Here is a 57671-nt window from a genome sequence, read left to right as displayed (position 1 = left end):
GGCGGCGGTGTGGGAGGCGGCCGGTGTCGCTCCCGATGCCGTGGTCGGTCACTCGCAGGGCGAGATTGCCGCTGCCGCTGTGGCCGGGATTCTCTCCCTGGACGACGCTGCCAAGGTCGTGGCTCTGCGGAGCAAGACCCTTAAGGCGCTGGCGGGTCGTGGCGGGATGCTGTCGATCGCGGAGCCGGTGGACGGTGTCCGCGCCCGGATCGCCCCGTACGGTTCCCGGCTGTCGGTCGCGGCCGTGAACGGTCCGTCGGCGACGGTCGTCTCCGGTGACGCCGACGCGCTGCGCGAACTCGCCGACTCCTGCGGGGAGTTCCCGCGCGCCCGGATGATCCCGGTGGACTACGCCTCGCACAGCGCGCACGTGGACGAGCTGCGCGAGGAGATCCTCGCCGTCCTCCAGGGCATCACGCCGACCGATGCCCGCATCCCCATGGTCTCCGCGCTGACCGGCGCGTGGCTGTCCGGCCCGGAGCTGGACCCGGCGTACTGGTACGCGTCCCTGCGCGAGACCGTCGAGTTCGACCGCGCCGTGCGGATCCTCGCCGACGCGGGCCACGGGGCATACGTCGAGGTGTCCCCGCACCCGGTGCTCACCCCGGCGATCAGCGACGCCTTCGCGGACCGGACCCCGGCCGTGGTCGGCACCCTGCGCCGCGAGGACGGCGGCGCCGGGCGTCTCCTGGCCTCGCTCGCCGAGGCCTACGTCCGGGGCCTGCCCGTCGCCTGGACCGCGCTCCTGGGCGGCGGCACGACCGTGGACCTCCCCACCTACGCCTTCCGGCGGGACCGGTTCTGGCCGGAGCCCACCGAGGCCCCGACCGTACCGGTCACCGCGGGCACGCCCGCCGAGGCGGGCTTCTGGAACGCCGTCGAGCGCGGTGACGCCGATGCCCTCGCCGACCTGCTCGGCGTCGACCCGGCCGACCCGGCCCTCGGCGCGCTCACCGGCTGGCGCCACCGCGAACGCGCCGAATCGGCCGTCGCCGGCTGGCGCTACCGCATCGCCTGGTCGGCCCTGCCCGAGCACGGCACCGCGCTGACCGGCACCTGGCTGCTCGTCGGCTCCGCGCCGGACGTCGCCGACGCCCTGACGGCCGCCGGCGCCCGCGTCCTCACGGTGCCCGGGGACGGTATCGACACCACCGACCGCGAGGCGCTCGCCGCCGCGCTGCCCACCGGTGTCGCCGACCTCTCCGGCATCGTCTCCGCCCTCGCCCTCGACGACGAGGCGGCCGCGCCGCTCGACGCCCACCCCGGCGTCCCGCGCGGCCTGGCCGCCACCCTGGCCCTGGCCCAGGCCGTCGCCGACCGGCGCGGGGACGGGGACGACACGCCCGCCGCCCCGCTGTGGGTGCTGACCCGGGGCGCGGCCGCCGCCACCGACGGCGAGCCGGCCGGCCCGTCCGTCCACGCCCAGATCTGGGCCCTCGGCCGGACGGCCGCCCTCGCCCACCCCGACCTGTGGGGCGGCCTGATCGACCTGCCGCGGCGTCCCGAGGACACCGGCCCCGCCCTGCGGCGCCTGGCCGCCGTCCTCACGGGCGGCGACGGCGAGGACCAGGTGGCGCTGCGCCCGTCCGGCGCGTACGGGCGACGGCTGGTGCGCGCCACGCAGCCGCAGGCCCCGGCGAACGGCGCCGCGTGGACCCCGCGCGGCACCGTCCTGGTCACCGGCGGGACCGGCGCCATCGGCGAGCACGTCGCGCGCTGGCTCGCCGACCGCGGCACGCGGCGCGTCGTGCTGACCGGCCGTCGCGGCCCGGCCACCGAGGGCGTCGCCGCCCGCGCCGCCGAACTCGCCGCCCGCGGCACCGGCGTCGACGTCGTCGCCTGCGACGTCGCCGAGCGCGCCGAGGTCGCCGCCCTGCTGGCCCGGATCGACGCCACCGGCGGCCCGGCCCTGTCCACGGTGCTGCACACCGCGGGCGTCGGCCAGGGCGGCACCGTCGGCGAGACCACCGCGGCCGGGCTGGCCGAGGTCTGCGCCCCCAAGGCGGGCGGCGCCCGCTGGCTCGACGAGCTGACCGCCGACCGCGGCCTCGACGACTTCGTGCTGTTCTCCTCCGGCGCCGCCGTCTGGGGCGGCAGCGACCAGGCCGGCTACGCCGCCGCCAACGGCTACCTCGACGGCCTCGCCGCCGAACGCCGCGCCGCCGGCCGCCCCGCCACCACGATCTCCTGGGGCCTGTGGGACGGCGGCGGCATGGGCGGCGGCAGCGTGACCACCCGGCTGACCCGCTACGGCGTCCGGGCCATGGCGCCCGAACTCGCCGTCCGCGCCCTCGGCCAGGCCCTGGACGGAGGAGAGGACGCCGTCACCGTCGCCGACATCGACTGGTCGGTGTTCGGCCCGACGTTCACCCTGCGCCGTCCCAGCCGCCTCCTCGCCGACCTGCCCGACGCCGGGACCCGACCGGAACCCGCGGACTCCGGCCCCGGCACCGGGAGCGGCGCACCGGACGGCACCGGCCTGGCCGACCGACTCGCCGGCCTGCCCCACGCGGAGCAGCTGCGCCGACTCGTGGAGATCGTCTGCGACCAGGCCGCCGCCGTCCTCGGCCACACCGCCGGAGCACTGCCCAAGGGCCGACCGTTCCGCCACCTCGGCTTCGACTCCGTGATGGCCGTCGACCTGCGCAACCGGATCACCGACACCACCGGGCGGCGGCTGCCCGCCACCCTCGTCTTCGACCACCCGACCCCCGCCGAACTCGCCGAGTACCTGCACGGCGAACTCGGCCTGCGAGCCGCGCCCGCCGACGACACCCGGGCCGCCCCCGGCACCGACCCGGTGCTCGACGGGCTCGACCGCCTGGAGGCCGCGCTCGCGGCGGTGCCCGGCGGCAGCGGCGCCCGGCGCGACGTGACCCTGCGGCTGAGGAACGTGCTCTCCCGCTGGCTGGGCGACACCGAGCAACCACGGCAGGACGAGCAGGAGCAGCAGACGCTGGCCGGGCGACTGGACGACGCCGACGCCGGCGAGGTCCTGGACTTCATCAACAAGGAATTGGGGCTTTCGTGATGACCGGTGGTGCGCAGGCGGCGGGCGGCGACAAGCAGCTGCTCGACACTCTGAAGAAGCTCGCCGCCGACCTGTATCGGACCCGCGAGCGCGTCAAGGAACTGGAAGCCGGCGAGCGCGAGCCGATCGCCGTCGTCGGCCTCGGCTGCCGCTACGCCGGGGGCATCACCGGCCCCGACCGGTTCTGGGACCTGCTCTCCGCCGGGACGGACGCCATGGGCGGCTTCCCCACCGACCGCGGCTGGGCGGAGTGGGAGCGCGCCTACGGCAACCCGGACGCGCGCGCCGGCGAGGAGTACGCCCGGGTCGGCGGATTCCTCTACGACGTGGCCGACTTCGACCCCGGGTTCTTCGGGATCAGCCCGCGCGAGGCCCTGGCGATGGACCCGCAGCAGCGGATCCTGCTGGAGACCGCCTGGGAGGCGGTCGAGCGGGCCGGCATCGACCCGATGTCCCTGAAGGGCTCCGACACCGGCGTGTTCGTCGGCGCCAGCGGCACCGCGTACGGCTCGGGCGTGGGCGGCAACGGCAGCGGTGCCGAGGGCTACAAGATGACCGGCGGCCTGACCGCCGTCGTCTCCGGACGCATCTCCTACACGCTGGGCCTGACCGGCCCCGCCGTGACGATCGACACCGCCTGCTCCTCCTCGCTCGTGGCACTCCACCTCGCGGTGCGCTCGCTGCGCTCGGGCGAGTGCTCCCTCGCCCTGGCGGGCGGCGTCGAGGTGCTGGTCATGCCCGACGCGTACATCGAGTTCTCCCAGCAGGGCGGCATGGCCGCCGACGGCCGGTGCAAGTCCTTCGCCGCCGAGGCCGACGGCATCGGCTGGGGCGAGGGCGCCGGCATCATCGCGCTGGAGCGCCTCTCCGACGCCCGCCGCAACGGCCACCAGGTGCTCGGCGTGATCCGCGGCAGCGCCGTCAACCAGGACGGCGCCTCCAACGGCATCACCGCCCCCAACGGGCCCTCGCAGTACCGCGTCATCCACTCGGCGCTGGCCGACGCCGGCCTGACCGCGGCCGACGTGGACGTGGTCGAGGCACACGGGACGGGCACCACGCTGGGCGACCCGATCGAGGCGCAGGCGCTGCTCGCCACCTACGGGCAGGCCGAGGACCGCGCCGCCGACCGGCCGCTCTGGCTGGGCTCGGTGAAGTCCAACATCGGCCACTCCGGCTGCGCGAGCGGCGTCGCCGGTGTGATCAAGATGGTGCTGGCGCTGCAGCACGGCGTGCTGCCGAAGACCCTCTTCGCCGGGAACCCGTCGCCGCACGTGGACTGGGCCTCGGGCAACGTCCGGCTGCTGAGCGAAGCGGTGGCGTGGCCGGCGGGCGAGCAGCCGCGCCGGGCGGGCGTGTCCGCGTTCGGCGTCAGCGGCACCAACGCGCACCTGATCCTGGAGGAGGCGCCGGCGGGCTCGGGCCGTCCGGAGGTCGTGGCGGGCGCCGCGCCGCGCGTCCTGTCCGGCGAGGGCCTTCCCGCGTGGGTGGTGTCGGGGCAGAGCGCCGCGGCGCTCGCCGGTCAGGCGGGTCGGCTGCGTGAACACGTGGCGGAGCGGCCGGAGTTGTCGGTCGGCGATGTCGCGTGGTCGCTGGCCACGACACGGTCGGCGCTGGAGCACCGGGCCGTCGTGCTCGGCGCGGACCGGGACGGACTCGCCGCGGGGCTGACGGCCGTCGCCGCGGGGCAGCCCGCGCCCGGCGTGGTCACGGGCTCGGTGGATGCCGCCGGTGTGGGGCGGACGGTGTTCGTCTTCCCCGGTCAGGGCAGCCAGTGGGTCGGGATGGGGCGCGAGCTGGCGGAGGCCTCGCCGGTGTTCGCGGCCCGGCTGGCGGAGTGTGCTGAGGCTCTGGCGCCTTATGTGGACTGGCAGTTGGACGATGTCCTGGCCGGGCGTCACGGCTTCGAGGTCGCTGATGTGGTGCAGCCGGCGCTGTGGGCGGTGATGGTCTCGCTGGCTGCGGTGTGGGAGGCGGCAGGTGTCGCTCCGGACGCCGTGGTCGGTCACTCGCAGGGCGAGATCGCCGCCGCCGCTGTGGCCGGGATTCTCTCCCTCGATGACGCTGCCAAGGTCGTTGCTCTGCGGAGCAAGACCCTGAAGGCCCTTGCTGGTCGCGGTGGGATGCTGTCGATCGCGGAGCCGGTGGCGGGTGTGCGCGCGCGGATCGCCCCGTACGGTTCCAGGTTGTCCATCGCGGCCGTGAACGGCCCGTCGGCGACGGTCGTCTCCGGTGATGCGGACGCGTTGCGTGAACTGGCGGACGCCTGTGGGGATTCGCCGCGTGCCCGGATGATCCCGGTGGACTACGCGTCCCACAGCGCCCACGTGGACGAGCTGCGCGAGGAGATCCTCGCTGTTCTCCAGGGCATCACGCCGACCGAGGCCCGGATCCCCATGGTCTCCGCGCTGACCGGCGCGTGGCTGTCCGGTCCGGAGCTGGACCCCGACTACTGGTACGCCTCGCTCCGCGAGACCGTCGAGTTCGAGCGGGCGGTCCGCATCCTCGCCGAGTCCGGGCACGGGGCGTTCGTGGAGGTCTCCCCGCACGCGGTGCTGACCAGCGCGGTGGGCGACGTCGTCGAGGACGTCGAGTGCTCGGCCGTGGTCGGCACCCTGCGGCGCGAGGAGGGCGGCGCCGGGCGTCTTCTGGCCTCGCTCGCCGAGGCCTACGTGCGGGGCCTCCCCGTCGACTGGGCCGCGCTCCTGGGCGGCGGCACGGTCGTGGACCTGCCCACCTACGCCTTCCAGCGCCGGCGCTACTGGCTCGGCGCCGTGGCCTCCGTCCAGGCCGCCGGCCCGGACACCTCGGTGGACGACTGGCGCTACCGGATCGTCTGGCAGGCGGCCGACGCGAACCGGGCCGCCACGCCGTCGGGGACCTGGCTGCTGGTCGGCGACGGCCCCGACCGGGAGGCGGTCGCGAACGCGCTGACGGCCCGCGGTGCGAGCGTCGTCGCCGTCGCGGGACCGGAGGACGTCGACGCGGCACTGGCCGAGGGCGTGGCCGGTGTGGTGTCGCTGCTGGCCCTGGACGAGACGCCGCTGGCGGAGCACCCGTCGGTTCCGGGCGGTCTGGCCGGGACGGTCGACCTGGTCCGGGTGCTGGTCGAGACCGGTGTCACGGCTCCCCTCTGGGTGCTGACCCGTGGTGCGGTGGCGGTCGGCGCCGACGAGGTGACGACCAGTCCGGTGCAGGCCCAGGTCTGGGGTCTGGGCCGGGCCGTGGGCCTGGAGCACGCGGACTGGTGGGGCGGTCTGGTCGACCTGCCGCCGGTGGTGGACGCCGATGCGGCCGCTCGTCTGGTCGGTGTGTTCGCGGACGGCAGTGAGGACCAGGTCGCGGTGCGGCCGTCGGGTGTGTTCCTGCGCCGTCTGGTGCGGGCCGAGGCCCGGCGCGTCGAGTCGGCTGACTGGTCGCCGCGCGGCACTGTCCTGCTGACCGGCGGTACGGGGTCGATCGGTGTCTGCATCGGCCCGTGGCTGGCCGAGCACGGCGCGCCGAGGGTGGTTCTGACCTCCCGCTCCGGCCCGTCGGCGCCCGGTGTGGCGGCGCTGGCCGCCGCCGTGGCGAACGGCGGATCGGCCGTCGAGGTCGTCAGCTGCGACCTGGCGGACCGGGGCCAGGCGACCGGCCTGGTGGCCTGGATCGAGGCCTCCGGCCCCGGCCTGTCCACCGTCCTGCACTCCGCCAACGCGCCCTACCTGGCCCGGGTGGAGGACACCAGCCGCGAAGGCCTGGTCGCCGCGCTCGGCGCGAAGGCGGCCGGCGCCGTCCACCTGGACGAGGCCACGGCCGGCCTGGGCATCGACGAGTTCGTCCTCTTCTCGTCGATCTCGGCGACCTGGGGCAGCAACGACCACGGCGCCTACGCCGCCGGCAACGCCTTCCTCGACGCGCTGGCGGAGGACCGCCGGGCCCGCGGCCTGCCCGGCACCTCGATCGCCTGGGGCGTCTGGAACACCCGCGACTGGGACGCCGTCGACGCGGTGATGGACCAGGCACCCGGCCGGGTGACGCCCCAGCGCCTGCTGCGGCAGGGCATGAACTTCCTCGACACCCAGCGGGCGTTGACGGCGCTCGGCGAGGTCCTCGCCGACGACGAGACCTTCATCGCCCTCGCGGACGTCGAGTGGCAGAAGTTCGCGCCGGTCTTCACGGCCGCGCGCCCGCGCCCGCTGCTGGACACCATCCCCGAGGCCCGGGCCGAGACGGCCGCCACGACGGCCGCCGACGAGCGCGGCGAGTTCGCCTCGCGGCTGGCCGGCCTGTCGGCGGCCGAGCGGCGCCGGAGCGTCGTGGAGCTGGTGCGCTCGCACGCCGCCGCGGTCCTCGGCCACGACTCGGCGGACGAGATCGTCGCGACGCGGGCCTTCCGCGAGCTGGGCTTCGACTCGCTGACCGCCGTCGAGCTGCGCAACCGCCTGAACACCGCCTGCGGCCTGCGCCTGCCGTCCACCGTCGTCTTCGACCACCCGAGCGCGTCCGTGCTGGCCGAGGAGATCCTGAGCGCGCTGTTCGGGGCGGAGGGCCCCGGCCAGGTGGTCGCGGTGGCCGCCGCGCCCTCGGAGCCGATCGCGATCGTCGGCATGGCCTGCCGCTACCCGGGCGGCGTGCGCTCGCCCGAGGAGCTGTGGGACCTGATCGCCGCCGGCGGGGACGCGATCAGCGGCTTCCCGGCCGACCGCGGCTGGGACGCCGAGGCGCTGTTCGACGCGGACGCCGACGCCGAGGGCTCGACCTACGTCGTGGAGGGCGGATTCCTCAGCGGCGCCGGGGAGTTCGACGCCGGGTTCTTCGGCATCAGCCCGCGCGAGGCCCTCGCCATGGACCCGCAGCAGCGCCTGCTGCTGGAGACCTCCTGGGAGGCCGTCGAGCGCGCGGGCATCGACCCGCAGACGCTGCACGGCTCGGCGACCGGCGTCTTCATCGGCGCGGCCCCGTCCGGCTACTTCGGCGCGGTCGGGGACGAGGCCGGCGTACAGGCCCACCTGATCACCGGGAACGCGCTGAGCGTGCTCTCCGGCCGGATCGCCTACTCCCTGGGCCTGGTCGGCCCGGCGATGACCGTGGACACCGCGTGCTCCTCCTCGCTGGTCGCGCTGCACCAGGCGACCCAGGCGCTGCGGTCGGGCGAGTGCACGGTGGCACTGGCCGGCGGTGTGACCGTGATGGCCGACCCCGGCGAGTTCGTCGGCTTCTCGCGGCTGCGCGCGCTGTCCTCCGACGGCCGCTGCAAGGCCTTCGGCGACGGCGCGGACGGCATGGGCATCGGCGAAGGCGTCGGCATGCTGGTGCTGGAACGGCTGTCGGACGCCCGCCGCAACGGGCACCAGGTGCTCGGCGTGCTCCGCGGGAGCGCCGTCAACCAGGACGGCGCCTCCAACGGCCTGTCCGCGCCCAACGGCCCCTCGCAGCAGCGCGTGATCCTCTCCGCGCTGGCCAACGCCCAGCTGTCGGCGTCCGACGTCGACGCGGTCGAGGCGCACGGCACCGGCACCACGCTCGGCGACCCGATCGAGGCCGGCGCGCTGCTGGCCACCTACGGCCAGGGACGCGCCGGGGACCGGCCGCTGTGGCTGGGGTCGGTGAAGTCCAACATCGGGCACGCCCAGCAGGCCGCGGGTGTGGCCGGTGTGATCAAGATGGTGATGGCGCTGCGGCACGGCGTGCTGCCGAAGACCCTGCACGCCGAGCAGCCGTCCTCGCACGTGGACTGGGACCTGGGCAACGTCCGGCTGCTCCAGGAGCAGGTGGAGTGGCCGGCGGGCGAGCGGCCGCGCCGGGCGGGCGTGTCGGCCTTCGGGATCAGCGGCACCAACGTCCACGTGATCGTGGAGGAGGCCCCGGCGGCCGTCGAGGCGGCGTCCGAGCCTGGGCCGGAGCTCCCGGAGCTTCCGGTGCTGACCGGCGGGACGTCGGTGTGGCGGGTCTCCGGTCGTAGTGCGGTGGCGCTGGCCGGTCAGGCCGGTCGACTGCGTGAACACGTGTTGGCGCGGCCGGAGTTGTCGGTCGGAGATGTGGCGTGGTCGCTCGCGACGACGCGTTCGGTGTTCGAGCAGCGTGCGGTGGTGCTGGGCGGCGAGCGGAGTGAGCTCGCGGCGGGTCTCGCGGCGGTGGCCACGGGGCAGCCCGCGCCCGGTGTCGTGACCGGCGGACTCGCTCCCGGTGGGGTGGGGCGGACGGTGTTCGTCTTCCCGGGTCAGGGGAGCCAGTGGGTCGGGATGGGGCGTGAGCTGGCCGCTTCGTCGCCGGTGTTCGCGGCGCGGCTGGCGGAATGCGCCGAGGCTCTCGCGCCTTACGTGGACTGGCAGTTGGACGATGTGCTGGCCGGGCTTCATGGTTTCGAGGCCGCTGATGTGGTGCAGCCGGCGCTGTGGGCCGTGATGGTGTCGCTCGCTGCGGTCTGGGAGGCGGCCGGTGTCGCTCCGGACGCCGTGGTCGGTCACTCGCAGGGTGAGATCGCGGCTGCTGCTGTCGCGGGGATTCTTTCGCTGGAGGATGCGGCGAAGGTTGTTGCTCTTCGCAGCCGGACTCTGAAGACGCTGGCGGGTCGTGGCGGGATGCTGTCGATCGCGGAGCCGGTGGCGGGTGTCCGTGCGCGGATCGCCGCGTACGGTTCCCGGTTGTCGGTGGCGGCGGTGAACGGCCCGTCGGCGACGGTCGTCTCCGGTGACGCCGACGCGCTGCGCGAACTCGCCGAGGCGTGCGGGGATTCGCCGCGCACTCGGATGATCCCGGTGGACTACGCCTCGCACAGCGCGCACGTGGACGAGCTGCGCGAGGAGATCCTCTCCGTCCTTGAGGGGATCCGGCCTCGTGAGACGCAGGTCCCGATGATCTCCGCGCTGACGGGCGAGTGGCTGTCGGGTTCCGAGCTGGACCCGGCCTACTGGTACGCGTCGCTGCGGGAGACCGTCGAGTTCGAGCGGGCGGTTCGTCTGCTGGGTGAGTCCGGGCACGGTGTGTTCCTGGAGGTGTCGCCGCACCCGGTGCTGACCCCGGCGATCGGCGACGCCCTGGAGGCGCTGTCCCCGGTCGTGGTGGGCACCTTGCGGCGCGACGAGGGCAGTGCGGACCGCCTGCTGACGTCGTTCGCCGAGGCCTACGTCCAGGGCGCCACGGTGGACTGGGTGTCGGTCCTCGCCGGTGGTTCGACGGTGGACCTGCCGACGTACGCGTTCCAGCACCGTCACTACTGGCCCGAGGCGGTGGCCGAGGTTGCCGAGGGCTCCGTCATCGATGCCGAGTTCTGGGCGGCGGTCGAGGGCGGGGACGCCGACGGCCTGGCGGCGGCGTTGAACATCGACGGCGACCGGCTGGGCGAGGTGTTGCCGGCGCTGGCCGACTACCGGCGCCGTGGCCAGGCCGATGCGGCGGTCGCGGACTGGCGGTACCGGGTGTCGTGGGCGCCGGTGAGCGAGTCCGGAGGGGTGCTGACCGGGACGTGGCTGCTGGTGGGGGAGTCCCCGGATGCCGCTGCGGTCGCGGCGGCGCTGGAGTCCCACGGGGCAACCGTGGTCCGTACTGCGGTGGATGCCGTGGGTGAGGCGGTGGCCGCGTGCTCCGACCTGAGCGGAGTGCTGTCGCTGCTGGCGCTGGACGAGTCGCCGCAGGCGGCGTTCCCGTGGGTGTCGCGTGGTGGTGCTGACACGCTCGCGCTGATCCGGACGCTCGATCGTGCCGGGGTTGTGGCCCCGCTGTGGGTGGTCACGCAGGGTGCGGTGGGTGCGGTCTCGGGTGATGTGGTGCGGCCGGTCCAGGCGCAGGTCTGGGGTCTGGGTGCCGTGGCGGGGCTGGAGTTGGCGGGCCGCTGGGGCGGGCTGATCGACCTTCCGACTTCCGTGGACGCACGTACGGGTGCGCGGCTGGTGTCGGTTCTCGCGGGTGTCGAGGACCAGGTCGCGGTGCGTGCGGGCGGTGTGCTGGCGCGGCGGTTGGTGCGCGCCGGTCGTCCGAGCGTGCGCGAGGCGTGGTCGCCGCGCGGTTCGGTCCTGGTGACGGGCGGTACGAGCGGCGTCGGTGCGATCACCGCCCAGTGGGTCGCGGATCGTGGCGCCTCGCGGGTCGTGCTGACGTCCCGTTCGGGACCGGGTGCCGCCGGTGTGGCGGAGCTGGCGGCCTCGATCGCGGCTCGCGGGACGGCAGTGGAGGTGGTGGCGTGCGACGTCGCCGACCGCGCCTCCGTCAAGGGCCTGCTCGACTCGATCGACGCGAGCGGTCCGGCGCTGTCGTCGGTGGTCCACTCGGCGGGTGTCGGTGACCGTAGGCCGGTCGAGGAGATCGAGCCTTCGGACCTGTCCTGGCTGCTGTCGGCGAAGGTCGGCGGTGCCATGGTGCTGGACGAGTTGACGGCGGGCCGGGATCTCGACGCGTTCGTGCTCTTTTCGTCGGGTGCGGGTGTGTGGGGCAGCGGTGGCCTGGGCGGCTATGCGGCGGCGAACGCGCACTTGGACGCGCTGGTGGAGGACCGCCGCTCCCGTGGCCTGGTGGCTTCTTCGGTCGCGTGGGGCCTGTGGGCCGGCATCGGGATGGCCGCGAGTTCCGGTGGCGAGCGGTTGCGCGAGTTCGGCATGGAGGGCATCGACGGGCGTCGGGGCATGCTGGCGCTGGGCCAGGTCCTGGACGCCGGTGAGGGTGCGATGGTGGTGGCCGGCTTCGACTGGCCGCAGTTCGTGCCGACCTACACCCTGCACCGGGCCAGCCGTCTGCTGGCGGACCTTCCCGAGGTCCGTGCGGTCCTGGCCGCCGAGGCCGCCGTCGAGTCCACCACCGAGGAAGTCGGCGAGTGGGCGGGCCGGTTGGCCGGGATGCCGGTCGCGGAGCAGCGCCAGGTCCTGACCGACCTGGTGCGCGGTCACGCGGCGGCCGTCCTCGGGCACGAGTCGGCGGACGACGTGCTGCCGCAGCGGGCCTTCAAGGAGCTGGGCTTCGACTCCGTCGGAGCGGTCGAGCTGCGGAACCGCCTGTCGAAGGCGCTCGGTGTCCGGCTCGTCTCCACGATGGTCTTCGACCACCCGAACGCCGCCGCTGTCGCGGACTACGTCCGCGGCGAACTCGTCGGCGCGGACGAGCAGACGGTCCAGCGGGACGGCGCGGTCCAGGTCGTGGCCGCGGCGATCGGCGAGCCGATCGCGATCGTCGGCATGGGATGCCGGTACCCGGGCGGGGCGGTCGGCCCCGAGCAGTTCTGGAGCATGGTGGCCTCCGGCACCGACACCATCGGCGGCTTCCCGACCGACCGCGGGTGGGACGCCTACGAGGAGGAGTTCGGCAAGGGCCAGGAGTACCGGCGACAGGGCGGATTCGTCCATGACGCGGCCGAGTTCGACGCCGGGTTCTTCGGGATCAGCCCGCGCGAGGCCCTGTCGATGGACCCGCAGCAGCGGCTGCTGCTGGAGACCTCCTGGGAGGCCATCGAGCACGGCGGGATCGACCCCAAGTCGCTGCACGGCTCGGCGACCGGCGTCTTTGTCGGCGCCAACTTCTCGGGGTACAGCTCGGTCCTGCCCGTCGAGGACACCAGCCTGGACGGCTACCGGCTGATCGGGAACGTGACCGCTGTCCACTCCGGCCGGATCTCGTACTGCCTGGGCCTGACCGGTCCTGCTCTGACGGTGGACACGGCGTGCTCGTCCTCGCTGGTGGCGATGCACCAGGCGGTGCAGGCGCTGCGGGCCGGCGAGTGCTCGATGGCGTTGGCCGGCGGCGTGGCGGTGATGGTCTCCCCGGCCGCCTTCATGGAGTTCGCCCAGCAGGGCGGCATGGCCTCCAGCGGCCGGTCGAAGGCGTTCTCGGACGAGGCCGACGGCATCGGCTGGGGCGAGGGCGCGGGCATGGTGCTGCTGGAGCGCCTGTCCGATGCCCGGCGCAACGGGCACCAGGTGCTGGCGGTGATCCGTGGCAGTGCGGCGAACCAGGACGGCGCGTCGAACGGTCTGGCGGCGCCGAACGGGCCTTCGCAGCGGCGGGTGATCCGTGCGGCGCTGGCGAACGCGCAGCTGTCGGCTGCGGACGTGGACGTGGTCGAGGCGCACGGCACCGGCACGACGCTCGGTGACCCGATCGAGGCGCAGGCGCTGCTGGCCACCTACGGGCAGGCCGAGGACCGCGCCGCCGACCGGCCGCTCTGGCTGGGGTCGGTGAAGTCCAACATCGGGCACTCGCAGTGCGCCGCCGGCGTGGCCGGGGTGATCAAGATGGTGATGGCGCTGCGGCACGAGGTGCTGCCGAAGACGCTGCACGCGGACGAGCCGTCCTCGCACGTGGACTGGGAGACGGGCAACGTCCGTCTGCTCCAGGAGGCGGTGGAGTGGCCGGCGGGTGGGCGCCCGCGCCGGGCGGGTGTGTCGGCGTTCGGCGTGAGCGGCACCAACGTCCACCTGATCGTCGAGGAAGCGCCGGTCGCGGCGGTCGAGGCCGAGCGCCCGGCGGAGCAGCCGGCGCCGGAGGTCCTCGGGACCGCGCCTTCGGTGTGGACGGTGTCGGGCCAGAGCGTCGCGGCACTGGCCGGTCAGGCCGGTCGACTGCGTGAACACGTGCTGGCGCGGCCGGAGTTGTCGGTCGGCGATGTGGCCTGGTCGCTGGCGACGGCGCGTGCGGCGCTGGAGCACCGGGCGGTCGTGCTCGGTGGCGAGCGGAGTGAGCTCGCGGCGGGTCTCGTGGCGGTGGCCACGGGGCAGCCGGCGTCCGGTGTGGTGACCGGTTCGGTGGCTCCTGGCGGGGTGGGGCGGACGGTGTTCGTCTTCCCCGGTCAGGGCAGCCAGTGGGTCGGCATGGGGCGCGAGTTGGCGGAGGCCTCGCCGGTCTTCGCCGCGAAGTTGGCGGAGTGCGCCGAGGCACTCGCGCCGTACGTGGACTGGCAGTTGGACGATGTGCTGGCGGGCCGGCACGGCTTCGAGGCCGCCGATGTGGTGCAGCCGGCGCTGTGGGCCGTGATGGTCTCGCTCGCCGCCGTATGGGAGGCGGCGGGTGTCGCTCCTGACGCCGTGGTCGGCCACTCGCAGGGCGAGATTGCCGCTGCGGCCGTCGCGGGGATTCTCTCCTTGGACGACGCCGCCAAGGTTGTCGCTCTGCGGAGCAAGACCCTGAAGGCCCTTGCTGGTCGTGGTGGGATGCTGTCGATTGCCGAGCCGGTGGCGGGTGTCCGCGCGCGGATCGCTCCGTACGGCGCCCGCCTGTCGGTGGCGGCAGTGAACGGTCCGTCGGCGACGGTCGTCTCCGGTGACGCCGATGCGCTGCGTGAACTCGCGGACTCCTGTGGGGAGTCCCCGCGCGCCCGGATGATCCCGGTGGACTACGCCTCGCACAGCGCCCACGTGGACGAGCTGCGCGAGGAGATCCTCGCTGTTCTCCAGGGCATCGTGCCGACCGAGGCCCGCATCCCCATGGTCTCCGCGCTGACGGGCGCATGGTTGTCGGGCCCGGAGATGGACCCCGACTACTGGTACGCCTCGCTCCGCGAGACCGTCGAGTTCGAGCGGGCGGTCCGGATCCTGGGCGCCTCCGGGCACGGGGTGTTCGTGGAGGTGTCCCCGCACGCGGTGCTGACCGGCGCGGTGGGCGACGTGGTCGAGGACGTCGACGGCTCGGTGGTGGTCGGCACCCTGCGGCGCGAGGACGGCGGGGCCGAGCGCCTGCTGTCGTCCTTCGCCGAGGCCTACGTCCAGGGCGCTCCGGTGGACTGGGCGACGGTGCTCGGTGGTGGCGAGAGCGTCGGCCTGCCGACGTACGCCTTCCAGCGCCAGCGGTTCTGGCCGGAGCCGCGCACCCCGCAGCGGGCCAGGGCGTCGGTGGACGACTGGCGTTACCGGATCACCTGGCAGCCGGCGACCGGGAGCGGCCCGGCGGTCCTGTCCGGTACCTGGCTGCTGGTCGGGGACGCGGCGGACGCCGGTGTGATGGCCGAGGCGCTGGCGAGTTGTGGCGCCGAGGTCGTGCGGACGACGGTGGCGGGCCTCGACGAGGCCGTCGCCGGTGCGGATGTCCAGGGCGTGGTGTCGCTGCTGGCCCTGGACGAGTCGCCGGACGCCGAGTTCGGGTGGGTCCCGCGCGGCAGCGCCGACACCCTCGACCTGGTGCAGGCGCTGGGCCGGGCCGGGGTCACCGCTCCGCTGTGGGTGCTGACCCGCGGCGCGGTGCAGGCCGTAGCCGGCGAGGTGACGACCAGCCCCACCCAGACGCAGGTCTGGGGTCTGGGCCGGGCCGTCGGTCTGGAGCACGCGGACCGTTGGGGCGGTCTGGTCGACCTGCCGCCGGTGGTGGACGCCGATGCCGCGGCCCGGCTGGTCGGCGTGTTCGCCGATGGCAGTGAGGACCAGGTCGCGGTGCGGCCGTCGGGTGTGTTCCTGCGCCGTCTGGTGCGGGCGGAGGCCCGCCGTGTGGAGTCGGCGGGCTGGTCGCCGCGTGGCACCGTCCTGCTGACCGGTGGCACCGGCTCGATCGGCGTCTGCATCGGTCCGTGGCTTGCCGAGCACCGCGCGCCGAGGGTGGTTCTGACCTCCCGGTCCGGCCCGTCGGCGCACGGTGTGGCGGCGCTGGCCGCCGCCGTGGCGAACGGCGGTTCGGCCGTCGAGGTCGTGTCGTGCGACCTGACGGAGCGTGCGCAGGTTGCGGCGATGGTGGCGTGGATCGAGAACACCGGTCCCGGCCTGTCGACCGTCCTGCACTCGGCGAACACCCCGTACCTCTCGCGGGTCGAGCACACGGATCACGAAGGCCTGGCGGCGGCACTGGGCGCGAAGGCGGCCGGCGCCACCTATCTGGACGAGGCGACGGCGGACCTGGGCATCGACGAGTTCGTGATGTTCTCGTCGATCTCGGCGACCTGGGGCAGCAACGACCACGCCGCCTACGCCGCCGGGAACTCCTTCCTGGACGGGCTCGCGGAGGACCGGCGCGGCCGGGGCCTGCCGGGTACCTCGATCGCGTGGGGTGTGTGGAACACCCGCGACTGGGACGCCGTGGACGCGGTGATGGACCAGGCGCCGGGCCGGGTGACCCCGCACCGGCTGCTGCGGCAGGGCATGAACTTCCTGGACACCCAGCGGGCGTTGACCGCGCTGGGTGAGGTCCTCGCGGACGACGAGACGTTCATCGCGGTCGCGGACGTCGAGTGGGAGAAGTTCGCGCCGGTGTTCACGGCCGCGCGTCCCCGTCCGCTGCTGGACACCATTCCGGAGGCGCAGGAGGACACCGCCCCCGGCCGTCCGGTCGACGACCAGCGCAACGAGTTCGCCGCGCGCCTGGCGGGCCTGTCGGTGGCCGAGCGGCGCCGGATCGTCGTGGAGCTGGTGCGGACGCAGGCGGCCGCGGTGCTGGGCCACGAGTCGGCGGACGAGATCGTGGCCAGCCGGGCGTTCCGGGAGCTGGGCTTCGACTCGCTGACCGCCGTGGACCTGCGCAACCGCCTGAACGCGGCCGTGGGCGTCCGGCTGCCGTCCACGGTGATCTTCGACCACCCGAGCGCGTCCGCGCTGGCGGACGAGATCCTGGCCGCGCTGTTCGGGAGCGTCTCGGAGGAGACCGCTCCGGTGGTGGTGCAACCGGCCTCGACCGATCCGATCGCGATCGTCGGCATGGCCTGCCGCTACCCCGGCGGTGTCCGGACGCCCGAGGAGCTGTGGGACCTCCTGGCCGCGGGCGGCGACGCGATCAGCGGCTTCCCGGCCGACCGCGGCTGGGACGTCGAGGGCCTGTTCGACCCGGACCCGGACGCCGAGGGCTCGACCTATGTGATCGAGGGCGGATTCCTCGGCGGCGCCGGGGAGTTCGACGCCGGGTTCTTCGGGATCAGCCCGCGCGAGGCGATGGCGATGGACCCGCAGCAGCGGCTGCTGCTGGAGACCTCCTGGGAGGCCGTCGAGCGGGCCGGCATCGACCCGAAGTCGCTGCACGGCTCCGCGACCGGCGTGTTCATCGGTGCGGCCGCCTCCGGCTACATCGGGGTGCTGGGCGACGAAGCGGAGGCCCAGGCGCACCTGATCACCGGGAACGCGCTCAGCGTCCTGTCCGGCCGGGTGTCGTACACGCTGGGCCTGAACGGGCCCGCGGTGACCGTCGACACGGCGTGCTCCTCCTCGCTGGTGGCGATGCACCAGGCGGTGCAGGCGCTGCGGTCGGGCGAGTGCACGGTGGCGCTGGCCGGCGGTGTGACGGTGATGGCCGACCCGGGCGAGTTCGTGAGCTTCTCGCGGCTGCGCGCGCTGTCGGCCGACGGCCGCTGCAAGGCCTTCGGCGAGGGCGCGGACGGCATGGGTATGGGCGAGGGCGTCGGAATGCTGGTGCTGGAGCGGCTGTCGGACGCCCGCCGCAACGGGCACCGGGTGCTCGGTGTGGTGCGCGGCAGCGCGATCAACCAGGACGGTGCGTCGAACGGTCTCACGGCGCCGAACGGTCCTGCTCAACGGCGGGTCATCCGGGCGGCGTTGGCCAACGCCCGGATCTCGGCGGCGGATGTGGACGTGGTCGAGGCGCACGGGACGGGTACGGAGCTGGGTGACCCGATCGAGGCGGGTGCGCTGCTGGCGACGTACGGCCAGGAGCGGTTCGAGGACCGGCCGTTGTGGCTGGGGTCGGTGAAGTCCAACATCGGGCACGCCCAGCAGGCCGCGGGTGTGGCCGGTGTGATCAAGATGGTGCTGGCCCTGCAAGCTGGTGTGCTGCCGAAGACGCTGCACGCCGATGAGCCGTCCTCGCACGTGGATTGGGAGACGGGCAACGTCCGTCTGCTCCAGGACGAGGTGGCGTGGCCGGCGGGCGAGCGGCCGCGTCGGGCGGGTGTTTCGGCCTTCGGCATCAGCGGCACCAACGCGCACGTGATCATCGAAGAGGCGCCGGCCGAGGCGGAGGCGCCCGTCGACAGTGACGGCGGGAACGTGGTGCCGGTGCTGTCGGGCGGTGTCCCGGCGTGGGTGCTGTCCGGACGGGACGCCGAGGCGCTCGCCGGCCAGGCGGGCCGACTGCGTGAACACATGCTGGCGCGGCGGGAGTTGTCGGTCGGCGATGTGGCGTGGTCGCTGGCGACGGCGCGTGCGGCGCTGGAGCACCGGGCCGTTGTGCTCGGCGGCGAGCGGGGCGAGTTCGCTGAGCGTCTGGCGGCGGTGGCCACGGGGCAGCCGGCGGCGGGCGTGGTGACCGGTTCGGTGGCTGCTGCTGGTGTGGGGCGGACGGTGTTCGTCTTCCCGGGGCAGGGGAGCCAGTGGGTCGGGATGGGTCGCGAGCTGGCGGAGTCGTCGCCGGTGTTCGCGGCGCGGCTGGCGGAGTGCGCTGCGGCTCTCGCGCCGTACGTGGACTGGCAGTTGGACGATGTTCTGGCGGGCCGGCACGGTTTCGAGGCTGCTGATGTGGTGCAGCCGGCGCTGTGGGCGGTGATGGTGTCGCTGGCTGCGGTGTGGGAGGCGGCGGGTGTCGCTCCGGACGCTGTGGTGGGTCACTCGCAGGGCGAGATTGCCGCCGCCGCTGTGGCGGGGATTCTCTCCCTCGGCGATGCCGCGAAGGTCGTGGCTCTGCGGAGCAAGACCCTGAAGGCCCTTGCTGGTCGCGGTGGGATGCTGTCGATCGCCGAGCCGGTGGCGGGTGTGCGGGCGCGGATCGCTCCGTACGGTTCCCGGTTGTCCATCGCGGCGGTGAACGGTCCGTCGGCGACCGTCGTCTCCGGTGACGCCGACGCGCTGCGCGAACTCGCCGAGGCGTGCGGGGAGTTCCCGCGCGCCCGGATGATCCCGGTGGACTACGCCTCGCACAGCGCCCATGTGGACGAGCTGCGCGAGGAGATCCTCTCCGTCCTTGAGGGGATCCGGCCTCGTGAGGCGCAGGTCCCGATGATCTCCGCGCTGACGGGCGAGTGGCTGGCCGGCTCCGAGCTGGACCCGGCGTATTGGTACGCGTCCCTGCGGGAGACCGTCGAGTTCGAGCGGGCGGTTCGTCTGCTGGGTGAGTCCGGGCACGGTGTGTTCCTGGAGGTGTCGCCGCATCCGGTGTTGACCCCGGCGATCGGCGACGCCCTGGAGACGCTGTCCCCGGTCGTCGCGGGCACGCTGCGACGGGAGGAAGGCGGCGCCCAGCGTCTGCTGACCTCGTTCGCCGAGGTGTACGCGCAGGGTCTCCCGGTCGACTGGGCCGCCGTACTCGGCCGCGGTTCGACGGTGGACCTGCCCACCTACGCCTTCCGGCACCGCCACTACTGGCCGGAGGCGGACCGCAAGCGCGCGGACGTCACGGTGGCCACCGGTGCGGAGGCGGGTTTCTGGACCGCCGTGGAGAGCGGTGATGTCACCGCGCTCGCCGGTCTGCTCGGGGTGGACCCGGCGGATGCCGCGCTGGGTGCGCTGACCGACTGGCGGCGCCGTGAGCGGGCCGGGTCGGCGGTCGCGGACTGGCGGTACCGGGTGTCGTGGGCGCCGGTGGACGAGTCCGGCGGGGTGCTGACCGGGACGTGGCTGCTGGTCGGGGACGGCACCGACGCGGCTGCGGTCGCGGAGGCGCTGGACCTTCCGGGTGCGCGGGTCGTCCGCTCGACTCCGGACGGTGTCGCCGCTGCGGTGGCCGCGCACTCCGACCTGCGGGGTGTGGTCTCGCTGCTGGCGCTGGACGAGTCGCCGGAGGAAGCGTTCCCGCTGGTTCCCGGCGGTCTGGCCGCGACGGTCGCGCTGGTTCAGGAGCTTGGCCGGCTCGGTGTGTCCGCCCCGCTGTGGGTGGTCACGCGGGGTGCGGTGGGTGCGGTCGCGGGTGATGTGGTGCGGCCGGTGCAGGCGCAGGTCTGGGGTCTGGGAGCTGTGGCGGCGCTGGAGTTGGCGGGCCGCTGGGGCGGGCTGATCGACTTGCCGGCCGCCGTGGACGCCCGCGTCGGTGCGCGGCTGGCGTCCGTCCTGGTCGGCGATGAGGACCAGGTGGCGGTGCGTGCGGGCGGGGTGGTGGCGCGGCGGTTGGTGCGTGCCGGCCGTCCGGTCGTCCGCGAGGCGTGGTCGCCACGTGGGTCGGTCCTGGTGACGGGCGGTACGAGCGGTGTCGGTGCGATCACCGCCCAGTGGGTGGCGGATCGTGGTGCCTCACGGGTCGTGCTGACGTCCCGTTCGGGTCCTGGTGCCGCCGGTGTGGCGGAGCTGGCGGCCTCGATCGCGGCTCGCGGTGCGGCAGTCGACGTGGTGGCGTGTGACATCGCCGACCGTGCTTCCGTGGCGGAGGTCCTGGACCGTATCGATGCGGCGGGCCCGGTGTTGTCGTCGGTGGTTCATTCGGCGGGTGTCGGTGACCGTAGGCCGGTCGAGGAGATCGAGCCTTCGGACCTGTCCTGGCTGTTGTCGGCGAAGGTCGGCGGCGCCACAGTGCTGGACGAGTTGACGGCGGGTCGGGACCTCGACGCGTTCGTGCTGTTCTCGTCGGGCGCGGGTGTCTGGGGCAGCGGCGGCCTGGGTGGCTACGCTGCGGCGAACGCGCACCTGGACGCGTTGGTCGAGGATCGTCGTTCCCGTGGCCTGGTGGCCTCCTCGGTCGCGTGGGGCCTGTGGGCCGGTGTCGGGATGGCCGCGAGCTCCGGTGGCGAGCGGTTGCGCGAGTTCGGCATGGAGGGCATCGACGGACGTCGGGGCATGCTGGCCTTGGGCCAGGTCCTGGACGCCGGTGAGGGCGCGATGGTGGTGGCCGGCTTCGAATGGCCGCAGTTCGTGCCGACCTATACCCTTCACCGGGCCAGCCGTCTGCTGACGGACCTCCCCGAGGTTCGGGAGGCCCTGGCCGCCGAGGCCGGCACCACCACGACCGAGGAAGTCAGCGAGTGGGCGGGCCGGTTGGCCGGAATGCCGGCCGCGGAGCAGCGCCAGGTCCTGACCGACCTGGTGCGCGGTCACGCGGCCGCCGTCCTCGGCTACGACTCGGCGGACGACGTGCTGCCGCAGCGGGCCTTCAAGGAGCTGGGCTTCGACTCCGTCGGAGCGGTCGAGCTGCGGAACCGCCTCTCGAAGGCGCTCGGTATCCGGCTGGCCTCCACGATGGTCTTCGACCACCCGAACGCCACCGCCCTCGCGGAGCAGATCCTGCGCGAGTTCATGCCGGAGCAGGCCGCTCCGGAGGGTGACGCGGACGAGCTGGCCCTCAGGGAGGCCATCTCGGCGATCCCGCTGGCCCGCATCCGGCAGGCCGGCCTGCTGGACCTGTTGCTGCAACTCGCCGACCCGGCCCAGGACAACGGCGCGGACAGTCGAACGGACACGGAGTCCATCGACGGCATGGACGCCGAAGACCTCATTCGCATAGCCCTCGATGGCAAAGACTCCTGACGCCCTCGTTGATTCGGAGCACATGATCATGGAAACGACCAACGACAGGCTCGTCGAAGCACTTCGCACCTCCCTCAAGGAAGCCGAGCGGCTCCGGCAGCAGAACAGCGCGCTCCTTGCGGCGTCGAGCGAGCCGATCGCGATCGTGGGTGCGGGCTGCCGCTTCCCGGGCGGTGTGACGGGTCCCGAGGAGTTCTGGGACCTGGTGGCCGGCGGTGTCGACGCGGTGGGCGCCTTCCCCGCCGATCGCGGCTGGGAAGCCTTCGAGGAGGCGTTCGGCCGAGGGCAGACGTACCGGCGACAGGGCGGATTCGTCTACGACGCGACCGAGTTCGACGCGGGGTTCTTCGGGATCAGCCCGCGCGAGGCGCTGGCCATGGACCCGCAGCAGCGCCTGCTGCTGGAGACCTCCTGGGAGGCCATCGAGCACGGCGGGATCGACCCGAAGTCGCTGCACGGGTCGATGACCGGTGTGTTCATCGGAGCCAACACGTCGGGGTACAGCTCGGTTCTGCCCGTCGAGGACGAGAGCCTGGACGGCTACCGGCTGATCGGCGCGGTGTCGGCGGTCGCCTCGGGCCGGATCTCGTACTGCCTGGGTCTGACCGGTCCGGCGGTGACGGTGGACACGGCGTGCTCGTCGTCGCTGGTGGCGATGCACCAGGCGATCCTGGCGCTGCGGTCGGGTGAGTGCTCGATGGCGCTGGCCGGCGGCGTGGCGGTGATGGTGTCGCCGGGTGCGTTCATGGAGTTCGGGCGTCAGGGCGGTATGGCGTCGAGCGGTCGGTCGAAGGCGTTCTCGGAGGAGGCCGACGGGATCGGCTGGGGCGAGGGTGCGGGCATGGTGCTGCTGGAGCGCCTGTCCGATGCCCGGCGCAACGGGCACCAGGTGCTGGCCGTGATCCGTGGCAGCGCGGCGAACCAGGACGGCGCGTCCAACGGTCTGGCGGCGCCGAACGGTCCCTCGCAGCGGCGGGTGATCCGTGCGGCGCTGGCCAACGCGCAGCTGTCGGCGGCGGACGTGGACGTGGTCGAGGCGCACGGGACGGGCACGACGCTCGGTGACCCGATCGAGGCGCAGGCGCTGCTGGCCACCTACGGGCAGGCCGAGGACCGCGCCGCCGACCGGCCGCTCTGGCTGGGGTCGGTGAAGTCCAACATCGGGCATTCGCAGTGTGCGGCCGGTGTGGCGGGTGTGATCAAGATGGTGATGGCGCTGCGGCACGAGGTGCTGCCGAGGACGCTGTTCGCCGAGGAGCCGTCCTCGCACGTGGACTGGACGTCCGGGAACGTGCGGCTGCTGAGCGAACCGGTGGAGTGGCCGGCGGGCGAGCGGCCGCGGCGTGCGGGTGTGTCGGCGTTCGGCGTGAGCGGGACGAACGTCCACCTGATCGTGGAGGAGGCTCCGGCGGCCGTCGAACCCGAGGCGCGGGAGGCCCGGGTGCTTCCGGTGTTTGCCGGTGGGGCGTCGGCCTGGCCGGTCTCCGGTCAGAGCGCTGCGGCGCTGGCGGGTCAGGCGGGTCGGCTGCGTGAACACGTGGCGGAGCGGCCGGAGTTGTCGGTCGGCGATGTGGCGTGGTCGCTGGCGACGACGCGTGCGGCGCTGGAGCGCCGGGCCGTCGTGCTCGGCGCGGACCGGGATGAACTGGCGGCGGGGCTGACGGCCGTCGCCACCGGGCAGCCGGCGGCTGGTGTGGTCACGGGGTCGGTGGCTGCCGCCGGTGTGGGGCGGACGGTGTTCGTCTTCCCCGGTCAGGGCAGCCAGTGGGTCGGGATGGGGCGCGAGCTGGCGGAGGCCTCGCCGGTGTTCGCGGCCCGGCTGGCCGAGTGTGCCGCGGCTCTGGCGCCTTACGTGGAGTGGCAGTTGGGCGATGTCCTGGCTGGTCGGCACGGTTTCGAAGCCGCTGACGTCGTGCAGCCGGCGCTGTGGGCCGTGATGGTCTCGCTCGCTGCGGTATGGCAGGCGGCGGGTGTCGCTCCGGATGCGGTGCTGGGTCACTCGCAGGGTGAGATCGCCGCTGCGGCCGTCGCGGGGATCCTGTCCCTCGATGACGCCGCCAAGGTGGTGGCTCTGCGGAGCAAGACCCTGAAGGCCCTGGCCGGTCGTGGCGGGATGCTGTCGATCGGCGAGCCGGTGGACGGTGTCCGCGCCCGGATCGCGTCGTACGGCACCCGCCTTTCCGTCGCGGCGGTGAACGGCCCGTCGGCGACGGTGGTTTCCGGTGACGCCGACGCGCTGCGCGAACTCGCCGACTCCTGCGGGGAGTCCCCGCGTGCCCGGATGATCCCGGTGGACTACGCCTCGCACAGCGCCCATGTGGACGAGCTGCGCGAGGAGATCCTCTCGGTTCTCCAGGGCATCGCTCCGACCGAGGCTCGTATCCCGATGGTGTCGGCGCTGACCGGCGCGTGGCTGTCCGGCCCCGAACTGGACCCGGCCTACTGGTACGCGTCGCTCCGGGAGACCGTCGAGTTCGACCGCGCGGTGCGGATCCTCGGCGACGCGGGTCACGGCGTGTTCCTGGAGGTCTCGCCGCACCCGGTGCTGACCCCGGCGATCGGCGACAGCCTGGAGGACCGCTCCCCGGTCGTCGTGGGCACCCTGCGGCGCGACGAGGGCGGCGCCCAGCGCCTGCTGACCTCGCTCGCCGAGGCCTACGTCCAAGGCGCCCCCGTCGACTGGGCGGCGGTGCTCGGCGCCGGCACGGCGGTCGCGCTGCCGACCTACGCCTTCCAGCGGCGCCGCTACTGGCCCGAGGCCCCGGCGGTGGAGCGCGCGAAGCTGTCGGTGGACGACTGGCGCTACCGCATCACCTGGCAGCCCTCCACCGCTCGTGGCCCGGCGGACCTGTCCGGCACCTGGCTGGTCGTCGGCGACGGCCCCGAGGCGGCGACGGTCGCCGAGGCGCTGGCCGGTCAGGGTGCCGAGGTCGTGACGGCCGCCGGCCCGGAGCGGCTTGGCGCGGTGCCGGCCGAGGGCGTGGCCGGTGTGGTGTCGCTGCTGGCCCTGGACGAGACGCCGCTCGCCGACCACCCGTTGGTTCAGCGCGGGCTGGCGGAGACCGTCGAGCTGGTGCAGGCGTTGGGCCGGGCCGGGGTCACGGCTCCGCTGTGGGTGCTGACCCGCGGCGCGGTGGCCGTCGGCCCGGACGAGGTGACGACGAGCCCGGTGCAGACCCAGGTCTGGGGTCTCGGCCGTACGGTCGGTCTGGAGCACGCGGACCGCTGGGGCGGTCTGGTCGATCTGCCGCCGGTGGTGGACGCCGATGCGGCCGCTCGTCTGGTCGGCGTCTTCGCCGATGGCAGTGAGGACCAGGTCGCGGTGCGGCCGTCCGGGGTGTTCCTGCGCCGGCTGGTACGGGCGGAGGCCCGGCGCGTGGAGTCGGAGGACTGGTCGCCGCGCGGCACCGTCCTGTTGACCGGCGGCTCGGGTGCGATCGGCGTGGTCCTCGGTCCGTGGCTTGCCGAGCACGGTGCGCCGAGGGTGGTTCTGACCTCCCGCTCCGGCCCGTCGGCGCCCGGGGTGGCGGCGCTCGCGGCCACGCTGGCGCAGGCTGGTTCGGCCGTCGAGGTCGTGTCGTGCGACCTGTCGGTGCGCGAGCAGGTGACCGGCATGGTGACGTGGATCGAGGCCTCCGGCCCCGGCCTCTCCACCGTCCTGCACTCGGCGAACACCCCGTTCCTCGCACGGCTGGAGGACACCGACCGCGACGGGCTCGCCCTGGCGGTCGGCGCGAAGGCGGCCGGCGCCGTCCACCTGGACGAGGCGACGGCGCACCTGGGCATCGACGAGTTCGTGATGTTCTCGTCGATCTCGGCGACCTGGGGCAGCAACGACCACGCCGCGTACGCGGCGGGCAACTCCTTCCTGGACGGGCTCGCCGAGGACCGTCGCGCCCGGGGCCTGCCCGGGACCTCGATCGCCTGGGGTGTCTGGAACACCCGCGACTGGGACGCCGTGGACGCGGCGATGGACCAGGCTCCCGGCCGCGTCACCCCGCACCGCCTGCTGCGGCAGGGCATGAACTTCCTGGACACCCAGCGGGCGCTGACCGCGCTCGCCGAGGTCCTCGCCGACGACGAGACCTTCATCGCGGTCGCGGACGTCGAGTGGGAGAAGTTCGCGCCGGTGTTCACGGCCGCCCGCCCGCGCCCGCTGCTGGACACCATCCCCGAGGCCCAGGAGGACACCGCCCCTCGTACGGTCGACGACCAGCGCAACGAGTTCGCCGCCCGGCTGGCGGGCCTGTCGGCCGCCGAGCGGCGCCGGACCGTCGTGGAGCTGGTGCGGACGCAGGCGGCCGCGGTGCTGGGCCATGAGTCGGCGGACGAGATCGTCGCCAGCCGGGCGTTCCGGGAGCTGGGCTTCGACTCGCTGACCGCCGTCGAGCTCCGCAACCGTCTCAACGCGGCCGTGGGCGTCCGGCTGCCGTCCACGGTGATCTTCGACCACCCGAGCGCCTCGGCGCTGGCGGACGAGATCCTGGCCGCGCTGTTCGGTACGGACGCGGACGAGGACCAGACCGTGACGGCGGCGGCGGTGTCGACCGATCCGATCGCGATCGTCGGTATGGCCTGCCGCTACCCCGGTGGCGTCCGGACTCCGGAGGAGCTGTGGGACCTCCTGGCGGCGGGCGGGGACGCGATCGGCGCCTTCCCGGCCGACCGCGGCTGGGACGTCGACGCGCTCTTCGACCCGGACCCGGACGCCGAGGGCTCGACCTACGTGGTCGAGGGCGGATTCCTCAGCGGGGCCGCGGAGTTCGACGCCGGGTTCTTCGGCATCAGCCCGCGCGAGGCCCTCGCCATGGACCCGCAGCAGCGCCTCCTGCTGGAGACCTCCTGGGAGGCCGTCGAGCGGGCCGGCATCGACCCGAAGTCGCTGCACGGCTCCGCGACTGGCGTCTTCGTCGGCGCGGCTTCCTCCGGCTACATCGGCGCCGCGAGCGGCGAGGCGGGAGCCCAGGCCCACCTGATCACCGGCAACGCGCTGAGCGTGCTCTCCGGCCGGATCTCGTACTCCTTGGGCCTGGTGGGCCCGGCGGTGACGGTCGACACGGCGTGCTCCTCGTCCCTGGTCGCGCTGCACCAGGCGGTGCAGGCGCTGCGGTCGGGCGAGTGCGACGTCGCCCTCGCCGGCGGTGTGACGGTGATGGCCGACCCCGGCGAGTTCGTCGGCTTCTCGCGCCTGCGGGCGCTCGCCTCCGACGGCCGCTGCAAGGCCTTCGGCGAGGGCGCGGACGGCATGGGCATCGGCGAGGGCGCCGGCATGCTCGTGCTGGAGCGGCTCTCCGAGGCGCAGCGCAAGGGCCGTCGGGTCCTGGGCCTGGTGCGCGGCTGCGCGATCAACCAGGACGGCGCGTCGAACGGTCTCACGGCGCCGAACGGTCCTGCTCAACGGCGGGTCATCCGGGCGGCGTTGGCCAACGCCCGGATCTCGGCGGCGGACGTGGACGTGGTCGAGGCGCACGGGACGGGTACGGAGCTGGGTGACCCGATCGAGGCGGGTGCGCTGCTGGCGACCTATGGTCAGGAGCGGTTCGAGGACCGGCCGTTGTGGCTGGGGTCGGTGAAGTCCAATATCGGGCACGCTCAGCAGGCCGCGGGTGTGGCCGGTGTGATCAAGATGGTGCTGGCGTTGCGGGCCGGGGTGCTGCCGAAGACGCTGCACGCGGACGAGCCGTCCTCGCACGTCGATTGGGAGACGGGCAACGTCCGTCTGCTCCAGGAGCAGGTGGCGTGGCCGGCGGGCGAGCGGCCGCGCCGGGCCGGTGTCTCGGCGTTCGGCATCAGCGGCACCAACGCGCACGTGATCATCGAAGAGGCCCCGGCCGCGATCGACGCGAGCGCCCCGGATCCCGCCACGGCGGTGGAGAGCGGGGTCCAGGCGTGGGTGGTGTCCGGTCGCAGCGCGACCGCGCTGGCCGGTCAGGCCGGTCGACTGCGTGAACACGTGCTGGCGCGGCCGGAGTTGCCGGTCGGCGACGTCGCGTGGTCGCTGGCGACGACGCGTGCGGCGCTGGAACACCGGGCCGTCGTGCTCGGCGGCGAGCGGAGTGAGCTCGCGGCGGGTCTCGTGGCGGTGGCCACGGGGCAGCCGGCGGCGGGTGTGGTGACCGGGTCGGTGGCGGCCGCCGGGGTGGGGCGGACGGTGTTCGTCTTCCCCGGTCAGGGCAGTCAGTGGGTCGGCATGGGGCGTGAGCTGGTCACGTCGTCGCCGGTGTTCGCGGCGCGGCTGGCGGAGTGTGCTGCGGCTCTGGCGCCTTATGTGGACTGGCAGTTGGACGATGTGCTGGCCGGGCTTCACGGTTTCGAGGCCGCCGACGTGGTGCAGCCGGCGCTGTGGGCGGTGATGGTGTCGCTGGCTGCGGTATGGGAGGCGGCTGGTGTCGCTCCCGATGCGGTGGTGGGTCACTCGCAGGGTGAGATCGCCGCCGCCGCCGTCGCGGGGATTCTCTCCCTGGACGATGCCGCCAAGGTGGTCGCTCTGCGGAGCAAGACCCTGAAGGCGCTGGCAGGTCGCGGTGGGATGCTGTCGATCGCCGAGCCGGTGGCGGGTGTCCGGGCGCGGATCGCTTCGTACGGTTCCCGTCTGTCGATCGCGGCGGTGAATGGTCCGTCGGCGACGGTGGTTTCCGGTGACGCCGATGCGCTGCGTGAACTGGCGGACGCCTGTGGGGATTCGCCGCGTGCCCGGATGATCCCGGTGGACTACGCGTCCCACAGCGCGCACGTGGACGAGCTGCGGGAGGAGATCCTCTCGGTTCTCCAGGGCATCGCTCCGACCGAAGCCCGGATCCCGATGGTGTCGGCGCTGACCGGTGCGTGGCTGTCCGGCCCCGAGCTGGATCCGGCCTACTGGTACGCGTCGCTCCGGGAGACGGTGGAGTTCGACCGTGCCGTGCGGATTCTGGGCGACGCGGGACACGGTGTGTTCCTGGAGGTGTCGCCGCACCCGGTGCTGACCCCGGCGATCGGCGACGCCCTGGAGGACCGTTCCCCGGTCGTCGTGGGCACCCTGCGACGCGACGAGGGCGGCGCCCAGCGGCTGCTGACCTCGCTCGCCGAGGCCTATGTGCGGGGGCTCCCCGTCGACTGGGCCGGGCTCCTGGGCGGTGGTTTGACGGTGGACCTGCCGACGTACGCGTTCCAGCACCGCCACTACTGGCCCGAGGCGGTGGCCGAGGTTGCCGAGGGTTCCGTCGTCGACGCCGAGTTCTGGGCGGCGGTCGAGGGCGGGGACGCCGACGGCCTGGCGGCGGCGTTGAACATCGACGGTGACCGGCTGGGTGAGGTGCTGCCGGCGCTGGCCGACTACCGGCGCCGTGAGCGGGCCGGCTCGGCGGTCGCGGACTGGCGGTACCGGGTGTCGTGGGCGCCAGTGAGCGAGTCCAATGGGGTCCTGGCCGGGACGTGGCTGCTGGTCGGGGACGGCACCGACGCAGGCGTCGTGGCGAAGGCGTTGGCGGATCACGGTGCCGATGTCGTCACTGCGGACCGTCCTGACCGGATCGGTCAGACCGTGGCCGCGTGCTCCGATCTGCGGGGTGTGGTGTCGCTGCTGGCGCTGGACGAGTCGCCGGAGGAGGCGGGTCCGTGGGTGTCGCGTGGTGGTGCTGACACGCTCGCGCTGGTCCAGGAGCTTGGGCGGCTCGGTGTGTCCGCTCCGCTGTGGGTGGTCACGCGGGGTGCGGTGCGGGCGGTCGCGGGTGATGTGGTGCGGCCGATGCAGGCGCAGCTGTGGGGTCTGGGCGCTGTCGCGGCGCTGGAGTTGGCGGGCCGTTGGGGCGGGCTGATCGACCTTCCGGCTGCCGTGGATGCGCGTACGGGTGCGCGGCTGGTGTCGGTCCTGGTCGGCGATGAGGACCAGGTCGCGGTGCGTGCGGGCGGGGTGGTGGCGCGGCGGTTGGTGCGCGCAGGCCGTCCGGTCGTCCGTGAGGCGTGGTCGCCGCGTGGCTCGGTCCTGGTGACGGGTGGCACGAGCGGCGTCGGTGCGATCACCGCCCAGTGGGTGGCGGATCGCGGCGCGTCGCGGGTCGTGCTGACGTCCCGTTCGGGTCCGGGTGCCGCCGGTGTGGCGGAGCTGGCGGCCTCGATCGCGGCTCGCGGTGCGGCAGTCGAGGTGGTGTCGTGTGACATCGCCGACCGCGCCTCCGTGGCGGAGATCCTGGACCGTATCGACGCGACGGGTCCGGCGCTGTCGTCGGTGGTCCACTCGGCCGGAACGGGCGGGCGGACACCGGTGGAGCAGCTGTCGGTGGCCGAGCTGTCGCGGCTGCTGTCGGCGAAGGTCGGCGGCGCTGTGGTGCTGGACGAGTTGACGGCCGGCCGGGACCTGGACGCGTTCGTGCTGTTCTCGTCGGGTGCGGGTGTCTGGGGCAGCGGCGCTCTGGCTGGCTATGCGGCGGCGAACGCGCACCTGGACGCGTTGGTGGAGGACCGTCGTTCCCGTGGTCTGGTGGCCTCGTCGGTCGCCTGGGGCCTGTGGGCCGGCGTCGGCATGGCGGCCGGCTCGGGTGGCGAGCGGTTGCGCGAGTTCGGTATGGAGGGCATCGACGGGCGCCGGGGCATGCTGGCGCTGGGCCAGGTCCTGGACGCCGGTGAGGGTGCGATGGTGGTGGCCGGCTTCGACTGGCCGCAGTTCGTGCCGACCTACACCCTGCACCGGGCCAGCCGTCTGCTGGCGGACCTTCCCGAGGTCCGTGCGGTCCTGGCCGCCGAGGCCGCCGTCGAGTCCACCACCGAGGAAGTCGGCGCGTGGGCAAGCCGGTTGGCCGGGATGCCGGTCGCTGAGCAGCGCCAGGTCCTGACCGACCTGGTCCGGGGCCACGCGGCCGCGGTCCTCGGCCATGACTCGGCAGACGACGTGCTGCCGCAACGCGCTTTCAAGGAGCTGGGCTTCGACTCCGTCGGAGCCGTCGAGCTGCGGAACCGCCTCTCCAAGGAGGTCGGTGTCAAGCTGGCCTCCACGATGGTCTTCGACCACCCGAACGCCACCGCCCTCGCGGACTACGTACGAGGTGAGCTGGTCGGCACCGGCGGAGCGGACGACGGCGATCCGGTGCTGGAGACCCTGGAGCGGCTGGCCGCCGAACTGGACTCCGTCGACGGGGGAGCCGACGCGCGCCAGGACATCACCGAGCGCATGCAGACCCTGCTGTCCCGGTGGATGCGGCGCGGCGCCCCCGGCGCCGGCGCGGAGGACGGTGGCGCCGCCGCCACCCGGCAGACCGTGGCCGGACAGCTCAACGAAGCCTCGGCCGACGAGGTTCTGGACTTCATCAACAAGGAACTGGGGGCGTCGTGATGATCTCCGGTGCTCAGATCAAGACGACGTCGAGGAGGACCCACGATGGCCGATGAGAAGCAGCTGCTCGACGCTTTGAGGAAGCTGGCCGCCGAGCACTTCGAAACCCGTGAGCGGGTCAAGGAGCTGGAGTCCGGCGCCCGCGAGCCGATCGCGATCGTGGGCATGGGGTGCCGGTACCCGGGCGGGGCGGTCGGTCCCGAAGAGTTCTGGAACCTGGTGGCCGACGGCGTCGACGCGGTGGGTGGGTTCCCGTCCGACCGCGGCTGGGAGGCGTTCGACAACCAGGGCGGATACCGCCGGCAGGGCGGATTCGTCTACGACGTGGCCGACTTCGACGCGGGGTTCTTCGGGATCAGTCCGCGTGAGGCGATGGCGATGGACCCGCAGCAGCGGTTGCTGCTGGAGACCTCGTGGGAGGCGATCGAGCGCGCGGGGATCGACCCGCGGTCGCTGCACGGCTCGGCGACCGGCGTCTTCGTCGGTGCGAGCCACGCCGGGTACGAGGCCAGCCTGCCCGTCGAGGACGCCAGCCTGGACGGCTACCGGCTGATCGGTACGGTGTCGTCCGTGGCGTCGGGCCGGATCTCGTACTGCCTGGGTCTGACCGGTCCGGCGGTGACGGTGGACACGGCGTGCTCGTCGTCGCTGGTGGCGATGCACCAGGCGATCCTGGCGCTGCGGTCGGGCGAGTGCTCGATGGCGCTGGCCGGTGGCGTGGCGGTGATGGTGTCGCCGGGTGCGTTCATGGAGTTCGGGCGTCAGGGCGGTATGGCGTCGAGCGGTCGGTCGAAGGCGTTCTCGGAGGAGGCCGACGGGATCGGCTGGGGTGAGGGCGCGGGCATGGTGCTGTTGGAGCGCCTGTCCGATGCCCGGCGCAACGGGCACCAGGTGCTGGCGGTGATCCGTGGCAGCGCGGCCAACCAGGACGGTGCGTCGAACGGCCTGTCCGCGCCGAACGGTCCCTCGCAGCGGCGGGTGATCCGCGCGGCGTTGGCCAACGCCCAGCTGTCGCCCTCCGACGTCGACGCGGTGGAGGCCCACGGCACGGGTACGACGCTCGGTGACCCGATCGAGGCCGGCGCGCTGCTGGCCACGTACGGCCAGGAGCGTTACGAGGACCGGCCGTTGTGGCTGGGGTCGGTGAAGTCCAACATCGGGCACTCGCAGTGCGCGGCCGGTGTGGCCGGTGTGATCAAGATGGTGATGGCGCTGCGGCACGAGGTGCTGCCGAAGACGCTGTTCGCCGAGGAACCGTCCTCGCACGTGGACTGGACGTCCGGGAACGTGCGGCTGCTCCAGGAACCGGTGGCGTGGCCGGCGGGCGAGCGGCCGCGTCGGGCGGGTGTGTCGGCGTTCGGTGTGAGCGGGACGAACGTCCACCTGATCGTGGAGGAGGCCCCGGCGGCCGTCGAGGCGGCGGCTGAGCCGGCGGGCCAGGAGAGCCCGGTGCTCACCGGGGCGGCGGGTGTGGCCTGGCCGGTCTCCGGTCGCAGCGTGGCGGCGCTGGCCGGTCAGGCGGGTCGGCTGCGTGAACACGTGGCGGAGCGGCCGGAGTTGCCGGTCCGCGATGTGGCGTGGTCGCTCGCGACGGCGCGTGCGGCGCTGGAGCACCGGGCGGTCGTGCTCGGTGGCGAGCGGAACGAGCTGGCGGCGGGGCTGACGGCTGTCGCCACCGGGCAGCCGGCGGCGGGTGTGGTCACGGGGTCGGTGGCGGCCGCCGGGGTGGGGCGGACGGTGTTCGTCTTCCCCGGTCAGGGCAGCCAGTGGGTCGGGATGGGGCGTGAGCTGGCGGAGGCCTCGCCGGTGTTCGCGGCGCGGCTGGCGGAGTGTGCCGAGGCTCTGGCGCCTTATGTGGACTGGCAGTTGGACGACGTTCTGGCGGGCCGGCACGGTTTCGAAGCCGCTGATGTCGTGCAGCCGGCACTGTGGGCCGTGATGGTCTCGCTCGCCGCCGTCTGGCAGGCGGCTGGTGTCGCTCCGGACGCGGTGCTGGGTCACTCGCAGGGTGAGATCGCCGCTGCGGCCGTCGCGGGGATCCTGTCCCTCGATGACGCCGCCAAGGTGGTGGCTCTGCGGAGCAAGACCCTGAAGGTGCTGGCCGGTCGTGGTGGGATGCTGTCGATCGCGGAGTCGGTGGACGGTGTCCGCGCCCGGATCGCCCCGTACGGCACCCGCCTTTCCGTCGCGGCGGTGAACGGCCCGTCGGCGACGGTCGTCTCCGGTGACGCCGACGCGCTGCGTGAACTCGCCGAGGCATGCGGGGATTCGCCGCGTGCCCGGATGATCCCGGTGGACTACGCGTCCCACAGCGCCCACGTGGACGAGCTGCGCGAGGAGATCCTGACCGTCCTCGACGGGATCCGGCCTCGTGAGGCGCAGGTCCCGATGGTCTCCGCGCTGACCGGTGCATGGCTCGCGGGCCCGGAGCTGGACCCCGCCTACTGGTACGCGTCGCTCCGGGAGACCGTGGAGTTCGACCGCGCCGTGCGGATCCTCGGCGACGCGGGCCACGGTGTGTTCCTGGAGGTCTCGCCGCACCCGGTGCTGACTCCGGCGATCGGTGACAGCCTGGAGGACCGTTCCCCGGTGGTCGCAGGCACCCTGCGGCGCGACGAGGGCGGTGCTCAGCGCCTGCTGACCTCGCTCGCCGAGGCGTACGTCCAGGGCGCCCCCGTCGACTGGGCGTCGGTGCTCGGCGCCGGGACGACCGTCGCGCTGCCGACCTACGCGTTCCAGCGGCGCCGCTACTGGCCCGAGGCCCCGGCAGTGGAGCGCGCGAAGCTGTCGGTGGACGACTGGCGCTACCGCATCACCTGGCGGCCCTCTGCCGCGAGCGGCCCGGCGGACCTGTCCGGCACCTGGCTGGTCGTCGGCGACGCCCCCGACGCGGCCACGATCGCCGAGGCGCTGACGGCGCGTGGCGCCGAGGCGGTGCGGACGACGCTCGCGGGCCTCGACGAGGCCATCGCAGGAGCGGGCGGGGACGTGCGCGGTGTGGTGTCGCTCCTGGCGCTCGACGAGTCGCCGGACGCCGAGTTCGCGTGGCTGTCCCGGGGCAGCGCCGACACCCTCGACCTGGTCCAGAGGTTGGGCCGGGCCGGGATCACCGCTCCGCTCTGGGTGCTGACCCGTGGCGCGGTGCAGGTCGCCGCCGACGAGGTGACGACCAGCCCGGTGCAGACCCAGGTCTGGGGTCTCGGCCGCACGGTCGGTCTGGAGCACGCGGACCGCTGGGGCGGTCTGGTCGACCTGCCGCCGGTGGTGGACGCCGATGCCGCCGCTCGTCTGGTCGGCGTCTTCGCCGACGGCCGGGAGGACCAGGTCGCGGTGCGGCCGTCGGGTGTGTTCCTGCGCCGCCTGGTGCGGGCCGAGGCCCGGCGCGTCGAGTCGGAGGACTGGTCGCCGCGCGGCACCGTCCTGCTGACCGGTGGCACCGGCTCGATCGGCGTCTGCATCGGCCCCTGGCTTGCCGAGCACCGCGCGCCGAGGGTGGTTCTGACCTCCCGGTCCGGCCCGTCGGCGCACGGCGTGGCGGCGCTCGCCGCCGCCGTGGCGAACGGCGGCTCGGCCGTCGAGGTCGTCAGCTGCGACCTGACGGAGCGTGCGCAGGTCACGGCGATGGTGTCGTGGATCGAGGACACCGGCCCCGGCCTGTCCACCGTCCTGCACTCCGCCAACGCGCCGATCCTGGCCCGGGTGGAGGACACCAGCCGGGAGGAGCTGGCCGTCGCGGTCGGCGCGAAGGCGGCCGGCGCCGTCCACCTGGACGAGGCGACGGCGGACCTGGGCATCGACGAGTTCGTCCTCTTCTCGTCGATCTCGGCGACCTGGGGCAGCAACGACCACGCCGCCTACGCGGCCGGCAACTCCTTCCTGGACGGCCTCGCCGAGGACCGTCGCGCCCGTGGCCTGCCCGGGACCTCGATCGCCTGGGGCGTGTGGAACACCCGCGACTGGGACGCCGTCGACGCGGCGATGGACCAGGCGCCCGGTCGCGTCACCCCGCACCGCCTGCTGCGGCAGGGCATGAACTTCCTCGACACCCAGCGGGCGCTGACCGCGCTCGGCGAGATCCTGGCCGACGACGAGACCTTCATCGCCCTCGCGGACGTCGAGTGGGAGAAGTTCGCGCCGGTCTTCACGGCCGCGCGGCCTCGCCCGCTGCTGGACACCATTCCGGAGGCCCAGGAGGACACGACGGTCCGTCGTGACGAGGACGGGCGTGGTGACTTCGAGCTCCAGCTGGCCGGCCTGTCGGCGGCCGAGCGGCGCCGGACGGTCACCGAACTGGTGCGGACGCACGCGGCCGCGGTGCTGGGCCACGAGTCGGTGGACGAGATCGTGGCGAGCCGGGCGTTCCGGGAGCTGGGCTTCGACTCGCTGACCGCCGTCGAGCTCCGCAACCGCCTGAACACCGCGTGCGGCCTGCGGCTGCCGTCCACGGTGATCTTCGACCACCCGAGCGCCTCCGCGCTGGCGGACGAGATCCTGGCCGCGCTGTTCGGCACGGACGCGGACGAGAGCCAGGCCGTGACGGCGGCGGCGGTGTCGACCGACCCGATCGCGATCGTCGGCATGGCCTGCCGCTACCCGGGCGGCGTCCGGACACCCGAGGAGCTGTGGGACCTCCTGGTCGCGGGCGGGGACGCGATCGGCGCGTTCCCGGCCGACCGCGGCTGGGACATCGAGGCGCTGTTCGACCCCGACCCCGACGCCGAGGGCTCGACCTACGTCGTGGAGGGCGGATTCCTCAGCGGGGCCGCGGAGTTCGACGCCGGGTTCTTCGGGATCAGCCCGCGCGAGGCGATGGCGATGGACCCGCAGCAGCGCCTCCTGCTGGAGACCTCCTGGGAGGCCGTCGAGCGGGCCGGCATCGACCCGAAGTCGCTGCACGGCTCCGCGACCGGCGTGTTCATCGGCGCGGCGTCGTCGGGCTACATCGCGACGGGTGCCACCGTCCCGGGCGCCGAGGCGCACCTGATCACCGGCAACGCGCTGAGCGTGCTCTCCGGCCGGGTGTCGTACACGCTGGGCCTGAACGGGCCCGCGGTGACCGTCGACACGGCATGCTCGTCGTCCCTGGTCGCGCTGCACCAGGCGGGCCAGGCCCTGCGGTCGGGCGAGTGCTCGATGGCGCTGGCGGGCGGTGTGACGGTGATCGCCGACCCGGCCGAGTTCGTCGGCTTCTCGCGCCTGCGGGCGCTGGCCTCCGACGGCCGCTGTAAGGCCTTCGGCGAGGGCGCCGACGGCATGGGCATCGGCGAGGGCGCGGGCATGCTCGTGCTGGAGCGCCTCTCGGACGCCCGCCGCAACGGGCACCAGGTGCTCGGCGTGCTCCGGGGGAGCGCCGTCAACCAGGACGGCGCCTCCAACGGCCTGTCCGCGCCCAACGGCCCGGCCCAACGGCGGGTCATCCGCGCGGCGTTGGCGAGTGCGCAGCTGTCGGCCGCGGATGTCGACGTGGTCGAGGCGCACGGGACGGGCACGGAGCTGGGTGACCCGATCGAGGCGGGTGCGCTGCTGGCGACGTACGGCCAGGAGCGGTTCGAGGACCGGCCGTTGTGGCTGGGGTCGGTGAAGTCCAATATCGGGCACGCCCAGCAGGCCGCCGGTGTGGCCGGTGTGATCAAGATGGTGCTGGCGCTGCGGGCCGGGGTGCTGCCGAAGACCCTGCACGCGGACGAGCCTTCTTCGCACGTGGACTGGGAGACGGGCAACGTCCGGCTGCTCCAGGACGCGGTGCAGTGGCCGGCGGGCGAGCGGCCGCGCCGGGCGGGCGTGTCCGCCTTCGGTATCAGCGGCACCAACGTCCACCTGATCGTGGAGGAGGCCCCGGCGGCCGTCGAGGCTGCGGCTGAGCCGGCGGGCCAGGAGAACCCGGTACTCACCGGGGCGGCAGGCGTGGCCTGGCCGGTCTCCGGTCGTGGCGCGACCGCGCTGGCGGGCCAGGCGGGTCGGCTGCGCGAGTACGTGCTGGCGCGGCCGGAGCTGCCGGTGGGCGACGTCGCGTGGTCGCTGGCCACGACGCGATCGGTGTTCGAGCAGCGTGCGGTCGTGCTGGGCGGCGAGCGGGGCGAGCTGGCGGCGGGTCTCGCGGCGGTGGCCACGGGACAGCCGGCGGCAGGTGTGGTGACCGGGTCGGTGGCGGCCGCCGGGGTGGGGCGGACGGTGTTCGTCTTCCCCGGTCAGGGGAGCCAGTGGGTCGGGATGGGGCGTGAGCTGGCGGAGGTCTCGCCGGTGTTCGCGGCGCGGCTGGCCGAGTGTGCTGCGGCTCTGGCGCCTTATGTGGACTGGCAGTTGGACGATGTGCTGGCGGGCCGGCACGGCTTTGAGGCTGCTGACGTTGTGCAGCCGGCGCTGTGGGCCGTAATGGTGTCGCTCGCCGCTGTGTGGGAGGCGGCGGGTGTCGCTCCCGATGCGGTGGTGGGTCACTCGCAGGGTGAGATCGCTGCCGCCGCCGTTGCGGGGATCCTGTCGCTGGAGGACGCGGCGAAGGTCGTCGTTCTGCGGAGCAAGACCCTGAAGGCGCTGGCTGGTCGTGGCGGGATGCTGTCGATCGCGGAGCCGGTGGCGGGTGTTCGGGCGCGGATCGCTCCGTACGGTTCCCGTCTGTCGGTCGCGGCGGTGAATGGTCCGTCGGCGACGGTCGTCTCCGGTGACGCGGATGCTCTGCGTGAACTGGCGGACTCCTGTGGGGAGTCGCCGCGTGCCCGGATGATTCCGGTGGACTACGCGTCGCACAGCGCCCATGTGGACGAGCTACGGGAGGAGATCCTCGCTGTTCTCCAGGGCATCGCGCCGACCGAGGCTCGTATCCCGATGGTGTCGGCGCTGACCGGCGCGTGGCTGTCGGGCCCCGAGCTGGACCCCGCCTACTGGTACGCGTCCCTGCGCGAGACGGTGGAGTTCGACCGCGCTGTGCGGATCCTCGGCGACGCGGGCCACGGCGTGTTCCTGGAGGTCTCGCCGCACCCGGTGCTGACCCCGGCGATCGGCGACGCCCTGGAGGAACGCTCCCCGGTCGTGGTCGGTACCCTGCGGCGCGACGAGGGCGGCGCGCAGCGCCTGTTGACCTCGCTCGCCGAGGCGTACGTCCAGGGCGCCCCCGTCGACTGGGCGTCGGTGACGGCCGGCGGTACGACCGTCGCGCTGCCGACCTACGCGTTCCAGCACCGCCACTACTGGCCCGCCTTGGACGGCCGCCGTTCCGAAGCGGGCGAGGCCACCGGTGCGGAGGCGGGTTTCTGGACCGCCGTGGAGAGTGGTGATGTCACCGCGCTCGCCGATCTGCTCGGGGTGGACCCGGCGGATGCCGCGCTGGGTGCGCTGACCGACTGGCGGCGCCGTGAGCGGGCCGGCTCGGCGGTCGCGGACTGGCGGTACCGGGTGTCGTGGGCGCCGGTGAGCGAGTCCAACGGGGTCCTGGCCGGGACGTGGCTGCTGGTGGGGGAGTCCCCGGATGCCGCTGCCGTCGCGGAGTCGCTGGAGCACCACGGGGCAACCGTGGTCCGCTCGGCTCCGGACGGTGTCGCCGCTGCGGTGGCCGCGTGCTCCGATCTGCGGGGTGTGGTGTCGCTGCTGGCGCTGGACGAGTCGCCGGAGGAGGCGGGTCCGTGGGTGTCGCGTGGTGGCGCTGACACGCTCGCGCTGGTTCAGGAGCTTGGGCGGCTCGGTGTGTCCGCCCCGCTGTGGGTGGTCACGCGGGGTGCGGTGCGAGCGGTCGCGGGTGATGTGGTGCGGCCGGTCCAGGCGCAGCTGTGGGGTCTGGGTGCCGTCGCGGCGCTGGAGTTGGCGGGCCGCTGGGGCGGCCTGATCGACTTGCCGACAATGGTGGACGCGCGTACGGGTGCGCGGCTGGCGTCTGTCCTGGTCGGGGATGAGGATCAGGTGGCGGTGCGTGCGGGCGGTGTGGTGGCGCGGCGGTTGGTGCGCGCTGGCCGTCCGAACGTGCGCGAGGCGTGGTCGCCGCGTGGCTCGGTCCTGGTGACGGGTGGCACGAGCGGCGTCGGTGCGATCACTGCCCAGTGGGTGGCGGATCGTGGCGCGTCTCGGGTGGTGCTGACGTCCCGTTCGGGTCCGGGTGCTGCCGGTGTGGCGGAGTTGGCGGCCTCGATCGCGGCTCGCGGTGCGGCGGTGGAGGTGGTGTCGTGTGACATCGCCGACCGTGCCTCCGTGGCGGAGATCCTGGATCGTATCGATGCGACGGGTCCGGCGCTGTCGTCGGTGGTTCACTCGGCCGGGACGGGCGGGCGGACACCGGTGGAGCAGCTGTCGGTGGCCGAGCTGTCGCGGCTGCTGTCGGCGAAGGTCGGCGGTGCTGTGGTGCTAGACGAGTTGACGGCGGGTCGGGATCTGGACGCGTTCGTGCTCTTCTCGTCGGGCGCGGGTGTGTGGGGAAGCGGCGCGCTGGCTGGCTATGCGGCGGCGAACGCGCATCTGGACGCGTTGGTGGAGGATCGCCGTTCCCGTGGTCTGGTGGCTTCTTCGGTCGCGTGGGGCCTGTGGGCCGGCGTCGGCATGGCGGCCGGCTCGGGTGGCGAGCGGTTGCGTGAGTTCGGTATGGAGGGCATCGACGGGCGTCGGGGCATGCTGGCGCTGGGTCAGGTCCTGGACGCGGGCGAGGGTGCGATGGTGGTGGCCGGCTTCGACTGGCCGCAGTTCGTGCCGACCTACACCCTGCACCGGCCGAGCCGGCTGCTGGCGGACCTTCCCGAGGTCCGTGCGGTCCTGGCCGCCGAGGCCGCCGTCACCACGACGACCGAGGAAGTCGGCGCGTGGGCAGTCCGGTTGGCCGGGATGCCGGCCGCGGAGCAGCGCCAGGTCCTGACCGACCTGGTGCGCGGCCACGCGGCGGCCGTCCTCGGCCACGAGTCGGCGGACGACGTGCTGCCGCAGCGGGCCTTCAAGGAGCTGGGCTTCGACTCCGTCGGAGCGGTCGAGCTGCGGAACCGCCTCTCCAAGGAGGTCGGTGTCAAGCTGGCCTCCACGATGGTCTTCGACCACCCGAACGCCACTGCCCTCGCGGACTACCTGCGGGGCGAACTCGTCGGCACCGGCGGCCAGACGGCCCAGGCCGACGGCGCGGTCCAGGTCGTGGCCGCGGCGATCGGCGAGCCGATCGCGATCGTCGGCATGGGCTGCCGGTACCCGGGCGGTGTGACGGGGCCCGACCAGTTCTGGGACCTGCTTGTCGCGGGGACCGACACGATCAGCGAGTTCCCGACCGACCGAGGCTGGGAGGCCGTCGAGGAGGGCTTCGGCCAGCGGCAGGCGTACCGCCGACAGGGCGGATTCATCTACGACGTGGCCGACTTCGACGCGGGGTTCTTCGGGATCAGTCCGCGTGAGGCGTTGGCGATGGACCCGCAGCAGCGGCTGCTGCTGGAGACGTCCTGGGAGGCGATCGAGCGCGCGGGGATCGACCCGAAGTCGCTGCACGGCTCGGCGACCGGCGTCTTCGTCGGTGCGAGCCACGCCGGTTACGACGCGAGCCTGCCGGCCGACGACCGGAGCCTGGACGGCTACCGGCTGATCGGCACGGTGTCCGCCGTCGCCTCGGGCCGGATCTCGTACTGCCTGGGCCTGACCGGCCCCGCCATCACGGTGGACACGGCCTGCTCGTCCTCCCTGGTGGCGATGCACCAGGCGATGCTCGCCCTGCGGTCGGGCGAGTGCTCGATGGCGCTGGCCGGCGGTGTCGCGGTGATGGTCTCGCCCGGCGCGTTCATGGAGTTCGGCAGCCAGGGCGGCATGGCCTCCAGCGGCCGGTCGAAGGCGTTTTCGGACGAGGCCGACGGCATCGGCTGGGGCGAGGGCGCGGGCATGGTGCTGCTGGAGCGTCTCTCGGACGCCCGGCGCAACGGCCACCAGGTGCTGGCGGTGATCCGCGGGAGCGCGGCCAACCAGGACGGTGCGTCCAACGGTCTGGCGGCGCCGAACGGTCCCTCGCAGCGGCGGGTGATCCGCGCGGCACTGGCCAACGCGCAGCTGTCGCCCTCCGATGTCGACGCGGTCGAGGCCCACGGCACCGGCACCTCGCTCGGCGACCCGATCGAGGCGGGCGCGCTGCTGGCCACGTACGGCCAGGAGCGGTACGAGGACCGGCCGTTGTGGCTGGGATCGGTGAAGTCCAACATCGGACACACCCAGTGCGCCGCCGGCGTCACCGGTGTGATCAAGATGGTGATGGCGCTGCGAAACGGCATGCTGCCGAAGACCCTGCACGCGGACCAGCCGTCGACCCACGTGGACTGGGAGACGGGCAACGTCCGTCTGCTCCAGGACGCGGTGCGGTGGCCGGCGGGCGAGCGGCCGCGCCGTGCGGGGGTGTCGGCCTTCGGTGTGAGCGGCACCAACGTCCACCTCATCCTGGAGGAGGCGCCCGACGCCGAAGCCGAGGAGCTGGAAGCCGAGGTGCTTCCGGTGCTCGCGGGTGGGGCGTCGGCCTGGCCGGTCTCCGGCCAGAGCGCTGCGGCGCTCGCGGGTCAGGCGGGTCGGCTGCGTGAACACGTGCTGGCGCGGCCGGAGTTGCCGGTCGGCGACGTCGCGTGGTCGCTCGCGACGACGCGTGCGGCGCTGGAGCACCGGGCCGTGGTGCTCGGTGGCGAGCGGAGTGAGCTCGCTGAGCGTCTGGCGGCGGTGGCGACGAAGCAGCCGGCGTCCGGTGTGGTGACCGGTTCGGTGGCTCCTGGCGGGGTGGGGCGGACGGTGTTCGTCTTCCCCGGCCAGGGGAGCCAGTGGGTCGGCATGGGCCGCGAGTTGGCCGAGTCGTCCCCGGTGTTCGCGGCCAAGCTGACGGAGTGCGCCGAGGCTCTCGCGCCGTACGTGGACTGGCAGTTGGACGATGTGCTGGCGGGCCGGCACGGCTTTGAGGCCGCTGATGTGGTGCAGCCGGCGCTGTGGGCGGTGATGGTCTCGCTCGCCGCTGTGTGGGAGGCGGCGGGCGTCGCTCCGGACGCTGTGGTCGGTCACTCGCAGGGTGAGATCGCGGCGGCCGCCGTCGCGGGGATTCTCTCCCTCGGCGATGCCGCGAAGGTCGTGGCTCTGCGGAGCAAGACCCTGAAGGCCCTTGCTGGTCGCGGCGGGATGCTGTCGATCGCGGAGCCGGTGGACGGTGTGCGCGCGCGGATTGCCCCGTACGGCTCTCGCCTGTCGGTGGCGGCGGTGAATGGTCCGTCGGCGACGGTCGTGTCCGGTGACGCCGATGCGCTGCGTGAACTGGCGGACTCCTGCGGGGATTCGCCGCGTGCCCGGATGATTCCGGTGGACTACGCGTCCCACAGCGCGCACGTGGACGAGCTGCGGGAGGAGATCCTCGCTGTTCTCCAGGGCATCGCTCCGACCGAGGCTCGGATCCCGATGGTGTCGGCGCTGACCGGTGCATGGCTCGCGGGCCCCGAACTGGACCCCGACTACTGGTACGCGTCCCTGCGCGAGACGGTGGAGTTCGACCGCGCCGTGCGGATCCTCGGCGACGCGGGCCACGGCGTGTTCCTGGAGGTCTCGCCGCACCCGGTGCTGACCCCGGCGATCGCCGACAGCCTGGAAGACCGCTCCCCGGTCGTCGCAGGCACCCTGCGGCGCGAGGAGGGCGGCGCGCAGCGCCTGCTGACCTCGCTCGCCGAGGCCTACGTCCAGGGCGCCCCCGTCGATTGGGCGTCGGTGCTCGGCGACGGGACGACGGTCGCGCTGCCGACCTACGCGTTCCAGCGGCGCCGCTACTGGCCCGAGGCCCCGGCGGTCGAGCGTACGAAGCTGTCGGTGGACGACTGGCGCTACCGGATCACCTGGCAGCCGTCCGCGATCAGCGGTTCGGCGGTCCTGTCCGGGCCCTGGCTGCTGGTCGGGGACGCGCCGGACGCCGGTGCGGTGGCCGACGGGCTGGCGGGTCGTGGCGCCGAGGTCGTGCGGACGACGCTCGAGGGCCTCGATGAGGCCATCGCCGGTGCCGGTGCGGATGTCCAGGGCGTGGTGTCCCTCCTGGCCCTGGACGAGTCGCCGGACGCCGAGTTCGGGTGGGTCCCGCGCGGCAGCGCCGACACCCTCGACCTGGTGCAGAAGTTGGGCCGGGCCGGGATCGCCGCTCCTCTCTGGGTGCTGACCCGCGGCGCGGTGCAGGTGGCCGCCGGCGAGGTGACGACCAGTCCGATCCAGACCCAGGTCTGGGGTCTGGGCCGGGCCGTGGGCCTGGAGCACGCGGACCGCTGGGGCGGTCTGGTCGACCTGCCGCCGGTGGTGGACGTCGAGGCGGCCGCCCGGCTGGCCGGCGTGCTCGCGCACGGCCGGGAGGACCAGGTCGCGGTGCGGCCGTCGGGTGTGTTCCTGCGCCGCCTGGTGCGCGCCGAGGAGCACCGGCCCAAGGCCGGGGCCTGGAGCCCGAAGGGGACGGTCCTGCTGACCGGCGGTACGGGCTCGATCGGTGTCTGTGTCGGCCCGTGGCTTGCCGAGCACGGCACGCCGAGGGTCGTTCTGACCTCCCGTTCGGGTCCGGCGGCGCCCGGGGTGGCGGCGCTGGCCGCCACCGTCGCGGCTGCGGGCACCGCCGTCGAGGTCGTGTCGTGCGACCTGACGGAGCGTGCGCAGGTCACGGCCATGGTCGCGTGGATCGAGGACTCCGGCCCCGGCCTGTCCACCGTCCTGCACTCGGCGAACACGCCGTACCTGGCCCGACTCGAGGACACCAGCCGGGAGGGTCTGGCAGCGGCACTGGGCGCGAAGGCGGCCGGCGCCGTCCACCTGGACGAGGCGACGGCGCACCTGGGCATCGACGAGTTCGTGATGTTCTCCTCGATCTCGGCGACCTGGGGCAGCAACGACCACGGCGCCTACGCGGCGGGCAACTCCTTCCTGGACGGCCTCGCCGAGGACCGTCGCGGCCGGGGCCTGCCCGGGACGTCGATCGCCTGGGGTGTCTGGAACACCCGCGACTGGAACGCGGTCGACGCGGCGATGGACCAGGCGCCCGGCCGGGTGACCCCGCACCGGCTGCTGCGGCAGGGCATGAACTTCCTGGACACCGACCGGGCCCTGACGGCGCTCGGCGAGATCCTGGCCGACGACGAGACGTTCATCGCCCTGGCGGACGTCGAGTGGGAGAAGTTCGCTCCGGTCTTCACGGCCGCCCGCCCGCGCCCGCTGCTGGACACCATCCCGGAGGCGCAGGAGGACACCTCCTCCGGCCGTCCGGAGGACGACCAGCGCAACGAGTTCGCCGCCCGGCTGGCCGGCCTGTCGGCCGCCGAGCGGCGCCGGACCGTCGTGGAGCTGGTGCGGACGCACGCCGCCGCGGTCCTCGGCCACGACTCGGCGGACGAGATCATGGCGAGCCGGGCCTTCCGCGAGCTGGGCTTCGACTCGCTGACCGCCGTCGAGCTCCGCAACCGCCTGAACAGCGCGTGCGGGGTGCGGGTGCCGTCCACGCTGGTCTTCGACCACCCGACCCCGGAGGCGGTGGCGGACTTCCTGATCACCGAGCTGACCGGGAGGGAACTGGTCGGCCACACGGCCGTGCTGGACGAGTTCGAGCGGCTGGCCGCCGGGCTCACCCCGTCGGACGACGAGACCCGCGCGGAGATCGTCGCCCGCCTGGAGGCGCTGACCCAGCGCTTCCGCGCCGTCCGCGAGACCGGGGCGGACGGGACGGGCGAGGCCGACGAGCGCGCTCTCCAGGAGGCCACCGCCGACGAGCTGTTCGCCCTCCTGGAGGACGAGCTCGACGACCCGGACTTCGACTGACCATGCCGGGACCGTCGGCGCCAACTCCTCCCGAACGAGGTCGAATGTGAGCGACAGCACCATGCAGAACGAAGAGAAACTGCTCGATTTCCTCAAGCAGACCACCGCCAAGCTCCGCACCACGCGGGCCCGGCTGCGCGAGGCGACCGAGCGGGAGCGGGAGCCGATCGCGATCGTCGGGATGGCCTGCCGCTACCCGGGCGGTGTGCGCACCCCCGAGGACCTGTGGGACCTCCTGGTGGCGGGCGGGGACGCGGTCGGCGGGTTCCCCACCGACCGCGGCTGGGACCTCGGCGCGCTCTTCGACGCCGCCCCGGGCGCGGACGGCACGAGCAGCACCGTCCAGGCCGGGTTCGTCTCCGGGGCCGCGGACTTCGACGGCGGGTTCTTCGGGATCAGTCCGCGTGAGGCGCTGGCGATGGACCCGCAGCAGCGGCTGCTGCTGGAGACGGCCTGGGAGGCGGTCGAGCGGGCCGGGATCGACCCGGCGAGCCTGCGCGAGTCGGCCACCGGCGTGTTCGCGGGCGCCGCGCCCTCCGGGTACGCGACCGCCGGCGGCGACCTCTCGGGCTCGGAGGCGCACCTGATCACCGGTACGGCGATGAGCGTGTTGTCCGGCCGGGTGTCGTACACGCTGGGCCTGACCGGGCCGGCGGTGTCGGTGGACACCGCCTGCTCCTCCTCGCTGGTCGCGCTGCACCTCGCCGTGCAGTCGCTGCGGGCGGGGGAGTGCGCGCTGGCGCTGGCCGGCGGGGTGACCGTGATCGTCAGCCCGGGCGAGTTCGTGGGCTTCTCGCAGCAGAACGCCCTTGCCCGGGACGGCCGTTGCAAGGCCTTCGGGGCGGGCGCGGACGGCATGGGCCTCGCCGAGGGCGCGGGTGTGGTGGTGCTGGAGCGGCTGTCGGACGCCCGGCGCAACGGGCACCGGGTGCTGGCCGTGGTCCGGGGGAGCGCCGTCAACCAGGACGGCGCCTCCAACGGCCTGTCCGCGCCCAACGGCCCCGCTCAGCAGCGGGTGATCCGCGCGGCGCTGGCCAACGCCCGGCTGGCGACGGGGGACGTGGACGTCGTCGAGGCGCACGGCACCGGCACTACGCTGGGCGACCCGATCGAGGCGCAGGCGCTGCTGGCGACGTACGGGCAGGGGCATCCGGCCGAACGGCCGCTCTGGCTGGGGTCGGTGAAGTCGAACATCGGGCACGCCCAGCAGGCGGCCGGCATCGCCGGTGTGATCAAGATGGTGCTGGCGCTGCGGCACGAGGAGCTGCCGGCGACGCTGCACGCGGCGGAGCCGACCCCGCACGTCGACTGGTCGGCGGGGCACGTGAGCCTGCTCCAGGAGCGCGTGGCGTGGCCGGCGGGCGAACAGCCGCGTCGGGCGGGCGTCTCGGCCTTCGGGATCAGCGGCACCAACGCGCACGTGATCCTGGAGGAGGCGCCCGCCGGAGGGCCGGCCGCGCCGGAGCCGGACGGGACGCCGGAGCCGGCCGCGGTGTCGGCGCCCGCCGCGCCGCCGGTGCTGGTCGCGGAGCCCGCCGTGCTCCCCGTCACCGTCTCCGGACGGTCCGAGGAGGCCCTGGCGGACCAGGCGCGGCGGCTGCGGGACCACCTCCTGGAACGCCCCGAGCTGCCGCTGCCGGAGGTGGCCCGGTCGCTCGCCACCACGCGGACGGCGTTCAAGCGGCGCGCGGTGGTGCTGGGCACCGACCGTGCCGAGCTGGCGGCGAAACTGGAGGCCGTGGCCGCGGACCGGCCCGGGGCCGGGGTGCTGACGGGCGAGGTGCCGTCGGCCGGGGTCGGGCGGACGGTGTTCGTCTTCCCGGGGCAGGGCAGTCAGTGGGTCGGGATGGGTCGCGAGCTGGCCGAGTCGTCCCCGGTGTTCGCTGCGAAGTTGGCGGAGTGTGCCGAGGCCCTGGCGCCGTATGTGGACTGGCAGTTGGACGATGTGCTGGCCGGTCGGCACGGTTTCGAGGCCGCCGATGTGGTGCAGCCGGCGCTGTGGGCCGTGATGGTGTCGCTGGCTGCGGTCTGGGAGGCGGCCGGTGTCGTTCCCGACGCCGTGGTGGGCCACTCCCAGGGTGAGATCGCGGCGGCGGCGGTGGCCGGGATCCTCTCGCTGGAGGACGCGGCGAAGGTGGTCGCTCTGCGCAGCCGGACCCTGAAGGCGCTGGCGGGTCGTGGCGGGATGCTGTCGATCGCCGAGCCGGTGGCGGGTGTGCGGGCGCGGATCGCTCCGTACGGTTCCCGCCTGTCCATCGCGGCGGTGAACGGCCCGTCGGCGACGGTGGTTTCCGGTGACGCCGACGCGCTGCGTGAACTCGCCGACGCCTGCGGGGAGTCCCCGCGTGCCCGGATGATCCCGGTCGACTACGCCTCGCACAGCGCCCACGTGGACGAGCTGCGCGAGGAGATCCTCGCCGCCCTCCAGGGCATCGCCCCCCGCGAGGGGCGGATTCCGATGGTCTCCTCCAGCACCGGCGCGACGCTCTCCGGGCCGGAACTGGTGCCGGACTACTGGTACGTCAGCCTGCGCGAGACCGTCGAGTTCGACCGGGCCGTGCACACCCTCGCCGGAACCGGCCACGGCGCCTTCGTCGAGGTGTCCCCGCACCCGGTGCTGGCCCCGGCCATCGCGGACAGCCTGGAGTCGTACGGCCCGGTCGTGGCCGACACCCTGCGCCGCGACGACGGCGGCTCCGGGCGCCTCCTGCTCTCGCTGGCCCAGGCGTACGTCCGCGGCCTGCCCGTGGACTGGACCGCCCTGCTGCCCGCCGGGACCGGGAGCGGCACCGTCGACCTGCCGACCTACGCCTTCCAGTACCGCCGCTACTGGCCGGTGTTCCCGGAGCCGGTGGCCCGGGACGCGGTGGCCGGCTGGCGGTACCGCGTCGAGTGGCAGCCCCTCGACGGGCCGTCGGGTGCGGCACCGGCGGGCTCGGCGCTGTCGGGCTCGGCACCGGCGGCCTCGGTGCCGTCCGGCACGTGGCTCGTGGTCGCCGGCCCGGCCGGGGCCGGGACGGCCGCCGAGGTGGCCGGCGCGCTGCGGGCCGGCGGCGTCGAGGTCCGGGTACTGGAGACCGGCGCCGCCGATCGCGGGACCCTCGGTGACGTCCTGCGCGGCGTCGGCGAGTTCGCGGGTGTGGTGTCCCTGCTGGCGCTGGACGAGACGCCGCTGCCCGGTCGGCCCCGGGTGCCCGCCGGTCTGGCGGCCTCCAGCGCGCTGCTGCAGGCGCTGCTCGACGCGGGGTCGGTGGTGCCGCTGTGGGTGCTGACCCGTGGCGCGGTGGCGGCGCTGCCGGGCGAGGTGCCCAGTCTGGCGCAGGCCCAGGTGTGGGCGTGGGGGCAGACGGCGGGTCTGGAGCAGGCCAAGCAGTGGGGCGGCCTGGTCGACCTCCCGGCCGGGTCGGACGCGTCGGCCGGGTCCGACGCGTCGGCCGGGTTCGACGCCTCGGTCGGGGACCGCCTGGCCGGGCTGCTCGCCGCAGGACCGGAGGGCGAGGACCAGGTCGCGTTGCGCGGCACGGGAGCGTTCGCGCGCCGCCTGGTGCGCGCCCCGCGCCCGGAAGCTGGACCCGCCGAGCCGTGGCGGACCGCCGGGACGGCGCTGGTCACCGGCGGTACGGGCCTGATCGGCGGTCGGACGGCGCGGCTGCTGGCCGAGCGCGGCACCCCGCGCGTGGTGCTGGCCGGCCGCTCCGGCCCGGCCGCGCCCGGGGTGCCCGAGCTGGCGGCCGGACTGGCGGCCCTCGGCAGCGCCGTCGAGGTGGTCGCCTGTGACGTCGCCGAGCGGCCCGCGGTCGGCGCGCTGCTGGACCGCGTCGCCGCCACCGGCCCCGCGCTGTCGGCGGTGGTGCACTCGGCGGGCACCGGCCACGGGGCGCCGGTCGCCGCGCTGACCGACGCCGGGCTGCAGGAGGTCTCCGAGGTGAAGGTCGGTGGCGCCCTGCACCTGCACGAGCTGTCGGCCGAGCGCGGACTGGAGCTGGACGCCTTCGTGCTGTTCTCCTCCGGCGCCGCCACCTGGGGCAGCGGGCTGCTGGCCGGGTACGGCGCCGCCAACGCGGCGCTGGACGCCCTGGCGGAGCGGCGGCGCGCGGCCGGGCTGGCGGCCACCTCGGTGGCCTGGGGCCTGTGGGGCGGCGGCGGCATGGGCGCGGGGGAGGCGGGCGAGCAGCTGAGCGCCTACGGGCTGCGGACGATGGCTCCCGAGCGCGGCATCGAGGGCCTCGCCCAGGCGCTGGACGACGACGAGACGCTGCTCGTCGTCGCCGACGTCGACTGGGCGCGGTTCGTGCCGCTGTACACGCTGCACCGGCCGAGCCCGCTGCTGTCCGCGCTTCCCGACGCCCTCCGGGTCCTGGAGCAGGGAGACGGGGACGAGGACGGGGACGGGCTCTCGGGCGACGAGGGCGCCGGTGCGCGGCGGTCGTCCGCCGCCGTCCGGCTGTCCGCCCGGCTCGGCGGGGCGCGGTCGGCGCGGGAGCGGGAGGCGGTCCTGCTGGAGCTGGTCCGGGAGCACGCCGCCGCCGCGCTCGGCCACCCGGACGCGGCGGCCGTCGACCCGGACGCCACGTTCCTGGAGCAGGGGTTCACCTCGCTGAGCGCCCTGGAGCTGCGCAAGCGGCTCGCCGGGGCCACCGGTCTGCGGCTGAGCGGTCCGCTGGTCTTCGACCACCCGACCCCCGCCCTGACGGCCGCGTACCTGCGGGAGCGGCTCGCCGACGGCTCGGTGCGCCAGGACGGCGGACCGCAGCGGGCCGCGCCCCGCTTCGCGCTGGCCGCCGCGCCGGAATCCGCGGACGGTACGGAGCGGGCCGGAGCCGCCGGGACACCGGCCGCCGAGACGCTGGCCGCCCTGTACCTGCGGGCGAACAGCCTCGGCCAGGGGGCCGACGCCGTACGGATGATCGCCGGGCTGGCCCGGTTCCGGCCCCGCTTCGCCGGTGCGGACGAGCTGGCGGGCGTCCCGCCCCTGGTCCCGCTCACCCGCCGGTCCGCGGACACGGTCGGGCCGACGCTCGTCTGCCTGCCGTCGTTCGGCGCGGGCGACGCCCAGGAGTTCGTCCGGGTGGTGCAGGGCCTCCGCCGCCCCCGGCACGTCCTCTCCGCGGTGATCCCCGGCTACACGGCGGGGGAGCCGCTGGCCGCCGACCCGGACGCGCTGCTCGACCTGTGCGTCCGGACGGTGCTCGCCGCCCCGGAGACCGCCCCGGAGGCCGGCCCGTTCGTCCTCGTCGGCTACTCCTCCGGCGGGCTGGTCGCGCAGGCCCTCGCCGCCCGCCTCGCCGAACTGGGCCGGGGCCCCGCCGCGCTGGTGCTGCTGGACAGCTTCGCCCCGCAGTCGGCCGGTGCCCCCGACGAGATCATCGGCACCCTGCCGGCCGCCGTGCTCCTGGGCAACCCCGGGGGCGTCGACGCGGGCGGCATCGGCGGGGACGAGTGGCTGACCGCGCTCGCCCACTACTACGTCCAGGACTGGCGCGGCCACGTCCCGTACACCGCGGACCTGCCGACCCTGCTGCTCCGCCACGGCGGCGAGCCGGGCGGCCCCGAGGGCGGGGACGGCGCCGTCCGCCTCCCGTGGGACCTCTCCGGCGACCTCACCCCGGTGACCGTTCCGGGCGACCACTTCACCATGATCGGCGCCCACGCCGGGACCACCGCGCGGGCCGTCGACTCCTGGCTCGACGAGCACTTCACCACCACCCGGGAGGGACACGATGACTGACCGTCACGAACAGCACCGCCTCGCCGTCATCGGCGGCGGCGTCATGGGCACCAACATCGCCGCCCTCGCCCTCGGCCACGGCGTCGACGTCACCCTCGTCGACGTCGACGAGCCGACCCTGGCCACGGCCCGGACGGCGATCCGCCGCAAGCTGAAGCACGCCCAGCTGCTGGAGGCCCTCCCGGCGGGCCGCGCCCACGGCACGCTGGCCACCACCACCTCGCCGGCCGACATCGCCGACGCGACCGCCGTCGTCGAGGCCGTCGTGGAGGTCGCCGAGGTCAAGCGCGAGGTGCTGACCGAGGTCTCTGGGCTGGTCGCCCCCGGCACCCTGCTGATCTCCAACACCTCGTGCATCCCCATCGACGAGATGGCGGGCTGGGTGGCGCGCGGCGACGAACTCGTCGGCGTGCACTTCATGAACCCCGCCTACCTGATCACCATGGTCGAGGTGATCCGCGGCCGGGCCACCGGCGACGCCACGATGACCGCCGTCACCTCGCTGCTGACCGTGCTCGGCCGCACGGCGCTGGTGGTCAACGACGCACCGGGCTTCGTCGTCAACCGGCTGCTGCACCCGCTGATCAACCGGGCGGCGATGCTCGTCCAGGAGGGCGTCGCCTCCGCCGAGACGGTGGACGGGCTGCTGGAAGGCTGCCTCGGCCACACCACCGGACCGCTGCGCACCGCCGACCTGATCGGCATCGACAACCTCGTCGACTCCCTGCGGGTCCTGCACGAGCGCACCGGCGACCCCGAGTGCGACCCCTGCGAGCTGATGCTCCGGAAGGTCCGCGACGGGCACCACGGCCGCAAGTCCGGCCGGGGCTTCTACACGTACGGCTGAGCACCGGGCTCCCCCGAACGGCCAGCACGGAACTACGAAAGGTACGGACACATGACCACCGCGAACGCCGCTGCCGGGACGACCGCCGTCGAGCAGGCGCTGAGCGCCTTCCTCGTCGGACACACCGGCGCCGAACCCGAGGTCGAGCAGGACCTCTTCGCCACCGGCGCGATCTCCTCGATGTTCGCCATGGAACTGGTGGTGTTCCTGGAGGACGAGTACGACATCGAGATCGTCGGCGCCGAGCTGAACCGGGACAACTTCCGCAGCATCCGCGCCATGGCGGCCATGGTGCTGCGCCTGCGCGAGACCGGGGACGCATGAGCGGCGGGGCCACGGGTACGGCCGCCACGGGTACGGGCGGGACGGGTACGGGCGGGACGGGCTTCGACACCGCGGCGATCGACGCCCTGGTCGGCGACGGGCCGGCCGCCTGGGACGCGGCCGGCCGGATCCCCGTCGAGCTGCTGCGCGAGCTCGGCGCGATGGGGGTGCTGTGCGCCGAGGTGCCGGCCCGCTTCGGCGGGCCCGGCCGCACCGGCCAGGAGAACGGCGAACTCACCGCCCACGTCGGCGCCCTGTGCAGCTCGCTGCGCAGCGTGATGACGGTCCAGGGGATCGCCGCGGCGGTCGTCCGCCGCTTCGGCGACCGCGAGCAGCGCCGGCGCTACCTCGGGCAGCTGACGAGCGGCCGGCTCGCCTGCGTCGGTTTCAGCGAGCCGGGCGCGGGCTCCGACCTCAGCGGCATGACCACCCGCATCCGTCCGGCCGAGGACGGCAGCGGCGACCTGATCGTCTCCGGCGAGAAGATGTGGATCACCGGGGCCGCCTACGCCGACCTCGTCATGGTCGTCGGCCGCTACGGCGACGGTCCGGACGGCGCCGCCGCGATGGTGCCGACGGACGCGCCCGGCGTCCGCATCGAGCCCGTCGCGGCCCCGCTCGGCTGCCGCGCCGCCACGCACTGCCGCATCGTGCTCGACGACGTCCGGATCCCGGCCGACGCCGTGCTCGGCGGCGGGCGCCAGCCGCTCGCGCTGCTGTTCACGGTCGGCCTGTCCTACGGCCGGATGTCGGTGGCCTGGGGCTGCGTCGGCATCCTGCGCGCCTGCCTCACGGCCGCCGTCGGGGACGCCCGCACCCGCGAGCAGGGCGGCGGCCCGATCGGCGAGCACCAGCTGGTGGCCCGGCACATCGCCGAGCTCTACACCTCGGAGCGGATCGCCACCCAGGTCTGCCGGCACGCCGCCGAGCAGTGGGACCGTACCGCCCCGGACGCGGCGGTGACGGCGGTGCTGGCCAAGCAGGTCGCCGCCACCCACGCGACCCGCGGCGCCGCGACGGCCGTCCAGGTGCTCGCCTCGCGGGGCTTCACCGACGGCCACGTGGTGGCCCGGGCCTACCGGGACGCCAAGGCGATGGAACTGATCGAAGGCAGCACCGAGATCTCGCAGTTGATCCTCGCCCGGCACGCCCTCGACCGGCTCTGAGCCGCCCGCCGCCCCGCACGGGCACGACGTACCACGAGCACTGAACGCACCACACGCACCACGAACACGGCAACGAACGGAAATCGAAGGAGCGCCCCGTGTCCGACGCACCCACCCTCGTCAAGTGCCTGGTCTGGGACCTGGACAACACCCTGTGGCGGGGCACCCTCCTGGAGGACCACGAGGTGGTGCTGCCCGAGGAGATCCGCCGCACCATCGTCGAACTCGACGCCCGGGGCATCCTCCAGGCCGTGGCCAGCAAGAACGACCACGACCACGCCTGGCAGCAGCTGGAGGCCCTCGGCGTCGCCGAGTACTTCGTCCTGCCGCGGATCGGCTGGCACCCCAAGTCCCGGTCGGTCAAGGAGATCGCGGACGGGCTGAACTTCGCCCTGAAGACGGTCGCCTTCATCGACGACCAGCCGGCCGAGCGCGCCGAGGTCGCCCACCACCACCCCGAGGTCCGCTGCTTCGACGCGGCGCTGGCCGCGGAGCTGACCGGCCTCCCCGAGTTCAGCCCGGCCGTCGTCACCGTCGACGCCGCCCGCCGCCGCAGCATGTACCAGGCGGGCTTCCGCCGGACCGCCGAGCGCGAGGAGTTCACCGGCCCCGACGAGGCCTTCCTCCGCTCGCTGGACCTGGTCATGGAGATCAAGCGGGCCGACGACGCCGACCTCTCCCGGGTCGAGGAACTCACCCTCCGCACCAGCCAGATGAACGCCACCGGCGTCTACTACTCCGACGCCGACCTGCGGGCCCTGATCGCCGATCCGGAGCACGAGGTCCTCACCGTCTCCCTCACCGACCGCTTCGGCCCGCACGGCGCCGTCGGCGTGCTGCTCGTCGGCTACCACGAGCGGGTCTGGCACCTGAAGCTGCTGGCCACCTCCTGCCGGGTGGTGTCCTTCGGCGCGGGCGCCGTCCTGCTGGACTGGCTGATCGGCGAGGCGGCGGCGGCCGGGGTCCACCTGGCCGCCGACTTCCGCCGCACCGACCGCAACCGGATGATGGAGATCGCCTACCGGTTCGCCGGCTTCACCGACGCGGCGTGCGACTGCCTCGCCGAACTGCGCTCTGCCGATGCCGATGCCGATGCCGATGCCGGGGCGGCCGGCTCCGGGCGTGCGGGCATCGAGTTCCGGCACCTGGTGGCGGACCGCCGCCCGGCCCCCACCACCGTGCGCGTCGAGGCCCCCGCCCTCGGCCCCGTGGCCCCCACGGGTTCCACGAGCGGAGCCGGCGCATGACCGCCGAGCCCCTGGCCGTCATCGGCATGGCCTGCCGCTACCCCGGCGGCATCGACTCGCCCGAGGACCTGTGGCAGGCCCTCGTCGACCGCCGCACCGTCGCGGGCCCCTTCCCCACCGACCGCGGCTGGGACCTCGACGCGCTGCGCCGCGACGGGCGCTGCGCCACCGACCGCGGCGGGTTCCTCGACAGCGCGACCCGCTTCGACGCCGCGTTCTTCGACCTCTCCCCGCGCGAGGCCGACGCCATGGACCCGCAGCAGCGGCTCGCCCTGGAGGTGGGCTGGGAGGCCCTGGAGCACGCCCGCATCGACCCGACCACCCTGCGGGGCTCCCGCACCGGGGTGTTCCTCGGGGCCGAGGCCCGGCCGTACGGGCCCGCGCTGCACGAGGCGCCCGCCGACCTCGCCGGCGTGCTGTTCACCGGCACCGCCCCGAGCGTCATCAGCGGGCGGCTGGCCCACACCCTCGGCCTCAACGGCCCCGTCCTCACCGTCGACACCTCGGCCTCCAGCTCGCTGGTGGCGCTGCACCTCGCCGTCGAGGGGCTGCGCGGTGGCGAGTGCGAACTGGCGCTGGCGGGCGGGGTGACGGTGATGACGACGCCCGGCTACCACGTCGCGTTCAGCGCGCTGGGCGGTCTGGCCCCGGACGCCCGCTGCAAGCCCTTCTCCGCGGACGCGGACGGCGTGGCCTGGTCCGAGGGGGCCGGCGTGCTCGTGCTGGAACGGCTGGAGCGGGCGCGGCGCCTGGGCCACCGGGTGCTGGCGGTGGTCCGCGGCTCGGCCGTCAACTCCGACGGCGCCGGCCACAGCCTGACGGCCCCGAACGGCGAGGCCCAGCGCGCGGTCATCCACGCCGCGCTCGCCGACGCGGAGCTGGCCCCCGCGGACATCGACGCCGTCGAGGCGCACGGCACCGGAACCCGGCTGGGCGACCGCGTCGAGGCGGGGGCCCTGCTCGCCGCCTACGGCGCGGACCGGGCGCACGGACGCCCGCTGCTGGTCGGCTCGGTGAAGTCCAACCTCGGCCACACCCTTGCTGCGGCGGGCGTCGCGGGTGTCATCAAGACGGTCCTCGCCCTGCGGCACCGCACGCTCCCCGAGTCGCTGCACATCACCGAGCCCACCCCGGCCGTCGACTGGGGGGACGGCGCGGTGCGGCTGCTGACGGAGCCGACCCCGTGGCCGGAGACCGCGCACCCGCCCCGCGCGGGCGTGTCGGGCTTCGGCATCGGCGGCACCAACGCCCATGTCGTCCTGGAGGCCGCCCCCGCCGAACCGGCCCCCGCCGCAACCACTGCGTCCCCGCCCGCCGCGTCCGTGGTGGACGGCGCCGACCCCGTCTGGCTGCTCTCCGCCCGGACGCCCGCCGCGCTGGCCGCGCAGGCCGAGCGGCTGCGGGAGCACCTGGCGGCCCGGCCGGAGGCGTCGGCCGGGGAGGTCGCCCGGTCCCTCGCCACGACGCGGGCGGCGCTCGACCACCGCGCCGTCCTGCTCGGCCCGCGGCCGCTGGACGCCCTGGCGGACCTCGCGGCCGGCCGCCCCTCCGCCGCTGTCGTCACCGGCGCGGTCGGCCCCGAGGGCCCCGGGCGGACGGTGTTCGTCTTCCCCGGCCAGGGCGGCCAGTGGGTGGGGATGGGCCGTGAGCTGGCCGCGTCGTCCCCGGTGTTCGCGGCGCGGCTGGCGGAGTGCGCCGAGGCTCTCGCGCCGTACGTGGACTGGCAGTTGGACGACGTCCTGGCGGGCCTTCACGGTTTCGAGGCCGCCGACGTCGTGCAGCCGGCGCTCTGGGCGGTGATGGTCTCGCTGGCCGCCGTGTGGCAGGCGGCCGGTGTCGCTCCCGACGCGGTGGTGGGCCACTCCCAGGGCGAGATCGCGGCGGCCGCCGTCGCGGGAATCCTCTCCCTCGACGACGCCGCCCAGGTGGTGGCCCTGCGCAGCCGGGCGCTGACGGCGCTGGCCGGGCGCGGCGGGATGCTCTCCGTCGCCGACGCGGTGGACGCCGTCCGGGAGCGGATCGCGCCGTTCGGGGAGCGGCTGTCGGTCGCGGCCGTCAACGGCCCCTCGGCGACGGTGGTCTCCGGTGAGCCCGACGCCCTGCGGGAGTTGGCGGACGCGTACGGTGAGGCGGTGCGCACCCGGCTGATCCCCGTCGACTACGCCTCGCACAGCGCCCACGTGGACGAGCTGCGCGAGGAGGTCCTCGCTGTCCTGAAGGGGATCGAGCCGGGCCCGGCCCTGGTCCCGATGGTCTCCGCGCTGACCGGCGAGTGGCTGGCCGGCCCCGAGGCGGGCCCGGAGTACTGGTACGCGAGCCTGCGCGAGACCGTCGAGTTCGACCGGGCCGTCGGGGTGCTCACCGCCGCCGGCCACGGCGCCTTCGTCGAGGTGTCCCCGCACCCGCTGCTGGTCGGCGGCATCGCCGCCGAAGCGGCCGTCGGCACCCTGCGGCGCGAGGACGGCGGCCCGGACCGCCTGCTGGCCTCGCTGGCCGAGGCCCACGTCCGGGGGGTGCCCGTCGACTGGGGCACGGTGCTGCCGGCGGCCGGCCGCACCGTGGACCTGCCCACGTACGCCTTCCAGCGCACCCGCCACTGGCTGGCCGCCGGGCAGCAGGCCCCGGCACGTCCCGACCCGGACACCGGCGCCCCGGCCCCGGCCGCCGTGACCCCCGCGGCCCTGGGCACCGAGCGCGCCGTACTGGACCTGGTCCGCGCCCACGCCGCTGCCGTCCTCGGCCACGACGGCGCCGGGGGCGTGCACCCGACCCGCACCTTCAAGTCCCAGGGCCTCGGTTCCGTCCTGGCCGTCGAGCTGCGCAACCGCCTCGCGTCCGCCACCGGCCTCGCGCTCCCGCCGGGCCTGGTGTACGACCACCCGTCACCCGCCGTCCTGGCGTCCCACCTGCACGCCGCCCTGAACCCCGATCCGCTGCCCGCCGCGCTCGACGCCCTCGAAGCGCTGCTCGCCGCCGCCGAGGATCCGGCGGCCCGGGAACGGGCGTTGGCCCGGCTGGAGTCGCTGGTCGGCCGGACCGGCGGCGGGTCCGCTGCCGGGCCCGGCCGGGGGACCGGCGCGGACGCGCTGTCCGACACCACCGACGACGAACTCCTCGCCCTCATCGAGGCCGAGCTCGGCCCCGACCGTGATCACTGAACGGAGAACCATGTCCGCCCGACCCGACCCCACCGCCGACGACGACCTCTGGCTGCGCTGCTACCGGAGGACGGAGGCGCCCGCCGCCCGCCTGGTGTGCTTCCCGCACGCGGGGGGCACCGCCCCGTTCTACCGCCCGGTGCCGTACGCGCTGGCCGCCGCCGACCGCGTCGAGGTCCTGGCCGTCCAGTACCCGGGCCGTCAGGACCGCCGCCGGGAGCAGCCGATCGCCGACCTGAACGTCCTGGCCGACCGGATCCACGAGGTGCTGGCCCGGCAGCCCGAGCTGCCCCTGGTGCTGTTCGGCCACAGCATGGGCGCCGTCGTCGCCTTCGAGGTGGCCCGCCGCTGCGAGGCCGCCGGCCGGCCCGCCGCCCGCCTGGTCGTCTCCGGCCGGCGCGGCCCGGCGATCGGGCTGGGCCCGGCCGAGGGGGTGCACCTGCTCGGCGACGACGCGATCACCGACGAGATCCGCCGCCTGGACGGGTCCTCGTCCGTCGTCCTCGACGACCCGGACCTGATGGCGGCCGCGATGCCGGCGCTGCGCGCCGACTACCGCGCCATCGAGACCTACCGGGCCGGCGCGGACGCCGTCGTCAGCTGCCCGATCACCTCCCTGACGGGCGACCGCGACCCCAAGACCTCGGTCGCCGAGGCGGAGGACTGGCGGGCCCACACCACCGGCGGGTTCGACCTCCAGGTCTTCCCTGGCGGGCACTTCTTCCTCACCGAGGAGATGCCGCGGGTCATCGGCCTGCTGGACGGCCACCTGGCCGAGGCCGTCGACGCCCCGCGGGCGTCCTCCGGCGGACGGTGACACGGCCGCGGGTGCCGCCCGGACGGGTCGAACC

The 57671-nt window shown here is 74.4% G+C and carries 11 protein-coding genes (1 of these 11 running past the window's edge); all 11 read left to right on the top strand.

The genetic code is table 11. The features are described from left to right. Positions 1 to 3031, top strand: the 3' portion of a protein-coding gene (locus ACFU7Z_RS00395; protein ID WP_380775033.1) for a type I polyketide synthase. 6377 nt of this gene lie to the left of the window's left edge; the window shows 3031 of its 9408 coding nt (coding positions 6378-9408); its start codon lies off the left edge, out of view; it ends in the stop codon at positions 3029 to 3031. Then, positions 3028 to 21306 carry a type I polyketide synthase gene (locus ACFU7Z_RS00390; RefSeq protein ID WP_380775031.1) on the top strand — a complete coding sequence of 6093 codons (18279 nt, stop codon included), beginning with the start codon at positions 3028 to 3030 and terminating at the stop codon, positions 21304 to 21306. The genes ACFU7Z_RS00395 and ACFU7Z_RS00390 overlap by 4 nt, the downstream gene beginning before the upstream one ends. Positions 21307 to 21334: 28 nt before the next feature. Then, the gene (locus tag ACFU7Z_RS00385; protein WP_380775029.1) at positions 21335 to 30613 is read left to right on the top strand and encodes a type I polyketide synthase; all 9279 of its coding nucleotides are present in this window, start codon (positions 21335 to 21337) and stop codon (positions 30611 to 30613) included. A 159-nt stretch (positions 30614 to 30772) separates the two neighbouring features. Beyond that, positions 30773 to 44350, top strand: coding sequence for a type I polyketide synthase (locus tag ACFU7Z_RS00380; protein WP_380775039.1), 13578 nt, complete (start codon positions 30773 to 30775; stop codon positions 44348 to 44350). Positions 44351 to 44411: 61 nt separating this feature from the next. Beyond that, positions 44412 to 50078: an SDR family NAD(P)-dependent oxidoreductase gene (locus ACFU7Z_RS00375; RefSeq protein WP_380775037.1), complete on the top strand. Its 5667-nt coding sequence runs from the start codon at positions 44412 to 44414 to the stop codon at positions 50076 to 50078. Beyond that, positions 50071 to 50925: a 3-hydroxyacyl-CoA dehydrogenase family protein gene (locus tag ACFU7Z_RS00370; protein ID WP_380775027.1), complete on the top strand. Its 855-nt coding sequence runs from the start codon at positions 50071 to 50073 to the stop codon at positions 50923 to 50925. The genes ACFU7Z_RS00375 and ACFU7Z_RS00370 overlap by 8 nt, the downstream gene beginning before the upstream one ends. A gap of 51 nt (positions 50926 to 50976) precedes the next feature. Next, positions 50977 to 51249, top strand: a complete 273-nt coding sequence (locus ACFU7Z_RS00365) for a methoxymalonate biosynthesis protein (protein ID WP_049658118.1) — start codon at positions 50977 to 50979, stop codon at positions 51247 to 51249. Then, positions 51246 to 52415, top strand: coding sequence for an acyl-CoA dehydrogenase family protein (locus tag ACFU7Z_RS00360; protein WP_380775026.1), 1170 nt, complete (start codon positions 51246 to 51248; stop codon positions 52413 to 52415). The genes ACFU7Z_RS00365 and ACFU7Z_RS00360 overlap by 4 nt, the downstream gene beginning before the upstream one ends. A 98-nt stretch (positions 52416 to 52513) precedes the next feature. After that, positions 52514 to 53662, top strand: a complete 1149-nt coding sequence (locus ACFU7Z_RS00355; RefSeq protein WP_380775023.1) for an HAD-IIIC family phosphatase — start codon at positions 52514 to 52516, stop codon at positions 53660 to 53662. Then, positions 53659 to 56820 carry a type I polyketide synthase gene (locus ACFU7Z_RS00350; protein WP_380775021.1) on the top strand — a complete coding sequence of 1054 codons (3162 nt, stop codon included), beginning with the start codon at positions 53659 to 53661 and terminating at the stop codon, positions 56818 to 56820. Before ACFU7Z_RS00355 ends, ACFU7Z_RS00350 begins: the two co-directional genes overlap by 4 nt. Positions 56821 to 56830: 10 nt before the next feature. Beyond that, the gene (locus ACFU7Z_RS00345) at positions 56831 to 57637 is read left to right on the top strand and encodes a thioesterase II family protein (protein ID WP_380775020.1); all 807 of its coding nucleotides are present in this window, start codon (positions 56831 to 56833) and stop codon (positions 57635 to 57637) included. The last annotated feature ends 34 nt before the right edge of the window (positions 57638 to 57671 follow it).

The organism is Kitasatospora sp. NPDC057518 (genome assembly GCF_042802075.1).
Classification (GTDB): Bacteria; Actinomycetota; Actinomycetes; order Streptomycetales; family Streptomycetaceae; genus Kitasatospora.
The sequence above is the reverse complement of the archived record's forward strand: the minus strand, read 5'-3'. Positions and strand labels throughout refer to the sequence as shown.

Excerpts from the sequence above, each read along its gene's own strand:
- ACFU7Z_RS00345 (WP_380775020.1), top strand. The coding sequence starts at position 56,831 with ATGTCCGCCCGACCCGACCCCACCGCCGACGACGACCTCTGGCTGCGC.
- ACFU7Z_RS00365 (WP_049658118.1), top strand. The coding sequence starts at position 50,977 with ATGACCACCGCGAACGCCGCTGCCGGGACGACCGCCGTCGAGCAGGCG.
- ACFU7Z_RS00370 (WP_380775027.1), top strand. The coding sequence starts at position 50,071 with ATGACTGACCGTCACGAACAGCACCGCCTCGCCGTCATCGGCGGCGGC.
- ACFU7Z_RS00360 (WP_380775026.1), top strand. The coding sequence starts at position 51,246 with ATGAGCGGCGGGGCCACGGGTACGGCCGCCACGGGTACGGGCGGGACG.
- ACFU7Z_RS00375 (WP_380775037.1), top strand. The coding sequence starts at position 44,412 with ATGCAGAACGAAGAGAAACTGCTCGATTTCCTCAAGCAGACCACCGCC.
- ACFU7Z_RS00350 (WP_380775021.1), top strand. The coding sequence starts at position 53,659 with ATGACCGCCGAGCCCCTGGCCGTCATCGGCATGGCCTGCCGCTACCCC.
- ACFU7Z_RS00385 (WP_380775029.1), top strand. The coding sequence starts at position 21,335 with ATGGAAACGACCAACGACAGGCTCGTCGAAGCACTTCGCACCTCCCTC.